Origin of the sequence: Collinsella sp. LCP19S3_F2 (assembly GCF_052121015.1) — a bacterium.
GTDB lineage: Bacteria > Actinomycetota > Coriobacteriia > Coriobacteriales > Coriobacteriaceae > Collinsella.
On record NZ_JBQKFA010000004.1, the window covers coordinates 112246 to 168655 of the forward strand.

53 protein-coding genes and 1 other RNA gene (2 of these 54 running past the window's edge) are annotated in these 56410 nt (G+C 59.2%); 40 read left to right on the forward strand and 14 right to left on the reverse strand.

What is annotated here, in order from left to right; all coding sequences use genetic code 11:
- The 20 genes from ACTQX9_RS04865 to ACTQX9_RS04960 all read left to right on the forward strand — a co-directional run.
- Nucleotides 1–1524 carry the 3' portion of a peptidoglycan D,D-transpeptidase FtsI family protein gene (locus ACTQX9_RS04865; RefSeq protein WP_441016675.1) on the forward strand. 99 nt of this gene lie to the left of the window's left edge, so only the last 1524 of its 1623 coding nucleotides appear in the window; its start codon lies beyond the left edge, outside the window; its stop codon occupies nt 1522–1524.
- A 124-nt stretch (nt 1525–1648) separates the two neighbouring features.
- Nucleotides 1649–3073 (forward strand): UDP-N-acetylmuramoyl-tripeptide--D-alanyl-D-alanine ligase, encoded by a 1425-nt coding sequence (locus ACTQX9_RS04870; RefSeq protein ID WP_441540637.1) that lies wholly within the window; start codon nt 1649–1651, stop codon nt 3071–3073.
- A gap of 3 nt (nt 3074–3076) precedes the next feature.
- Entirely contained in the window at nt 3077–4096 is a 1020-nt protein-coding gene (mraY, locus tag ACTQX9_RS04875) for a phospho-N-acetylmuramoyl-pentapeptide-transferase (protein ID WP_441540638.1), read from the forward strand.
- Between the two features lie 9 nt (nt 4097–4105).
- Nucleotides 4106–5512 carry a UDP-N-acetylmuramoyl-L-alanine--D-glutamate ligase gene (gene murD / locus ACTQX9_RS04880; RefSeq protein ID WP_441540639.1) on the forward strand — a complete coding sequence of 469 codons (1407 nt, stop codon included), beginning with the start codon at nt 4106–4108 and terminating at the stop codon, nt 5510–5512.
- 36 nt (nt 5513–5548) lie between these two features.
- Entirely contained in the window at nt 5549–7042 is a 1494-nt protein-coding gene (gene ftsW, locus ACTQX9_RS04885) for a putative lipid II flippase FtsW (RefSeq protein WP_441540640.1), read from the forward strand.
- Nucleotides 7032–8147, forward strand: coding sequence for an undecaprenyldiphospho-muramoylpentapeptide beta-N-acetylglucosaminyltransferase (murG, locus tag ACTQX9_RS04890; RefSeq protein ID WP_441540641.1), 1116 nt, complete (start codon nt 7032–7034; stop codon nt 8145–8147). The genes ftsW and murG overlap by 11 nt, the downstream gene beginning before the upstream one ends.
- Before the next feature lie 96 nt (nt 8148–8243).
- On the forward strand, nt 8244–9662 hold the full coding sequence (gene murC / locus ACTQX9_RS04895) for a UDP-N-acetylmuramate--L-alanine ligase (protein WP_427719194.1): 1419 nt from the start codon (nt 8244–8246) through the stop codon (nt 9660–9662).
- 5 nt (nt 9663–9667) lie between these two features.
- Nucleotides 9668–10579: a UDP-N-acetylmuramate dehydrogenase gene (gene murB, locus ACTQX9_RS04900; RefSeq protein ID WP_441540642.1), complete on the forward strand. Its 912-nt coding sequence runs from the start codon at nt 9668–9670 to the stop codon at nt 10577–10579.
- Between the two features lie 73 nt (nt 10580–10652).
- Nucleotides 10653–11801 (forward strand): FtsQ-type POTRA domain-containing protein, encoded by a 1149-nt coding sequence (locus tag ACTQX9_RS04905; protein ID WP_427727621.1) that lies wholly within the window; start codon nt 10653–10655, stop codon nt 11799–11801.
- Between the two features lie 200 nt (nt 11802–12001).
- Complete coding sequence (gene ftsZ, locus ACTQX9_RS04910; protein WP_427719199.1) at nt 12002–13153, forward strand: cell division protein FtsZ; 1152 nt, start codon at nt 12002–12004, stop codon at nt 13151–13153.
- A gap of 210 nt (nt 13154–13363) precedes the next feature.
- Nucleotides 13364–14164, forward strand: coding sequence for a polyphenol oxidase family protein (locus ACTQX9_RS04915; RefSeq protein ID WP_427794145.1), 801 nt, complete (start codon nt 13364–13366; stop codon nt 14162–14164).
- Nucleotides 14161–14997, forward strand: a complete 837-nt coding sequence (locus ACTQX9_RS04920; protein ID WP_441540643.1) for a phosphate ABC transporter substrate-binding protein — start codon at nt 14161–14163, stop codon at nt 14995–14997. Before ACTQX9_RS04915 ends, ACTQX9_RS04920 begins: the two co-directional genes overlap by 4 nt.
- A gap of 1 nt (nt 14998) precedes the next feature.
- Nucleotides 14999–15925, forward strand: coding sequence for a phosphate ABC transporter permease subunit PstC (pstC, locus tag ACTQX9_RS04925; protein ID WP_427719203.1), 927 nt, complete (start codon nt 14999–15001; stop codon nt 15923–15925).
- 3 nt (nt 15926–15928) lie between these two features.
- The gene (gene pstA, locus ACTQX9_RS04930; protein ID WP_427727613.1) at nt 15929–16834 is read left to right on the forward strand and encodes a phosphate ABC transporter permease PstA; all 906 of its coding nucleotides are present in this window, start codon (nt 15929–15931) and stop codon (nt 16832–16834) included.
- A gap of 12 nt (nt 16835–16846) precedes the next feature.
- Nucleotides 16847–17650, forward strand: coding sequence for a phosphate ABC transporter ATP-binding protein PstB (pstB, locus tag ACTQX9_RS04935; protein ID WP_089571588.1), 804 nt, complete (start codon nt 16847–16849; stop codon nt 17648–17650).
- A gap of 92 nt (nt 17651–17742) precedes the next feature.
- Nucleotides 17743–18600: a phosphate signaling complex PhoU family protein gene (locus ACTQX9_RS04940; protein WP_427719211.1), complete on the forward strand. Its 858-nt coding sequence runs from the start codon at nt 17743–17745 to the stop codon at nt 18598–18600.
- 120 nt (nt 18601–18720) lie between these two features.
- On the forward strand, nt 18721–19458 hold the full coding sequence (locus ACTQX9_RS04945) for a YggS family pyridoxal phosphate-dependent enzyme (RefSeq protein ID WP_441540644.1): 738 nt from the start codon (nt 18721–18723) through the stop codon (nt 19456–19458).
- A gap of 60 nt (nt 19459–19518) precedes the next feature.
- Nucleotides 19519–20247: a cell division protein SepF gene (sepF, locus tag ACTQX9_RS04950; protein ID WP_154515266.1), complete on the forward strand. Its 729-nt coding sequence runs from the start codon at nt 19519–19521 to the stop codon at nt 20245–20247.
- Nucleotides 20248–20304: 57 nt separating this feature from the next.
- The gene (locus ACTQX9_RS04955) at nt 20305–20550 is read left to right on the forward strand and encodes a YggT family protein (protein WP_427719264.1); all 246 of its coding nucleotides are present in this window, start codon (nt 20305–20307) and stop codon (nt 20548–20550) included.
- Between the two features lie 62 nt (nt 20551–20612).
- Nucleotides 20613–21281: a DivIVA domain-containing protein gene (locus ACTQX9_RS04960; protein WP_441540645.1), complete on the forward strand. Its 669-nt coding sequence runs from the start codon at nt 20613–20615 to the stop codon at nt 21279–21281.
- Nucleotides 21282–21446: 165 nt separating this feature from the next.
- Here ACTQX9_RS04960 and ACTQX9_RS04965 read toward each other — a convergent pair whose 3' ends face one another.
- The 3 genes from ACTQX9_RS04965 to ACTQX9_RS04975 all read right to left on the reverse strand — a co-directional run bounded on the left by ACTQX9_RS04965 (nt 21447) and on the right by ACTQX9_RS04975 (nt 23998).
- Entirely contained in the window at nt 21447–21977 is a 531-nt protein-coding gene (locus ACTQX9_RS04965) for a nitroreductase family protein (RefSeq protein ID WP_441056180.1), read from the reverse strand.
- Nucleotides 21978–22258: 281 nt separating this feature from the next.
- Nucleotides 22259–22882, reverse strand: a complete 624-nt coding sequence (locus tag ACTQX9_RS04970; protein WP_427719219.1) for a DUF47 domain-containing protein — start codon at nt 22880–22882, stop codon at nt 22259–22261.
- Nucleotides 22883–22948: 66 nt separating this feature from the next.
- Nucleotides 22949–23998, reverse strand: a complete 1050-nt coding sequence (locus tag ACTQX9_RS04975; RefSeq protein ID WP_427719222.1) for an inorganic phosphate transporter — start codon at nt 23996–23998, stop codon at nt 22949–22951.
- Nucleotides 23999–24283: 285 nt separating this feature from the next.
- Between ACTQX9_RS04975 and ACTQX9_RS04980 the strand changes: the two genes are divergently transcribed.
- The 4 genes from ACTQX9_RS04980 to ACTQX9_RS04995 all read left to right on the forward strand — a co-directional run bounded on the left by ACTQX9_RS04980 (nt 24284) and on the right by ACTQX9_RS04995 (nt 26905).
- Nucleotides 24284–24586: a hypothetical protein gene (locus tag ACTQX9_RS04980; RefSeq protein ID WP_195838523.1), complete on the forward strand. Its 303-nt coding sequence runs from the start codon at nt 24284–24286 to the stop codon at nt 24584–24586.
- A gap of 80 nt (nt 24587–24666) precedes the next feature.
- Nucleotides 24667–25362 carry a Bax inhibitor-1 family protein gene (locus ACTQX9_RS04985; protein ID WP_154515280.1) on the forward strand — a complete coding sequence of 232 codons (696 nt, stop codon included), beginning with the start codon at nt 24667–24669 and terminating at the stop codon, nt 25360–25362.
- A 136-nt stretch (nt 25363–25498) separates the two neighbouring features.
- Nucleotides 25499–26614, forward strand: coding sequence for a TIGR02452 family protein (locus ACTQX9_RS04990; protein WP_441540646.1), 1116 nt, complete (start codon nt 25499–25501; stop codon nt 26612–26614).
- Nucleotides 26615–26692: 78 nt separating this feature from the next.
- Complete coding sequence (locus ACTQX9_RS04995; protein WP_441540647.1) at nt 26693–26905, forward strand: hypothetical protein; 213 nt, start codon at nt 26693–26695, stop codon at nt 26903–26905.
- 80 nt (nt 26906–26985) lie between these two features.
- On the opposite strand, the gene ACTQX9_RS05000 is transcribed toward ACTQX9_RS04995, so the two are convergent.
- Nucleotides 26986–28206, reverse strand: a complete 1221-nt coding sequence (locus ACTQX9_RS05000; protein ID WP_002584949.1) for an MFS transporter — start codon at nt 28204–28206, stop codon at nt 26986–26988.
- 898 nt (nt 28207–29104) lie between these two features.
- On the opposite strand from ACTQX9_RS05000, the gene ACTQX9_RS05005 reads away from it, so the two are divergent.
- Nucleotides 29105–29374 carry a hypothetical protein gene (locus ACTQX9_RS05005; RefSeq protein ID WP_441540648.1) on the forward strand — a complete coding sequence of 90 codons (270 nt, stop codon included), beginning with the start codon at nt 29105–29107 and terminating at the stop codon, nt 29372–29374.
- A gap of 73 nt (nt 29375–29447) precedes the next feature.
- Here the strand turns inward: ACTQX9_RS05005 and thiD are convergent, their stop codons facing one another.
- Together thiD and thiC are read right to left on the reverse strand one after the other, a co-directional pair.
- Nucleotides 29448–30278: a bifunctional hydroxymethylpyrimidine kinase/phosphomethylpyrimidine kinase gene (thiD, locus tag ACTQX9_RS05010; RefSeq protein ID WP_441537981.1), complete on the reverse strand. Its 831-nt coding sequence runs from the start codon at nt 30276–30278 to the stop codon at nt 29448–29450.
- A 177-nt stretch (nt 30279–30455) separates the two neighbouring features.
- Nucleotides 30456–31790 carry a phosphomethylpyrimidine synthase ThiC gene (thiC, locus tag ACTQX9_RS05015; RefSeq protein ID WP_099431544.1) on the reverse strand — a complete coding sequence of 445 codons (1335 nt, stop codon included), beginning with the start codon at nt 31788–31790 and terminating at the stop codon, nt 30456–30458.
- Between the two features lie 171 nt (nt 31791–31961).
- Between thiC and ACTQX9_RS05020 the strand changes: the two genes are divergently transcribed.
- The gene (locus ACTQX9_RS05020) at nt 31962–32477 is read left to right on the forward strand and encodes a hypothetical protein (protein ID WP_427747772.1); all 516 of its coding nucleotides are present in this window, start codon (nt 31962–31964) and stop codon (nt 32475–32477) included.
- 40 nt (nt 32478–32517) lie between these two features.
- Here ACTQX9_RS05020 and ACTQX9_RS05025 read toward each other — a convergent pair whose 3' ends face one another.
- Together ACTQX9_RS05025 and ACTQX9_RS05030 are read right to left on the reverse strand one after the other, a co-directional pair.
- The gene (locus tag ACTQX9_RS05025; RefSeq protein WP_427727597.1) at nt 32518–33327 is read right to left on the reverse strand and encodes a YaaA family protein; all 810 of its coding nucleotides are present in this window, start codon (nt 33325–33327) and stop codon (nt 32518–32520) included.
- Between the two features lie 103 nt (nt 33328–33430).
- Nucleotides 33431–34828, reverse strand: coding sequence for an aminopeptidase (locus tag ACTQX9_RS05030; RefSeq protein ID WP_427794724.1), 1398 nt, complete (start codon nt 34826–34828; stop codon nt 33431–33433).
- 166 nt (nt 34829–34994) lie between these two features.
- Between ACTQX9_RS05030 and polA the strand changes: the two genes are divergently transcribed.
- Nucleotides 34995–37745 carry a DNA polymerase I gene (gene polA / locus ACTQX9_RS05035; RefSeq protein ID WP_441540649.1) on the forward strand — a complete coding sequence of 917 codons (2751 nt, stop codon included), beginning with the start codon at nt 34995–34997 and terminating at the stop codon, nt 37743–37745.
- A 272-nt stretch (nt 37746–38017) separates the two neighbouring features.
- Here polA and ACTQX9_RS05040 read toward each other — a convergent pair whose 3' ends face one another.
- Entirely contained in the window at nt 38018–38845 is an 828-nt protein-coding gene (locus ACTQX9_RS05040; RefSeq protein WP_441068124.1) for a Cof-type HAD-IIB family hydrolase, read from the reverse strand.
- A gap of 554 nt (nt 38846–39399) precedes the next feature.
- Here ACTQX9_RS05040 and ACTQX9_RS05045 point away from each other — a divergent pair.
- The 4 genes from ACTQX9_RS05045 to ndk all read left to right on the forward strand — a co-directional run bounded on the left by ACTQX9_RS05045 (nt 39400) and on the right by ndk (nt 43370).
- Entirely contained in the window at nt 39400–40626 is a 1227-nt protein-coding gene (locus tag ACTQX9_RS05045) for an argininosuccinate synthase (RefSeq protein ID WP_441540650.1), read from the forward strand.
- Nucleotides 40627–40860: 234 nt separating this feature from the next.
- Nucleotides 40861–41031 carry a hypothetical protein gene (locus ACTQX9_RS05050; RefSeq protein WP_154515301.1) on the forward strand — a complete coding sequence of 57 codons (171 nt, stop codon included), beginning with the start codon at nt 40861–40863 and terminating at the stop codon, nt 41029–41031.
- Between the two features lie 118 nt (nt 41032–41149).
- On the forward strand, nt 41150–42580 hold the full coding sequence (gene argH, locus ACTQX9_RS05055; protein WP_441540651.1) for an argininosuccinate lyase: 1431 nt from the start codon (nt 41150–41152) through the stop codon (nt 42578–42580).
- A gap of 385 nt (nt 42581–42965) precedes the next feature.
- Nucleotides 42966–43370 (forward strand): nucleoside-diphosphate kinase, encoded by a 405-nt coding sequence (gene ndk / locus ACTQX9_RS05060; RefSeq protein WP_055251725.1) that lies wholly within the window; start codon nt 42966–42968, stop codon nt 43368–43370.
- Nucleotides 43371–43547: 177 nt separating this feature from the next.
- Here the strand turns inward: ndk and rpiB are convergent, their stop codons facing one another.
- The gene (rpiB, locus tag ACTQX9_RS05065) at nt 43548–44015 is read right to left on the reverse strand and encodes a ribose 5-phosphate isomerase B (protein ID WP_427719257.1); all 468 of its coding nucleotides are present in this window, start codon (nt 44013–44015) and stop codon (nt 43548–43550) included.
- Between the two features lie 269 nt (nt 44016–44284).
- Here rpiB and ACTQX9_RS05070 point away from each other — a divergent pair, with 269 nt between their 5' ends.
- Entirely contained in the window at nt 44285–45604 is a 1320-nt protein-coding gene (locus tag ACTQX9_RS05070; protein ID WP_441540652.1) for an L-cysteine desulfidase family protein, read from the forward strand.
- Here the strand turns inward: ACTQX9_RS05070 and ACTQX9_RS05075 are convergent.
- Nucleotides 45601–46359, reverse strand: coding sequence for an HAD family hydrolase (locus ACTQX9_RS05075; RefSeq protein ID WP_441016252.1), 759 nt, complete (start codon nt 46357–46359; stop codon nt 45601–45603). The genes ACTQX9_RS05070 and ACTQX9_RS05075 overlap by 4 nt on opposite strands.
- A 313-nt stretch (nt 46360–46672) precedes the next feature.
- Between ACTQX9_RS05075 and rpsA the strand changes: the two genes are divergently transcribed.
- The 3 genes from rpsA (at nt 46673) to ACTQX9_RS05090 (ending at nt 49537) form a co-directional block, all read left to right on the forward strand.
- The gene (gene rpsA, locus ACTQX9_RS05080) at nt 46673–47839 is read left to right on the forward strand and encodes a 30S ribosomal protein S1 (protein WP_154515317.1); all 1167 of its coding nucleotides are present in this window, start codon (nt 46673–46675) and stop codon (nt 47837–47839) included.
- Nucleotides 47840–48182: 343 nt separating this feature from the next.
- Nucleotides 48183–48544: RNase P RNA component class A (rnpB, locus tag ACTQX9_RS05085), an RNA gene on the forward strand.
- A gap of 354 nt (nt 48545–48898) precedes the next feature.
- Nucleotides 48899–49537 carry a YigZ family protein gene (locus tag ACTQX9_RS05090; RefSeq protein ID WP_441540653.1) on the forward strand — a complete coding sequence of 213 codons (639 nt, stop codon included), beginning with the start codon at nt 48899–48901 and terminating at the stop codon, nt 49535–49537.
- 67 nt (nt 49538–49604) lie between these two features.
- On the opposite strand, the gene ACTQX9_RS05095 is transcribed toward ACTQX9_RS05090, so the two are convergent.
- Nucleotides 49605–50111, reverse strand: coding sequence for a C-GCAxxG-C-C family protein (locus ACTQX9_RS05095; RefSeq protein WP_441038867.1), 507 nt, complete (start codon nt 50109–50111; stop codon nt 49605–49607).
- A gap of 170 nt (nt 50112–50281) precedes the next feature.
- On the opposite strand from ACTQX9_RS05095, the gene ACTQX9_RS05100 reads away from it, so the two are divergent.
- The 4 genes from ACTQX9_RS05100 to ACTQX9_RS05115 all read left to right on the forward strand — a co-directional run bounded on the left by ACTQX9_RS05100 (nt 50282) and on the right by ACTQX9_RS05115 (nt 53095).
- Complete coding sequence (locus ACTQX9_RS05100) at nt 50282–51565, forward strand: O-acetylhomoserine aminocarboxypropyltransferase/cysteine synthase family protein (protein ID WP_427719685.1); 1284 nt, start codon at nt 50282–50284, stop codon at nt 51563–51565.
- 141 nt (nt 51566–51706) lie between these two features.
- Nucleotides 51707–51994: a hypothetical protein gene (locus tag ACTQX9_RS05105; RefSeq protein ID WP_441540654.1), complete on the forward strand. Its 288-nt coding sequence runs from the start codon at nt 51707–51709 to the stop codon at nt 51992–51994.
- 58 nt (nt 51995–52052) lie between these two features.
- Nucleotides 52053–52631 carry a xanthine phosphoribosyltransferase gene (locus ACTQX9_RS05110; protein WP_441540655.1) on the forward strand — a complete coding sequence of 193 codons (579 nt, stop codon included), beginning with the start codon at nt 52053–52055 and terminating at the stop codon, nt 52629–52631.
- A 98-nt stretch (nt 52632–52729) separates the two neighbouring features.
- Complete coding sequence (locus ACTQX9_RS05115) at nt 52730–53095, forward strand: peptide chain release factor family protein (protein ID WP_441540715.1); 366 nt, start codon at nt 52730–52732, stop codon at nt 53093–53095.
- Between the two features lie 33 nt (nt 53096–53128).
- Here the strand turns inward: ACTQX9_RS05115 and ACTQX9_RS05120 are convergent, their stop codons facing one another.
- Together ACTQX9_RS05120 and ACTQX9_RS05125 are read right to left on the reverse strand one after the other, a co-directional pair.
- Entirely contained in the window at nt 53129–54091 is a 963-nt protein-coding gene (locus ACTQX9_RS05120) for a diacylglycerol/lipid kinase family protein (RefSeq protein ID WP_441540656.1), read from the reverse strand.
- Between the two features lie 86 nt (nt 54092–54177).
- On the reverse strand, nt 54178–55599 hold the full coding sequence (locus tag ACTQX9_RS05125) for a chloride channel protein (protein WP_441540657.1): 1422 nt from the start codon (nt 55597–55599) through the stop codon (nt 54178–54180).
- Nucleotides 55600–55808: 209 nt separating this feature from the next.
- Between ACTQX9_RS05125 and ACTQX9_RS05130 the strand changes: the two genes are divergently transcribed.
- Nucleotides 55809–56410, forward strand: partial view of a molybdopterin molybdotransferase MoeA gene (locus tag ACTQX9_RS05130; RefSeq protein WP_441540658.1) — the beginning only. It continues 661 nt past the right edge of the window; only the first 602 of its 1263 coding nucleotides appear in the window; the start codon lies at nt 55809–55811; its stop codon lies beyond the right edge, outside the window.

Genomic DNA, 56410 nt, shown 5'->3' on the forward strand with positions numbered 1-56410 from the left:
CGCCTGCTTGCGGAGACGCTTTACGCCAAACGCGGCACGATCTACGACCGAAACGGCAACGTGCTGACGTCGTCGGTCGAGTGCAGCAATGTCGCCGTGAATCCACAGTTGATCGAGGATGTCGATAAAACGGTATCGGCCTTGGTTAAGGCGACTGGAATCGATAAGAAGACTTGCCGCAAGCTGGTTCAGTCCGATGGCACCTGGGTGTATATCAAGCGCCAGGTGGACGAGGACGATGCCGCGGCATTGAAGAAGAAAAATCTGCCCGGCGTGCTCTTTGAGCAGGCGATGAAGCGGGTGTATCCATACGGCAATCTGGCTTCGCAGGTTCTAGGCGTGGTGAACGTTGACAACGTGGGCCTAACGGGCCTTGAAAAGCAATATGACAAATTGCTGACCGGAACAAACGGCACGCTGGTACGAGAGCGTGCGAGGGACGATAGCTATATTGCGGGTGGCGCCTATAAAAAAGTCGCCGCCATCGATGGCGTTGACATCGTGACGACGCTGGATGTCAATATCCAGCGTGCAGCAGAGGACGCTCTGGCGGAGGCGGTCGAGAAGACCAAAGCCAAGAACGGTTCGGCTTTGGTGACAGACCCTACTACCGGCGAGATTCTGGCCGCCTGTTCGTATCCGACCTACGACCCGACCAATCTGGAGAACGCCAAGACCGAGGATATGAACTTGCGCTTGGTCACCGATGCGTATGAACCCGGTTCGGTCTTTAAGACGCTCGTTGCAGGTGCGGGTTTCGACTTGGGCGTCGTGCGCTCGAGTACGTCGTTTGAGGTGCCGGCGAGCATTAAGGTCGGCGACGATACCGTCACCGATGCCGATAAGCGTGACTACGCCATGACCATGGATGTGCGCGAGATGATGCGCCGCTCATCCAATGTTGGCTTTGTATTGGTCGGGCATAAGATCGGCGCGGACGATTTTGCCGCGTACGTGGACAAATGGGGCGTTGGACACAGTTCGGGCATCGATTTTCCCGGCGAGAGCCTTGGCATTGTCAAGGAGCGTGACCAGTATGACGGTGCCACGTTGGGCTCGATGAGTTTTGGCCAAGCGCTGTCTGTCTCGCCGATCGAGATTGCGCGCGCCGTGGGTGGCATTGCCAACGACGGCGTGATGATGACGCCGCACTTTTATAAATCCAGCAAAGGCGAGGAGAAGGACTGGGGCGAGGGCGAGCAGGCGATTTCTGAGGACGCCGCCGCCCAGGTGATATCGTGCATGCAGACGGTCGTTTCCGAGGGCACGGGTGTCGGGGGCGCCGTCGACGGTTACGACGTGGCGGGTAAGACCGGTACGGCCGAGCGCGCCGATGAAAAAGGCGGCTACCTCAAAGCGAGCTATATGTCGTCCTTTATGGGGTTTGCCCCGGCGCAAGCACCCAAGGTTTTGTGCTATATCACGCTCGACGGAACGCCGAGCGGTTCGGATGCTGCTGCCGTGCCGTTCCAGGTCATTATGGCTAACGCGCTCGATGTGTTGGGTATCCCACGCACCAAGTAGGGGGTTACAATCCTGAAAAGGGCTGTCGATTAATCTGGAGGGTGTTCACATGCCCTGCACCACGCATGCGCGGCGCTGGGATACAATACGCCGATAGCATTATTAGGTTTACAGGGGAGCTGCAATGATAGAGATCGCCGTCAACAACCTCGCGGCCGCAACAGGGGCCCGAACCGTGACGGGAGAAGCCGATCGGGTATGCCATGGGTGCGTTATCGACTCGCGCCAGGTTGAGGAAGGCACGATTTTTGTTGCCTTTCCGGGTGAAAAAGTCGACGGCAACGACTTTGCTTCCCGCGCCATCGAATCGGGCGCCGGCGCTGTTGTGATGACGCGCGAGCCCAACGCCGAGCTTGTATCGCTGGCTCAGCGTAAGGGCTGCGCCATCCTACACACCGATGATCCCGAGGAATTTTTGCTGCGCCTGGCACATGCCTATCGCACGCAGCTTGGCTGCCTAGTGGTTGGTATTACCGGCTCTATCGGTAAGACGACGACCAAGGATGTCCTTGCGGCAGTGCTTGCCAAGCGCTATCGCGTTTGGGCCACCAAGGGTAATTTTAACAATCTGATCGGTATGCCGCTCACGGTTTTGGCCGCTCCTGCCGACACCGAGGTGCTGGTTCTCGAGATGGGTATGAACCATTTTCACGAGATCGAGCGCCTTTCTCGGTCCGCCAATCCCAACCTTGCCATCGTGACCAAGATCGGCACCTCTCATATTGGAATCCTGGGAAGTCGCGAGAATATCGCCCGCGCTAAGTCCGAGATTGTTGGGGGCATGTGTGCCGCCGACGACCTTCTCCCGTTGCTGGTTTTGGGCGGCGAAGACGACTTCACCCCATTCATTCGTGAGACGTTTGCCGAGCCCGCGGGTATCGACGTGATGCTGGCGGGTGTTTCGGATGTTGATGAGGTTTGCGCCCGCGGCATTCACATTGATGATGAGGGCCGCCCGGTCTTTACGCTTGACTTTGGTATGGGTGAGTCCGTTGACACCATGCTCGCCATTCCCGGCGTCCAGTCCGTTCCCAATGCCGTTAAGGCCGCCGCAGTTGCCTATCGTTTGGGTGTGACCCCCGAGCAGATCGATGCTGCCTTTAGGGGTATCGCGATTACCGGTCATCGTCAGGAGATCAAACACGCCAAGAGCGGTGCCCGCATTATCGACGACTCGTATAACGCCAGCGCCGAATCCATGGCTGCTGGCCTTGACCTGCTGTGCTCGCTTTCGTGTTCTGGCTCTCGAATGGCGATTCTGGGCGAGATGGGCGAAATGGGCGACGAGGCCCCCCGCATGCATGAGCTGGTGGGCGCCTATGCCGCGGCTAAGAAGCTCGATATGCTGGCGTGCGTGGGCGGTGAGCTGGCCGCTCGTATGGCCGAAGCCGCGCGCATGATGGGCATGGACGAGGACCGCATCCAGGTGTTCTCCGATTATCAGCAGGTGCTCGACCGTATGGCCGGCGCACTTGAGAAACATGACGTTGTGCTGGTCAAGGGCTCTCGCTTTGTCGAGCTCGACCGCTTTGTGGAAGGTGTGTGCTAGCCCATGTTCGGGAACCCCGCGTATCCTACATACCAGGCCTTTTTGGGACTTGGCCTCGCCGCCGCCATTGCGCTGCTGCTCATGCCGTGGTGGATCAAGCTTCTTAAGGTCGAGGGTATCGGCCAGCAGGTCCGCGCCGATGGACCCAAACGCCACCTGATTAAGCAGGGCACGCCCACCATGGGCGGCGTTGTCATTCTCGTAGCCGTTTCGCTGACGTGCCTTTTGATGGGCAAGCTCACCACCGAGCTTGTGCTCGTGCTGCTTGCCACGCTTGCAACCGGCGTTCTGGGCCTTATCGACGATTTGACCTCTGTCACGCACGGTCGTTCGCTCGGCCTGACGCCCCACGCCAAGATGATCGGTCTCACCATTATCTGCGTCACGTTTACCGTGCTTGCCGTCAGCTGGTGCGGCGTTGCCCCCGAGATTCGTTTTCCCGGCGGTCTGACGATTGACCTCGGTATCTTCTCGACCACCATTGGTGGCCTTACCTTTCCGTGGCTCTATATCGTCTTTTGCTGGCTGATGATCGCCGGTCTTTCTAATGCAGTGAACCTGACCGATGGCCTGGACGGCCTTGCCGGTGGCACCTCCATGATTGCCATGCTTGCCATGGCTGCCATGGCGTTTTTGCACGGTGACGTAAACCTGTCTATCTTCTGTACCGCATGTGCTGGTGCTTGCCTGGGCTTCCTTTGGTTCAACTGCTATCCGGCGAGCATCTTTATGGGTGATACCGGCTCTCTTGCCTTGGGTGCAGCCTTTGCCTGCACGTCCATTATGACCAACACCGAGGTCGTCTCGCTCATCATCGGCGGCCTGTTTATCGTCGAGACCCTGTCGGTCATGATTCAGGTCGTCTACTTCCACTTTACGCATAAGCGCGTCTTCCTTATGGCGCCCATTCATCATCATTTCGAGAAGAAGGGATGGGCCGAGACTAAGGTCGTCATCCGTTTTTGGATTGTCGCTGCCGCTTTTGGCGCTCTGGGCCTTGCCCTGTTTTTCCAGTTGGGATAGTGGTTTTTCATGCCTCTTGCAGATTCCTTTAGCCTGCTCGTCTTGGGCCAGGGTAAGTCCGGTCTAGATGTCGCTCGCTGGGCGCTTGCGCACCCCGAGCGCGTGAGTACCGTTACCGTGTACGGTGGCGGCACGTCCGAGCCCAATGATGCCACGCGCTCGCTCGAGGCGCGCGGGGTATCGTTTGTCTACGGAACCGAGCAGGTCGAGGGCGCGTTTGATGTATGCGTGACGTGTCCGGGCATCTCGGAGTTCTCGGCATTCTTTAAGGCTGGCCACGATCACGCTGCCCAGATCATGGGTGAGCCCGAGTTTGCCTACCGTCTGTCTCCCCAAAATTGGATCGCCATCACGGGCACCAACGGCAAGACAACCACCACGTCGCTGACCGACTACCTGCTTAAGGCAGCGGGCGAGGCGAGCGTTGCTGTCGGTAATATCGGTGAGCCTCCGGTGAACGAAATCGACGACCGCGCGCATAACGAGTGGTTTGTAGCTGAGCTTTCGAGCTATCAGATCGCAACGACCCAGGAGCTTCACCCCCGTGTGGCGGTGCTGCTCAACATTACCCCCGACCATCTGGGCTGGCACAAGAGCCATAAGAACTATGCGCTCGCCAAGATTAAGCTCTTCGAGAATATGGTCGATGATGACCTTGTGGTTATCGACGTCGAGGATGCCGGTATCCATGAATTCGATGAGTATGTCTACACGCCGGGTCGTCGCATCTGCAAGGTCGCCTTTGACGAGCCTGCGGGCGAGGACGCCGCATTTGTGCGCGATGGCAAGATGATCATTCGCCTGAAGGGCGTCGAGACCCCGCTCATCGCCACGTCCGAGCTCAAAATCTCCGGACATCACAATGTCATCAATGCCCTGTGCGCTGCCACGGCTGCCCTGGCCGTCGGTGCCGATGTCGACGGTGTGTGTCGCGGCCTGGCCTCATTCCAGCCGCTGGAGCACCGCGTTGAGCCCTGTGGCGAGATCGATGGCGTGCGCTACGTCAACGATTCCAAGGCAACGAACACCGATGCGGTCGAAAAGGCCCTGACGGCGTTTCCCGACGACGACGTGATCTTGCTGCTCGGTGGTCACGATAAGGGCACGCCACTCGAGTCCTTCGCCCGCGTTGTCATGGACAACGTGCGATCGGTCGTCTGCTTTGGCGATGCGCGCGAGCGCTTTACCGCCGCTATGGACGAGGCCGATGTCGATGGTGACGTTGATATCGCTCAGGCTGACGACCTGCGCGACGCCGTCGACGTTGCCCGTTCGCTGTCGAGCCGAGGCGACGTGATCCTGCTTTCTCCCGCCTGTTCTTCGTTCGATGAGTTCTCGGGCTACGAGGAGCGCGGCCGCGTGTTTAAGGACTACGTGGCCCAGCTCGCCGCCGCAGCGAAATCGCAAATGGAATAGGGGCCGCCGGTGAGAGAGGAGAGCCCCCGACAAGGTATGAGGAGGCCCGACTCGGACCGTGCTTCCTCGCAGCGCAGTACGCCGCGTTCCGGTCGCGGCGGGCAGACGCTCAGCGAACGCTATATTGCCGGCGTCCCCGCCCGCATCATGCGCCCTCGTTTGATATTCATGGCGTGCCTGTTTACTTTAGTGTGCTTTGGTCTGCTGATGGTGTACTCGGCGTCATCGGTCGAGGCATTGCACGAGAACGGCTCGGCGACGTATTTCCTGGTTCGACAGGCTACCTTTGCCGGGGTTGGCGTGCTTGCCATGGTTGCGATCGTTCGCGTCTTGCCGGACAGCTGGTTTGGGGAAGATGTACTTAGGGTTTTCCTTATGGGCATGATTCTCTTGCTGTTTGCGGTATTTCTTGTCGGCAGTGGCAGCCGTGGCGCCACGCGCTGGCTCAACATCGCCGGTATTCAGTTCCAGCCGTCTGAGTTTTTAAAGCCGTTTGCCATCGCGTATTCGGCCATCATACTCGACCGTTTCTTTTCGCCCGGTGGCAACATCAACGAGTTCCTTCGCAAGATGGTCGTCTACTTGGGCATTTCGCTCTTTTTGATCTTTATCCAGCCCGATTATGGCACCGTCTTGATCATCTCGCTGACCCTCATGTGTATGGCGTTATTTGCGGGCCTAGACCCCAAGTTTATCATCGGCGTGATCATTCTCGTCATTGTCGTGAGTGTGTTTGCGCTTGTTGCAGAGCCGTACCGCATGGTGCGTGTTCAGGTTGCCCTGAACCCTTGGGCCGACGAGTATGGCGATGGCTATCAGGCAACGCTTGCCATCATGGCGTTTGCTTCGGGTGGCTTGTTCGGCCGTGGCATCGGTAACTCCACCATGAAGTACTCGTATCTGCCCGAGGCACACAACGACTATATTCTGGCCATTATCGGCGAGGAGGTCGGTTTTGTCGGGACCGTGCTGCTCTTCTTGGTCTTTGCGATGCTGATTTACTCAGCGTTTCGCATTGCCGAGCAGGCTGCGGACCGTCGCGGAGCGCTCATGGCATCGGGTTCCGCAGTCATTCTCGCGGTACAGTTTTTGATCAATGCGCTGGGCATCCTCAACGTGTTTCCCATGACGGGTAAGCCGCTGCCGTTTATCAGCTACGGCGGTTCGTCGATTATCGTATCGCTTATGCTTGCGGGGCTGATCTTGCGCGTCTCGCACGAGAGCGCCCGTCGTGATGAGTACGACCGTCGCCGCGAGAGCTTTGCCGTTATGGACGAGAGCACCGCCGGCGTGCCCCATGTGCGCGGCGATCGCCCTTCGCGCAACGGTTTTACCGTCTTGGATGGCTCTGCGTCCGAGCCGGCGGCTCGTCCGCGCCCGCGAACGGCTCCGCAGGGGCGTCCCCAACGCCCGAACCCCCGAAGCTCGGGCGGCGGATATAATCGAATCAATTTGAATTCGGACCCATCGGCGCGTCTGCGCACCGACGATCAGGGACCGCGCGTACGAAGGGATTTTCATGACCGATAAGATGACCGTTGCTATCGCAGCCGGCGGCACGGCGGGACATATCAACCCTGCGCTTGCCTTGGCTGAGGAGTTGCGCGACCGCGGACATCATGTTGTGTTCGTGGGCCAGTCGCACAAGCTCGAGGGTCGTTTGGTTCCCGAGGCCGGGTTCGATTTTGTACCTATCACGGTCACGGGCTTCGACCGCTCCCGTCCTTGGACCGCGCTGAGCTCGCTGTGGCGCGTCAATAAGGCCAAGCGCTCGCTCGCCAGCCATTTCTCAAAGGTTGGCAAGCCCGATGCGGCTATCGGTTTTGGTGCCTACGTCGAGGTCCCGCTGCTGGGCTGGTGCAAGGATGCGGGCGTTCCGTATCTGCTGCACGAGCAGAACTCTGTTCCGGGCCTGGCCAATAAGATGATGAGCTCCCATGCCGCCCGCGTGTGTATCTCGGTGCCGGCTGCGCGCTCTGTCTTTGAGCGCGCGGGCGACCCCGAGCATGTGCTTATGACCGGTAATCCGGTGCGCCGCTCGGTCATTGAGGGCGATCGCGCCCGCGGCCGCGAGGCACTTGGCGTGCCCGAGGACGCTGTGCTGCTGCTCGTCTTTGGTGGTTCGCTCGGTGCTCAGCATCTCAACGAGCGCGTAGCCTCGCTCAAGAGTGAGCTGCTGACCCGCGAGAATCTCTACATTTTGCATTCGACGGGAGCCGACGGCTTTGAGGACACCGAGCGTGCTTTGGCGCTGACGTCCGATGAGATGAAGCGCTATCGCGTCCAGCCCTACATTGACAACATGGGCGACATGCTAGCTGCAGCTGACCTGGTGCTCTCGCGCTCCGGCGCCTCGAGCGTGGCCGAGATTGCCGCCCTCGCCGTGCCTTCGGTGCTCGTGCCGTATCCGCATGCCACGGCCGACCACCAGACGACCAATGCGCGTTATCTGGTCGATGCCGGTGCCGGCGTGCTTTGTGCCGATGCCGATATCGATGCTCCGGCGTTTGCCGAGGAGCTGCTGCATCTGGTCGATGACGCCGCAGCGCGCGATGCCATGCGTCAGGCGGCGCGCGGGTTGGCTCAGGACCGCGCCGCCGCACTTTTGGCCGATGCGGTAGAGGGTTTGCGTTAGTTAGACGGGATATCGAGCTTGCGCTCGCGCGGATGCGGTAGGTGCGGTACAGTTAACGGGTTACAGGCAGTGTTTACGCAAGGAGTACACGAGCACATGGCTGATTCCCAGACTGCAACCTCCGCGCCCGAGTTCAAGAGCGCCCACTTTATCGGTATCGGTGGCGCCGGCATGAGCGGCATCGCTCTCGTTTTGCACGAGCGTGGCTATGCCGTTACCGGTTCCGACCTTAAGACCTCGCGCTACATTCGTCAGCTTACCCGTGCTGGCGTGAAGGTTCATGTGGGCCACGAGGCCGCCACGATCGATGAGGTCAAGCCCGACGTGGTCGTGGTCTCTACCGCTATTCCCGAGTCCAACCCCGAGCTTGTGCGTGCTCGCGAGCTCGGTATTCCTGTGTGGCCCCGCGCCAAGATGCTCTCGGCTCTGGGCCACGGCTACACCACCATCGCTGTTGCCGGTACGCACGGCAAGACCACGACGTCCTCGATGTGTGCCACCATGCTCGACCGCATGGGTCTGGATCCCAGCTTTTTGATCGGCGGTATCGTCGAGGGTTACGATACCAACGGAAAGAACGGCTCGGGTGACTACTTTGTCGCCGAGGCCGATGAGTCCGACAGCTCGTTCCTGTTCCTGAACCCCAACGTGGTCATCGTGACCAACGTCGAGGCCGACCATCTCGACCACTACTCGGGCATCGAGGAGATCGAGGCCACCTTTGCCAAGTTTATGGGCCTGGTTGGAGAGAGCGGTACCGTCATCGTTTGCGGTGAGGACCCGCATCTGGTCGAACTCGCCAAGTCGACGGGTCGCCACGTGCTTTCCTATGGCTTTGCCGAAACCAACGACGTCGTCTGCGTACATCCGGATGTCAAGGGCATTCAGAGCGACTTTACCGTTCGCTTTGAGGATGGGACCGAGCATGCTGTCGAGATCAAGAGCAACCCCGGTCGCCACAACATGCTCAACGCCACGGCAGTGCTAACCGTTGCCCATGTCCTGGGTCTCGACGTCGACGCCGCAGCCGAGGCGCTTTCGAGCTTTGAGGGCGTTCGCCGCCGCTTTACCCATGTGGGCGATATTGACGGCATCACCGTGGTCGATGACTACGGCCATCACCCCACCGAGATCAAGGCGACGCTTGCCGCCGCCTCGTCGCTGGGCTATAAGCATGTTGACGTCGTGTTCCAGCCGCACCGCTATTCGCGTTTGCAGGCGCTGTGCGATGACTTTGCCGATGCCTTCGCCAATGCCGATAAGCTGCTGCTCATCGATGTGTTCTCTGCCGGCGAGATGCCGATTCCGGGCGTAACCTCTAAGATGCTCGCTGACACTGTGCGCGCCAAGCACCCTGGCAAGGAGGTCGTGTACTGCTCCAGCCGTCTCGAGCTCAATCGTGAGCTCGAGAAGATGGTAGGTGAGGGCGATCTGCTGCTTACTATGGGCGCCGGCGACGTTACGACCGTTGGCCCTGAGTTCATCGAGTATCTGACTGCCAAGAAAGACGCTTAGCCCCTATGGGTCTGTTTAACGCCGTCATGGCGCTTTCGGGCATGATCGACACGGATGTAGTCGAGGATGAACGCCTTGCGCGTCATACGAGTTATCGTATCGGCGGCAAGGCCGACCTCTTCGTGACGTGCCATAGCTATCATGCCCTTCGTCGTGCCGTGGCAGTGCTCGACCGTGAGCAGGTGCCGTGGGTCATTATCGGCAAGGGATCTAATCTGCTCGTTGCCGATGCGGGCTATCGCGGCGCCGTCATTTCGCTGGGGCGTGAGTTTCAGCGCACCGTTGTTGCCGAGGACGGTTGCACGCTGACCGTTGGCGCGGGCGTTATGTTCGCACGTTTGGTCAACGATGCCCTGTCGCGCGGGCTTTCGGGCCTTGAGTTTGCGGTTGGCATCCCCGGCTCGGTCGGCGGCGCCGTATCTATGAACGCCGGTACGCGTACCGAGTGGATAGGTTCGCTTGTCGAGGATGTGGTCACGTTTGACCCGGCATCCGGCATTAAGCATTATGCGGGGTCCGAGATTGCCTGGGGCTACCGTGAGTGCAGCCTGCCGCGTAACGAGATTATTCTCGAGTGCGTGCTTAAGCTCAAGCCTGCGCCTAAGGCCGACATTCGCGATCGTATGGAGCGGTACCTGACGAGGCGCAAACGCACGCAGCCCATGGGTCGCGCTTCTTGCGGGTCGGTCTTTCGCAATCCACCCGACGCGAGCGTTGGCAAGCTGATTGAGGATTGTGGATTAAAGGGTTTTTCGGTTGGCGGTGCGGAAGTTTCGCCCGTACACGCTAATTTTATCGTTAATAACGGTACCGCCTCGGCCGATGACGTGGCCGCGGTTATCAGGCATGTGCACGGAAAGGTGAGGGAGGCGTATGGCATCGAGCTCAGACCGGAAGTCAAATTCCTCGGCTTCTAGAGCATCGAAACCTACCTTCCGCCGCGCCGGAGGGCGTTCCGGCGCACCCGTCCAGCCTCAACGCAAGCCCCCTGTGTCCTCCAAGCCCGCTGGATCCGTACGGTCCGCCAAACGTCCGGTCGTCGGCTCGCAACTTGGTGGACGCCCTGCCGCAAAAAAGACGGTTCACCCGGCTCCGCGCCCCTCGGTGACGTCTAAGTCGGCGATGGGTGCCAAGCCCTCTCGCCCCATAGTGACGCCCAAGCCCTCGCTGGGGGCTAAAGCGACGCATCCCGGTCGTACGTTGGGCGCTGCCAAGCCGCGCTCGTTGACGTCGGTGCCCGCCACTAAGGCACCTGCGACAAATAAGGGTATCAATCCGCTGTCGTCGCTTGGCGCCATGGCGAGTAAGACGTCCGAGGCCGCCTCTGCCGTTAAGGGCAAGGGCAAAATCGTGGGCGGTATCTTGGCGGCTGTGGCCGTGCTTGCCGTCGTTGCCATCGTCGTTATCAATTCCGGCCTGTTTGCCGCTACCGATATTCAGATCGAGGGCAGTGAGCATGTGACCAAGCACGATGCCATGCAGCTGATCAGTCTGCCCGAGAACACATCGCTCTTCAACGTAAATCCCGACCAGATTACCGAAGATCTCAAGCAGAACCCGTGGGTTTCGGGCGTGGACGTTCAACGGCAGTTTCCCCACACGCTCGTCATTACGCCGACGGAGCGCAAGGTCACCGCGATCGCTTATATAAGTTCCGACGATCTTGCCTGGGCCATCGGCGACGATGACACCTGGATCGCACCGCTTTCGACCTCTGTGGAGGTGGACGACCAGGGAAATGTCGTCACCTCGGGTGAGGGCGCCAACACATTGAGCGGTATCGATGCTGCGTTGGCGCTGGCCAAGCACTACGGGGCCGTGCTGCTTACCGATGTCTCGGCTGATGTCGAGCCGGTCTCGGGGCGGGCTGTTTCTTCCAAGGCCGTTAAAGCGGGCCTGGATTACGTGCGTGGTTTTTCCGGCGAATTCTTGGCGCAGATCAAGGATATTTCTATACCTTCGGTCGAGGCCATCTCGGCGAATCTTGATAATGGCGTTGAGGTCTCGCTGGGCGATTCTGATGATATCGCCAAGAAGGAACGCGTCGTGACCAAGCTTCTGTCGCAGGTAGAGGGCGTAACCTACATCAACGTTCGGTCTCCCGGCAACTATACGTTTAGAAACGCACCGACCGCTTAGCGTCGGTGCGTGGCTTTGTTGAGGGGCCATACCACGCCGTTTATCTGGTTTGTTTGGTTTTCACGGTCAATTATTTGACTGATACGTTCATAATGTGCAAACATAATACGGTTTACCTTTGCATTTACTTTCAACCTGAAGGTTAATGTGCGCAGGGGTCAACCCATGCTATGGCTATAACCTTTGTTCGGAGGACCGACATGCACGAGACAGAGATCAACAACTACCTTGCCGTCATTAAGGTGGTCGGCGTCGGCGGCGGCGGTACCAACGCGGTCAATCGAATGATCGAAGAGGGCATTCGTGGCGTCGAGTTTGTTGCCATCAACACCGATGCTCAGGCGCTCGCGATCTCTGATGCCGATATCAAGGTCCACATCGGTACCGACCTTACCCGCGGCCTGGGCGCTGGCGCCAACCCCGAGGTTGGTCGCAAGGCTGCCGATGAGTCCCGCGATGACATCGCCGAGGCACTCGCTGGCGCCGACATGGTGTTCATCACCTGCGGTGAGGGCGGTGGCACCGGCACCGGCGCCGCTCCCATCGTTGCCGATATCGCGATGAACGAGGTCGGTGCGCTGACCGTCGCCGTCGTGACCAAGCCCTTCACCTTCGAGGGCCGCAAGCGTAAGAAGAGCGCCGAAGAGGGCATTAAGACCCTTTCCGATTGCGTCGACACCATGATCGTTATCCCTAACGACAAACTGCTCGACATCGCCGAGAAGAAGACCACCATGCTCGAGGCCTTCGCTATTGCCGATGGCGTCCTTTCCCAGGGCACCCAGGGCATCACCGACCTCATCACCGTCCCGGGCATCATCAACCTGGACTTCGCTGATGTTAAGACCATCATGAAGCAGGCCGGCACCGCCATGATGGGTATCGGTACTTCTTCTGGGGACACCCGTGCCGTCGACGCCGCCCAGCAGGCTATTTCCAGCCCGCTGCTCGAGAGCTCTATCGATGGTGCTACGCGCGTCCTGCTCTCCATCGCCGGCTCCAAGGATCTGGGCATCCAAGAGATCAGCGACGCTGCCGACGTTGTCGCCAACGCCGTCGATCCCGAGGCCAACATCATCTTCGGTACCGTTGTCGACGAGTCCCTGGGCGATCAGGTGCGCATCACCGTTATCGCTACGGGCTTCTCCGACTCTAATGTCAACCGTCAGGACGAGCTCTTCGCTGCCCAGCAGTCCCAGAGCAAGGCTTCCGTTGTCGAGCCTCAGCGTACCGCTCCCGCTGCAAGCTCGGCTCAGTCTGCCCCGACCCGCAATGTCGGCGGTACGGAGCTTCCCAATTTTGGTAACGACCAGTTTGAGCTTCCCGACTTCCTTAAGCGTGGTAGCTTCTAGTTCGTTTTTCTCAACGACCTGCACGGGGTGTGTCCATTTGGATGCACCCCGTTTTGTTTCTCGTTTGTAAACGAAAGTCTCCAATCTCTTTACGTTCCCCTTACGTTTGGTTCCTACCGCTGCGGGTATCCTTTTGTAGAAGTATGGCAGCCGTATGGCACGGACTGCTGCGGCTTGGCCGCGATACTCGTGTTATTAGGAGGCTTTAGTATGGCAGCACGTGCGGACAACGTTTCGCGTGTCGACCATGATGGAGTTACGTTGGTAGAGGGCGCGACGCACGATGTCCGCTTTGCCTTCACCGAACGCACTGGCGGTGTTTCCGAAGATGCGTACTCCTCACTCAATCTGGGCTCGCATGTTGGCGATGACCCCTTTGCCGTTCAAGAAAATCGTCGCCGCGTACTCGAGGCCATGGGTGCCGCCGAGTGCGAGCACAACCTGCTTGTCCCCAATCAGGTACACGGTGACAATGTCGTGACGGTGACCTCGAACGGCGCCGATGATCTCGAGAACATTCGCGAGCAGATTGCCGAGGGCTGCGATGCCCTCGTCTGCACGGCGCATGAGGTGCCCGTGATGCTTTGCTTTGCCGATTGTGTTCCCGTTGTGCTGGTGGCTCCCGGCGGCTTTGCCGTGGTGCATTCTGGCTGGAAGGGCACGATTGCGCGCATTTCCGCCAAGGCGTGCCAAGCGCTCTGCGAGGCGGCTGGCTGCAAGCCAGACGACATCTCTGCCTATATTGGGCCCCATATCCTGGGTGACGAGTACGAGGTGTCCCAAGAACTTATGGACCGCTTTGCCTCCGAGTTCGCGTGCATCGATGCTGCCGCTTCTCGTATGCTCGATCTTTCCGCCGCCATTCGCGAGGCGCTGATGGACGCCGGCGTCGAAGCGAACGGCATTGTGGACACCAAGCTCTCCACCGTTCGTCAGAACGACCGCTTTTATTCCTACCGCAACGAGGGCGGCACCTGTGGGCGCCATGCTGCGATCGGCGTGATGCTATGAGAAAGATCGCATCGGTCCTAAGCGCGGCAGTGCTCACGCTTACGCTGTGTGCCTGCTCCTCGGGATCTTCCACGTCTTCTATCACCGTGGCCGGCTCGACCACCTGCCTTCCCATTGCCGAGATTGCGGCCGAGGGCTTTAAGGAGGAGACCGGCACCGACGTGCTCGTCTCTGGCCTTGGCTCTTCTGCCGGTATCGAGGCCGTCAGCAGCGGCACGGCTGACATCGCCAGCTCGTCTCGTGGCCTCAATGCCGACGAGCAGAATCTGGGCCTGACCCCGATTGTAATCGCGCACGACGGCATCGCAGTCATCGTGAACGACGATAATCCGGTCGACAACCTCTCGACCGAGCAGCTTCGTGACATATACGCCGGTAAGATTACCAACTGGAAGGAAGTCGGCGGAGAGGACCTGAAGATTCAGGTTATTAACCGCGATGAGGCGTCCGGTACGCGCGAGGCCTTCCGTACCATCGTGATGGACGGCACGCCGTTCGATCGTCGCTCTGCCGTTCTTTCGGGCACGGGCCAGGTGCGCGATGTCGTGTCCCGTTCACGTGGTGCTATTGGCTACATCTCGCTGGGTTTTGTCGAGAGCCTCAACGCTAAGACTTCGGTTAAGGCTGTTTCGGTCAACCATGTCGAGGCATCCGAGAAGACGGTCGCAAGTGGCGGCTATCCCATCTCGCGCGACCTTTACTTCTTTGTGAAGGGTACGCCTTCGCAGCGTGCACAGGACTACATTGACTATGTGACGTCGGAGAAGATGGACAAGCAGATTCGCGAGGCGGGCTTTATTCCCGTCACCAACGACGGAAAGGGGAGTGAGTAGCATGGAAGCACAGGAAACCCCCCAGATTGAGCGAGAGGCTCAGGCGCCCAAAAAGCGTGAGTTGGCGTTGGTGTCGCGCAGCACCTATCTCAAAGAGAAGGCGCTGCAGTGGATCTTCTTTGCTTGCGCGTTCTTGGCGGTCGTCACCGTCATCCTGATTTTTGTCTTTACCACGTACTCGGCGTTGCCCGTCTTTACCGACATCGGTCTGGCGGACTTCTTTAGCTTTACGTGGGCGCCCTCCGAGGGCCACTACGGCATCATGTCGCTGCTGGCGGGCTCTGGTCTGGTGACGGTCGGTGCGCTCGCCATGGGTGTGCCCCTGGGTGTGGGCACGGCCGTGTATCTGGTCGAGATCGCCGGCAAGCGCGTGCGCAGTCTCATCAGCCCCGCCGTCGACCTGCTGGCGGGTATCCCCTCCATCATCTACGGTTTCTTTGGCATGGTCATCATCCGTCCGTTTATCGCGCAGCTGACCGGCGGTCTTGGCTTTGGTGCGCTGACGGCGTGGTTCGTGCTCGCCATCATGATCGTTCCCACCATCACCACGCTCACCATCGATGCCCTCAATTCCATTCCCATGGGCATTCGCGAGGCATCCTATGCCATGGGTGCCACCAAGTGGCAGACCATCTACAAGGTCGTGCTGCCTGCAGCCAAGTTGGGCATCGTCGATGCGATTGTCTTGGGCATGGGTCGTGCCATCGGTGAGACCATGGCCGTGCTCATGGTCGTTGGCAACGCTCCGGTCATCCCGGACAGCATCTCGAGCCCCATCTCGACGCTCACGAGCCAGATCGCGCTCGACATGAGCTATTCCTCGGGCCTGCACCGCTCGGCTCTGTTTGGCATGGGCGTGGTCCTGTTTATCATTTCCGCCGCATTGGTGGGCATCGTCCGTCTGATTTCCAAGAAGAAGAGGGGGTAGGCTATGTCCGATTCCGTTGACACGACGGTCGATACGACCTCGTCGCGCGAACGCATCAAGCGTGCCCTTTCCCATGGTAAGAAGGGCCGCATCAACAAGGATCTGTCCAACAAGATTATGCTCGGCGTGTTTCGTGCCGCGGCCTATATCACCACGCTGGTGCTGGTCGCCATCATCGCCTATGTAGTTATCAACGGTCTGCCGCACATCTCGCTCGACTTTATCTTTGGCTGGCCGCAGGGCGTAAACGCCGAGGGCGGCATTTGGCCCACTATCGTCTCGACCGTCTACGTGACGGCGCTCGCCATGCTCATCTGCACGCCGGTTGCCGTCTTGGCTGCGGTCTATCTGGCCGAGTATGCCAAGCAGGGCAAGGTTGTCGACATCATTCGCTATGCTGCCGATGCCCTGGCCTCGGTGCCCTCCATTGTTATGGGCCTTTTTGGCTACGCCTTGTTTGTCGAGGCCATGGGCCTGGGTCTTTCGATGGTTTCGGCCGCCCTGGCGCTCGCACTTCTGATGCTGCCCATTGTCATGCGTACCACCGAGGAGGCAATCCGCGCCGTTCCGCGCTATATCCGTTGGGGCGCATATGGCCTGGGTGCCACCAAGTGGCAGGTCGTCTCCAAGATCGTGCTTCCTTCGGCTTTTGGCCGCATCGCCACCGGCATCGTACTTGCCATCGGCCGCGCCATCGGCGAGACCGCCGTGGTGCTCTACACCATGGGCCAGGCCATCAACCTGCCTATTTCGCCGCTCGATTCCGGCCGTCCCATGACCGTTCACCTTTATCTGCTTGCCAATGACGGCATCAACATGAACGCAGCCTACGGCACCGCGCTTTTGCTGATGGCGATTATTCTGGCCTTCAACCTGTTTGCGCGTTATCTGTCGCGCAAACGCCGCTAGTTAAGGAGTCCCATGTCCGTCTATCAGTCCGCTCCCACGCTGGAGCAAGCGGCCATCACGGCCAAGGATTTCAACTTTTGGTACGGTGACTTTCATGCGCTGACGGGTCTCGACCTCAACATCGCCAAAAACGCCATTACCTCGTTTATCGGCCCTTCGGGCTGCGGTAAATCGACGTTTTTGCGCTGTATCAACCGTATGAACGACCTTATCGAGGGCACGCGCGTCGAGGGCACCATGACGCTCGACGGCAACGATATCTATGCCGAGGGCGTCGACCCGGTCGACCTTCGCCGCCGCGTGGGCATGATTTTTCAGCAGCCCAACCCGTTCCCTAAATCCATCTACGAGAATGTTGCTTTTGGCCCTCGTCTGCAGGGCGTGACTAGCAAAAGCGACCTCGATGACATCGTGGAAGAATCGCTCAAGCGCGCCAACCTCTGGAAAGAGGTATCCAATCAGCTCAACAAGGATGGTTTGGCGCTCTCGGGCGGTCAGCAGCAACGTCTGTGCATCGCGCGTGTGCTCGCGGTGCAGCCCGATGTCCTTCTGATGGACGAGCCCTGCTCCGCCATCGACCCCACGTCCGTCTCCAAGGTCGAGGATCTGATGGCCGAGCTGGCGCCCGAGATGACGATCATCATCGTCACACATTCAATGCAGCAGGCAGCTCGCATTAGCGACTACACCGCCTTCTTCTTGCAGGAGGTTGCCGGCGAGCCCGCCACGCTCATCGAGTATGGTCAAACCGACGCGATCTTCACCAGCCCGGTGGATTCGCGGACGGAAGACTATATCACCGGCCGCTTTGGCTGATCGGTGCGACTAGTCCCAAGCCGATCGGACCTGGTCCGGTGCGTATTCACTGTGCGGGCGGCATGACCGCACCCAACTGATTGGAGTGAACCATGCGCAAACTGTTTTCCCGTCAGCTCGTCGAGGCTCGTCACGAGATGTTGAGCATCTACGAGGCTGTAGACCTGGCTCTTCACGACGCCGTGAAGGCCTATGTGACCGACGACCGCAAGCTCGCCACCAAGACCAAGAAGCGCACGCTTTCGATTGACGCGCGCTGCGCCAACCTGGAGGCCGTGTGCTACAACCTGATCGCTACGCAGTCGCCGGTCGCCTCCGACTTCCGCTTGCTGCAGACAATCATCTACGTCGACTTTAACCTGCAGCGCATGACCGATAAGGTTCGCCAGATCTGCCGCGCCACGCGTCATATGGTCAAGGCCGATATCTCGCTGCCCCAGGAGCTCGTCGGTACGGTTGAGGCCGAGGCCGAAGCCGTATACCAGGTGCTGGGCTCGTCGCTTTCCGCGCTCGTCACCAACGATATGTCCATCATCTGCAACCTGGCCGTCGAGGACGAGCCGGTGCATGCGGCCTATGAGAAGTTCTTCCGTACCTTCAACCGCATGGACGCGGGCGAGTTTATGGACGACGACAGCAACTATGACGATCTGCGCCGCGCCATCATGGTTTCGCGCTACCTCGATCGCATCGCCTCGATTTCCATCGATGCCGCCTGCCGTCTGACCTTCCTTTTGACCGGCCAGCGCATGAACGCCGGCGATATCGCCCGTACGGATGAGGATGAGCTCGAGAGCATGCGCGTACCTTCGGGCGAGGGCGTCATCATGAGGCCCGCTGTCGATGCGCGCTTTGTTGCCAAGGTGCCCGCTAACGAGGTGAGCGAGGGTCTTCGCTACCTGCTCGAGCACCTCGAGGACGAGGACGATACCGAGGATGACGAGGAGTAGGGTAGCTCCGTTCGTCGAAAGATTGTAAATACCTAAGTGAGCGCGGCCTTGCACATGCAGGGCCGCGCTCTTGCGTTAGCATGGGACTACTTGTACGTCTGTCTGCGGAGGCGATTGGCAATGGATAATTATTTGAACGTGATGCGCGCTCGCCGCGAGCAGATTCTCGAACGCTTTTATGCCGCACTCGATCGCGCGGGCCGTCCACACAATGCCGCACGTCTGATTGCCGTCTCCAAGACCGTTGGCGTCGATGAGACCGTTGCCGCTATCCAGGCAGGGTATCGTCATTTTGCCGAGAACCGTCCGCAGGAGCTTGTTCGCAAGCTTGCGGGGCTGGCGGAGCATCCGGAGCTGCCCGAGGTGTGCTTCGATATGATCGGTAATCTTCAGACCAACAAGATCAATGCGGTGCTGGGTGCGGCCGAGCTGATTCATTCGGTGGGGTCGCTTCATTTGGCGCAGGCTATCTCGAGCCGTGCCGTCCGCAAGATTGAGGCGGGCGAGCTTTCTGCTCCTCAGCGGGTGCTGATAGAGGTTAATGTAAGCGGCGAGGAGTCCAAGGGCGGCTTTTCACCCGATGAGATTCGTGCCTCCGCCGGCGAGCTTGCGGAGCTTGAGGGAATTTGTGTGCAGGGGCTTATGACCATGGCGCCCCGGGGGAATAAGGATGTGGCGCGCCGCACCTTTGCCGGGCTGCGTGAGTTGAGGGATGAGCTGGAGACGGCACAACCCGATCTGTGTCTACCTGAGCTTTCTTGTGGCATGAGCGAGGACTTTGAGCCTGCCCTTGAGGAAGGCTCGACGCTTGTTCGCCTGGGCAGGGTAGTATTTAGCCCGGAGTTTGAAGTAAAATAAGAGCCTGAAGTGCGCGCTGATTGTCAGAGCGCCTGCATTAGACCGTGAGAGGACACAACCATGGGTTTCCTTGACGAAATTAAAAATAAAATGCACCTAGGCGGCCAGCAGGGTTATGACCAGGGTTATGGCCAGGATGATGATTACGGTTACGATGACGGCTATGACGACGGCTATCAGAACAACGGCTACAGCGGTGCTTCGGGCGAGGGCTTCTACACGCAAGATGAACCGAGCAATGGACTGCTGGGGCAGACACGCCGCGGAGAGGCTGAGTCGGTTGCTGTGTACACGCGTTCCGGTCAACTGATCGGCGACGACTCCCGTCACGCTACGACGTACAATCCGCCTTCGCGCTCTCAGGATGCCGCTGCGGGCGGTTATCGTCCCGGCGCCTATGACACGCCGTCAAGCTACGCCGAGAACGCTCGGGTCCGCGCTGCCGCTGTGCCCGCTCCTGCTTCAACGCCGAGCGATGCCTCTGCCTATGCGAGCAATATCATCAACGCCACGCCTCAGTTGCCGGCCTACGTTCTTCGTCCGGAGAGTTATGACGACGTGGAGACGGTCGTGCGCCGCGTGCGTACCAAGCAGCCTGTCGCGCTGATCTTCGTGGGCGTTCGCACCGAGGTCGCCAAACGCGTCCTGGACTTTAGCTATGGCTTTGCCTGCGGCCTGGGCGCTTCGGTCAAAGAAGTGGGCGATCGCGTGTTTATGGTGCTGCCCGCCGGCTGCGAGGTCAAGGATTCGGATCTTAAGAAGCTTCGCGCCGACGGCTATCTCAAGTAAAGACAAGGTGAGGAGATTCCCATCAACATCTACACCATCGTTCAGCTTGTCAACACGCTGTTTAATTTTTATTCCACGTTGATTGTGGTCTACTGCTTTATGACGTGGATTCCCATGAAGCAGGGTGGTTTGCTACAGGATATCGCGGCGGTGCTCGACGGCGTTTGCGGCCCTTGGCTCAACCTGTTTCGCCGGTTTATGCCGCCGATGGGCGGTATCGATTTTTCACCGGTCGTTGCGATTATTGCGTTGCAGTTGGTGCAGAAGCTGATTCTGCAGCTACTTATAGGTATACTCGTATAGGACTGGCTCAGTAACCTATGTCGGGCGCTTAGCGCCAAGGCGATGATAAAGGAGAACTTGTTATGGCTATTACCCCTGCTGACATCCAGGCTCAGACCTTCTCTGAGGCCAAGCGCGGCTACGATCCCGCCGAGGTCGACGTCTTCCTGGAGACCCTGTCCTCCGAGGTCGACGCTATGCTTGCCAAGATCGTTGATCTTAAGGGTCGCCTGACCGCCACCGAGCAGCAGCTTGCCGATACGCAGGCTCAGCTTGCGCAGGCCCAGGATTCTGCCGCTCAGGCTGCCCCTGCCGCTACTCCCGCTCCCGATTTCTCCGCTCAGGAGCGTCAGATTTCCGCCGCTCTCATCGCGGCTCAGCAGACCGCCGAGGCGATTGTCAACGACGCTAACGAGAATGCTGACCGCATCCGCAACGAGGCCGACGCCAAGGCCCGCGAGGTCATCCGTCAGGCCCTGACCGAGAAGCAGGCCGAGCTCGAGGAGATTGACCGTCTGAAGGCTTCCCGCGAGGAGTTCAAGGCCGAGTATCTCAAGCTCATTCAGCACTTTATGGACGATGCTCAGAATTCCTTCCCGGCCGATCTGCTGGCTTCTACGCCGGTCGGTTCCGCGGCTTCTCCTGCCGTGACCATGCCTGCCGCCGAGCCGCTGCCTGTCGCTGATCCGGTTGTCCCCGTGGCCGACCCCTTCGCCCCGATTGACAACTTTGCCGCGGACGACCTGGACTAGCGCCAAAACTACAATCTAGCTCTTAAAAGGAGCTCGCGCTTGCGAGCTCCTTTTTTGTAGCTGTATACGGGTTGGGAAGCAAAACGCCGAGCTCTGCGTGCGATAGGGCAGAACTCGGCGAACGTTTGAGCGGTAAAAGGTAGATTTTAGGGCATGGGCCAAAAACTACTTGAGGAGGAAATTGGATAGGGGAATGGTGCGGGCCTCGCGATGCTCGGGGTCGGCGATATGGTCGGCGGGATAGCCGCAGACGAGCATGTGGTAGGGATAAACGCCCTCGGGCAGGTTGAACTGCTCGCGGGCTAGCTCGGGCTTAAAATGGCATACCCAGCACGTTCCCAGGCCCTGTTCCTCGGCCTCCATCATCATCTGATCGCAAACAATCGAGGTGTCGATAGCGCTGGAGTTCATCTGGTCATAGGGACGCACCCAAGCATCGTTGGTAACGCTGCAAACGAGGAAGATGAGCGGAGCGCCAAAGATGGACCCATCACGAGCAAACCGAGGCTGACAAGCAGCTGCCTTTTCCAGAAGCTCAGGCGTATCCAACACCATCACACGGGTTGGATGATTATTGCAAGCAGAAGGAGCAATGCGTCCAGCCTCAACAATGGTATCCACCACAGCCTGCTCAACAGAACGATCCTCAAACAAACGACAAGAATACCGAGACCGAGCCAGATCCAAATACCCCATAACCAAACCTTCCAAAGTCAGCAAACAAATCCAAAGTAAAATAAAGGGTACCCAAAGCACCATCCACCTAAACGCTCGGTGCAGTTCCAAAGTATTCAATCAGGTATAAAAGGCCGCATCAGCCAAACCCCCATTGAATTCAAATCATCAGCCAAGGTTCCCAATGGCGGTACGCAAGGCGAAGGCCCGACACCTATTTACTTTCGAACGACTCTGCCGTGCAGCCGGAGAGAGAAAGCAAATAGGTGCCGGGCCTTCGCCGGTGGGACGCGTACCCCCAATTAACTGTTCTTCATGACAATCGAATCCACGACATCGGCCACATTCTCGCAGCAGTCGGCGCAGTACTCCAAGAAGGCGTACACGTCACGCCAGGCGATGACCTCGAGCGGGTCCTTGCCGTTGACGTGCAGGTTACGCATGGCGTTGATGTAGAGTTCGTCGGCCTCGGACTCGATGGTGTTGATCTGGATGACGAGCTCGCGCAGCGTTTTGGACTTGCGGTAGTTGGGCAACTCGACCATCAGGTCCTTCATGGCGCGGCAGGCGTCGGTCACCTTGTGGGCGATCACGATGGCATCGGGGTGGATGCTCTGGATGTTGGTGAAGTAGAGGCGCTGCACGACGCCCTCAATACGGTCGAGCACGGTATCGAGCGAGCAGCTCATGAGGTTAAGGTCCTCGCGCTCAAGCGGGGTGATAAAGGCCGTGAGCAGGGCGTCTTCGAGCTCATGGTGCTTCTTGTCTGCTGCATGCTCAATCGCATGCATCTTCTCGAGCATGTCGTGGATCTGCGCGGGGTCAAAGTTCTCAAAAATCTTGGTGAGCAGCTCGGCTGCCTGAACGGCGAAGTCGGCGCAGGCGACGTAGTTGTCAAAGTAGAACGAATCGGGTTTCTTTGCCATGAGTGATCCTTTCGGGGCGAAGACGGGTGGGCGAGGTAATGCGGTCCGGATGGACGTTCGGTTTGACTAGAGGAACATCATGAACAGCCTGGCCATGACAAAGCTGATGAGTCCACAGGCGGGGAAGGTGAAGAACCACGTGAACATCATGTCCTTGACCACGCCGAAGTTGATGGCCGAGAGGCGCTTGACGGCGCCAACGCCCATGATGGCGCAGGTCTTGATGTGCGTGGAGGACACGGGGATACCGGTGAGCGTGGCAAGCAGCAGGTTTGCGGCTCCTGCCAGGTCGGCAGAGAAGCCCTGATACTTCTCGAGCTTAACCATGCTCTGGCCGACGGACTTGATGATACGCTCACCGCCCACGCTGGTGCCGATGCCCATGGTGGCCGAGCACAGCAGCATGATCCAGATGGGGATGCCGGCGTCGCCGACGCCGGTCTGTCCGTTGGCAAAGGCGACACCTAAAAAGAGCACGCCGATGAACTTTTGTCCATCCTGCGCGCCGTGCATAAAGCTCATGGCCGCGGCGCTCGCGATCTGAGCATATTTAAAGAAGACGTTGGCACGTCGCCTGTTGGCGGCAGCGAAAAGAATCGAGACGAGCTTGCACAGGACCCAGCCCATGACAAAGCCCAGACCGATGGAGAGCGCCAGGCCGTAGATGACCTTCATCCACTCGTGGACATTGACGCTGCTGGCGCCGCCGAGGGCGATGGCAGCGCCGGTCAGGCCGGCGATGAGGCTGTGGCTCTGCGAGGTGGGGATGCCAAAACGCGATGCCGTGGCGCCGTAGACGACGATGGAGAACAGGGCCGCGCAGAGGCACGCGAGCGCCATGGTGCTGTTTCCGCCAAAGTCGACGATATGGGAGATGGTGTTGGCAACGCTGGCATTAAAGTGCGTCATGATGAGCACGCCCAAAAAGTTGAACGCGGCACTCATGAGAATGGCGGCGCGGGCGGGCATGCAACGCGTGGTGACACAGGTCGCGATGGCGTTGGGCGCGTCGGTCCATCCGTTGACGAAGATGGCGCCGAGCGCGAGGAACACGGTGACGGCAAGGACTGGGTTCGAAACAAGTTGGCCGAGGAAGGCTGAGAACGTTACGTCCATATATGGGCTTTCTCGAAGTTTGCAGAAACGTTACAAAAACATGATAAATCGTATCACCTCCTGCGGGTTTCTTTACCGAGTTCTGACGGGAGAAGTGAATTTTTTGGCACTAAAATTGAATATTAGCCCTGTTGACCGCGGGTGTTCTTTTTGCTAACACGCCGTGAGGACACGTGCGCTCGCTCCGACACCCCAAAACCACAGTCTGTTCGCTTTACAATATGCAAACATGCGTTCGATAATAGGGGCATGGAATATCGACAGACAGATGGCAAAACTCGGCGCGTGCACAAGCAGTATGTGGACGTCGTGGCCCGCATCCTCGCGGGCGGACAAGTTGTGCCGGTTACCGTCTGCTGGGTCGACGGTCGCTGCTTTACGATTGACGAGATTGTCTCGTCTACCGGTTTTGGCCTGACGGTTCACGGCATTCGTACGGCAACCTATAAGGTTCGTTTTGGCGGACATACGACCGAGCTGTATCTGGAAGACCAGGCGCGTGAGCGACCGGATGGCTCGCAGGCTCATCTGATGCGGTGGTGGGTGTGGGCGTTCGACCGCACACTCGAGAGTGAGCGCCGCGGGTAAGAGCGCGCGCCATTCGGGTACAATGGCAGGAATCTTGTCACCTACGGCGCTGTCGCGGCGCTTTTTGAAAGGACGAAATTATGAACGATATCCAGGGCTATCAGAACGGCCCCATCGAGACCGGCGCAAGCCGTGCCAAGGAGATGTCGCCGCGCGCGTACAACCTTGCCATGTCTGCCCTGATCTTTTTGGGTTTTTGCGCTATGGGCGCTGGCGCCTACTTTACGGGCACCATGTCGTTTGCGCGCATGATGATGAGTGGCGCCGCCCTGCCGCTGGTCTTTGGCTCGTTTATCCTGACCATTGTCGGCATCGTCATGATGTCGGCCGCCGCCAGCAAACAGTCCGTGGGCCTGTCGCTCGCGGGTTACGCGATCTTTGCGAGCACCTTTGGTCTGACCGCGTCGTTTGGCCTTGCCAACTACGACCTGCCCACCATTAACACCGCCTTTATCGCCACTGCCGCCATCACCTTTGTCTTTGGCGCACTGGGCGTGACCTTCCCCAAATTCTTCCAGCGTGTGTACGGCATTGGTTTTGGCATTCTGCTTGCCACGATTCTGGTCGAGATCGTGCTGATGTTCATGGGCGTCTCGCAGACCATCACCGACCTGATCGTGATTGTGGTGTTCGCCGGCTTTATTGGCTACGACACCTATGTGGCAACGACGGTGCCGCCCACGCTGCCCAACGCCGTGCTCATGGCGTCCAACCTGTTCGTGGACATTATCAACGTGTTCCTGCGCATCCTGAACATCCTTGGTCGTCGCGACTAGTGCCAGATTGCAGCGGTGCTTGCCGCGCGCAAATCGATGCGAAAGGCGGTCCTTCGGGGCCGCCTTTTTTGTACGCGGCGGGGTATCATGGATGGGAAAAGCCGATAGCGGCAGCGACCGAGAAAGGTGACCACTTATGGCAGACGTCGACAACAGGAACCGTAACCGTAGGCCCAACCGCGCGGGACAGCCCAATCCCAAGCGCGAGGCCCGTGCCAAGGCCGCCGAGCGTCACGTGGCGACTGTGTCCGAAGCGTGCGCAAAGGATATCGAGCGCTCGCTTGCCGGCGTGCGCGAGTTCGAGGGCATGCCTGCCGGATTTGTCGCGGCGATGAAGGCTAAGGCCCAGGTGGCTGCTGCCGAAAAGCAGGTTGCCGATGAGTCTGAGGCCACCGAGGTTGCGCCTGCCGAGACCGAGGTCGTGGCCGAGCCTGTGCCCGCAGAGGAAGCCACGGAGACCGAGCCCGCGCCTGCTGCCGAGGAGCCCGCTCCGGTCCTGCCCGAGGTCACCGTGCTCGACGCCTCTGCCACGCAGGCCATTCTGGATAACGGCCGAGGCTACGCGCAGTTCTGCGACATGGCCGTGCTCGCCTTTGCCTCGTTCACCAACCCGGGCGGTGGCTACATCCAGGGCTATCTGGGTCAGGAGGCCACGCTCTGTGCCGATTCGTATCTGTACAATGTGCTCGATAAGCAGCGCAAATGGTACGGCGAGAACCGTCGCCGCAACATCAACTGTGAGCTGTACCGCAACCGTGCGCTGGTGGTGCCTGCGGTGCGCTTCGACCGCAACCACGTGCATGCGTATGCCGACGTGATCGTTGCCGCTGCGCCCAACGCCAAGCGCGCTCGCCAGGAGTATCGCGTGGGTGACGATGCCCTGCTGGACGCCCTGCGCGATCGTATCCGCTTTGTGCTGGCCATCTGCGACGAGCTTGGTCGCGAGAAGCTCGTGCTGGGCGCCTGGGGCTGTGACAACAACGGCTTTGACGCCGAGGCCGTGGCCGAGCTCTTCCGCAAGGAGCTCGCATCGGGCGACTTTAAGGTCAAGCAGGTCTTCTTTGCCGTGCCCTCTACGCGCTGGGACGAGGATTTTGCCAAGTTCGAGCACGTGCTGGCAAGCTTCCCCGAGCGCAACGAGGAGTCCTATGCCCAGGTTGCCGCCCGTGCCGCGGCCGCCCGTGCCGCCGAGCAGGCTCATGCCGCTGCCGAGGACGACGAGGATGATGACGACTGGCGCAAGTATCTGTAATCGGTGCGCGCTGACAGATAGGTCGAGCCGGCGGGAGGGGCTGCTCCCGTCGGCTTTTTGCTGAAGGAGGGGTTTGCGATGAAAAACGTCCTGTGCTTTGGTGACAGCAAAACTGCTGGTGAAATCGTCAGCCAGGACAGCGACACGGAACAAGCGTACTTGGCGTTTATCTGCAAACGGCTCAAGCTGAATTTTAGGAAGCTGTCAGTAGAAGAACGGAAGTGGCTGAAAAAGATTGCGGAAAAATCCGACTTGCTGAAGAATCCAAAACCGCAGAGAGGACGAAGATAAAAAATGCCTGAACGGCGGTTCTGGTTTTTCAGAACCACCATCCAGGCATTTTGTTTAGTAATAGAAAAAGGTGCAGTTGATTATTGCGTATTGTCAATCTCTCTCAAACCGGGTAGTAAAAATACGGCAAGCGCAACGATGATAATGCCAATTCCGCAAATGACAAACCATTTCTCAACTCCCAGCCGCTCCGCCAGAGGCCCGGAAATGACAAGGCCAAACGGCATGGCGAGGGAAGCGGCGCTTGTCAGTAGAGAAAAAACTCTCCCCAGATATTCTGGTTTGACCGTTTCTTGAAAAATCGCATTTTGCACACCGTAAAATGGAGCGGAAATTCCCATAACAGTACAGCACACAACAAAGACAAGAAATGCGTCTGGCGGCAAAAGCCCGGAGAGCATATTGCTAACGCCCATCAGGAGAACGGAAAGACCGATGGTGTACCGCCGTTTCTTAAAACCGCCCCAAATGCTCAGAATGACTCCGCCAAGCAGCATACCAACCGCAAAAGCAATTTCAGCGGCAGAGGCATGGGCCGGTGTTCCTTTGAAGTATGACATACAGATGAGAGGAAAAAGCGTACTGATTGGCATATAAAAGAACATATAAATTACACCAATCCAGAGCAGAGCAAAGAGGCCCCTGTTTTGCTTTAATACCACATACCCCTCTTTCATATCCTGTAAAAACTGTTGTCTTTTCGTTTCTGGACATAGTTCAGGCGTTGGTATGGACGAAATCGCAACAGTCACACAGGCAAGGATTGCACCCACAATATCTAACAATATAATTGCATTAAGAGGCCAAACAGCATATAAAAACGCTGCGGCAGCTGGACTGATAATCGCACTTACTGCTTGCATGGTCTGCGTGTAACCAGCGCATTTTGTAAGTTCCTCTTTTGGCACAATCATAGGTGTTGCTGCGCTGAATGCTGGAGAATGAAAAGCAGTTCCCGCACTTCGGATTAACAGGACAACCATAATAGACCATACGGGCAATTCCATGTAAAACGCCACCAGCGCCAGAATACCGCCAGCGGCGGCAATTATCAAATCCGCACCAATCATTACGCTTTTACGGCTGTGCCGGTCAACAAAAGCACCTGCAAACGGGCCTAAACAGGCTTGCGGCAAAAATCCAATCAGTGTTGCCGCCGTCAATATGATTGCAGAATTAGTTTTCGCAACCAAATAAAAGATAATGGCCATTTGCAAAATACCGCTGCTAATAAAGGATATTGCTTGTCCGGCAAGAAGTGTAAAATAAGTTTTTCTCCATGAATTGTTGTTTTGGGTCATAATGCGAACCTCCTTTTTTATTGCATTGTTCCTTTGTTTCTGCAATAAAAAGCAGGCGTTGTCCCACAGAGAGGGCAGACGCCTGCATAACAACAAAGCACGAAAAAACACCACGATACAGTTCAAAGACTGCTCGTGTCAAACCTACGTGTTCCTTTGCATACGCAAGCAAAAAAAGCCCACCATCATGTGGAAAGGTACTTCTACTTTTTATTGCTTATTAGCGTACACAAATTAACACACGTAAGCCTCCTTCCAATCTCAAACTGTCGCACAGTATAACACACATGCCAGGCGAGCCAGTCAACGGTCAAGATGAACGGCGCTTTCAGCGCCGCCGTTGACAGTCTCGCCCGTCTTTGCTAATGGGTAATCAAGGCGGGAAAGCCATTTTAGGGCTTTCCCGCCCATTTCAATTTTGGGAGAAGAAAGGCCCCAAAATGAACGAGTGCGGCCAAACACTTTTAGGGATTGGCCACCTTGTCCACCCATCCAGCGGGGCGGCGGGGAACGGTCAAGGCCGGGCGTCAGCCCATTCATTTCAGCCTTGACGGTTTCCTGCCGTCCTGCTACTTTTCCCGGAGTGTGGCCACACATCTGGTCACGGTGTCCAGAGCTTTGGGACTTTTTGTCCCATAGGCCGGGGGCGGAGGACGAGGGACGGGGGCTTTCATAATACGCCCTGTCTGCTGCTGAAATCAGCCCTTTGTTTCCGGCTTACCAGCCCCAAACAAAGCCCTGCTTTCCTGCCGCGTCAAATGCCCTTGCCCTCCCCGGCGGCAACGGTATTTTCAGGGCAACGCCGACAGAGCGTATAACACACTACACTTTGCTCCGCAAAGTCGTGTGCCAAATGGGGCGCTGCCCCCTTTGGAAACCCCCGCAACAAACAGGTGCTATGCACCCAGCCGGGAGCATAGCGCCGTTTGTTGTCAGCAGCCCGTTTCACGGTCTGCGTGTAGTTCCTTGTAAACTGACCTATACCTATGGCTACGATCCGGCGGGCATGCGCGATGGCACCGCGGTGCGCTATGCGCACGATGTGCGCTGGTGCGGCGTGGCCCAGCGCGACCTGGGCGATATCGATTATCTGCACATGATGCCCGAAAGCCACGAGAGCCTGGGCCACGCCGTGGCAGCCAAGCTCCAAGAGATGCTCGGTCAGTAGCGCGACCCCAAACCACCACAAAGGGACAGGCGCCTTTGTGGTGGTTTGGGCGGTGGTTTTGGCTGCTGGCTTTTTAGTACTGCCACATGTGGTTGACGGGGCCGGAGCCCTTGCCCATGTTCAGGCCGGCGGCGAGAGCTCCTGTTAGGTAGGCCTTGCCGGCGTTGACGGCATCGGCAAGATCCATGCCCTGGGCCAGCGCGCAGGCGATGGCGGACGAAAGCGTACAGCCGGTACCATGCGTGTTGTCGGTCTCGATGCGCTTGTGGCGGAACCACGTGGTGAGCGGATCGCCTAGGTGGTTGCCCTCGTCATCGAGCGGCGCGGGCTCTGCTAGCACATCGTTGGCCTCGTTGACAAAATGCCCGCCCTTAACCAGGGACGCGCAGCCAAAACGGCGGGTGAGGAGCATGGCAGCGTTTTGCTGTGTGCGCTCGGAATCGACCTCGTAGTCGAGCAGCGCCATGGCCTCGGGAATATTGGGCGTGATAACGCTTGCCAGTGGGAACAGGCGGCGTGTAAGCGCTTCGGCGGCGTCCTCGGCGATGAGACGAGCGCCCGAAGTGGCGACCATGACGGGATCGACGACGATATTTTGTGCGTCCCAGGCGCTCAGGCGGTCGGCTATGACTTCGATAATCTCGGCAGAAGAAACCATGCCGATCTTGACGGCACTGGGGCGGATATCGTCAAAAACGGCATCGATCTGCGCCGCGACAATATCCGGGGAGATGTTCTGCACGGCGGTGACGCCTAGGGTGTTCTGTGCGGTGATGGCCGTGATGACCGTCTCGGCATACAGGCGGTGCGCCGTGATGGTCTTGATGTCGGCCTGAATGCCGGCACCGCCGCTGGAATCGGATCCTGCGATGGATAGAACGGCTGGTACCTTACTGCGATCCATGTTCGCTCCCTTGTTCGGTCGGATTCAAATGGGTCTCCTGCCCACATTATAAAGTTGCCCGGGCCGGCTGTATGCCGATCCCGGGCGGGTGGTGCAATCTTTACGTAAATGTAAGAAAATGTTCACACGTCAACAATTGACGAACGCCTTGTGGCCGATTATGGCTCCGGTGACGAGTTAGTCCTCCATGCCGAGGTCGATCGTCGTGCCTTCGAACACCTTGTTGACGGTGCGGACGGCGCACATCTTGCCGCACATGGTGCAGGTGCCCTCGGTGGCGGCGGGGGATTCCTCGTAGCGCTTCTTGCCGGTGACCGGGTCGAGCGCGCACTTCCACATGGCGTCCCAGTCGAGCTTGCGGCGTGCCTGGCCCATCTTGTCGTCCATGTCGCGGGCGTGGGGCACCTTTTTGGCGATGTCGGCGGCGTGTGCGGCAATCTTGGTGGCCATAAGGCCGTCGAGCACATCCTGGGCGTTAGGCAGGCATAGGTGCTCTGCCGGTGTCACGTAGCACAAAAAGTCGGCACCCGAGCTCGCGGAGATGGCGCCACCGATGGCTGCGGTGATGTGGTCGTAGCCCACGCCGATATCGGTCACCAGCGGCCCGAGCACGTAGAACGGGGCGTTGTGGCACAGGCGCTTCTGCAGTTTCATGTTGGCGGCGATCTCGTCGAGCGCCATGTGACCCGGGCCCTCGACCATGACCTGGACGCCGGCGGCCCAAGCGCGCTTGCACAGCTTGCCCAGCTCGATCATCTCGGCGGTCTCGGTGGCGTCGTTGGAGTCGTAGAGGCAGCCCGGGCGGCAGGAGTCGCCGAGCGAAATCGTCACGTCGTACTCGTGGCAGATCTCGAGCAGCTCGTCAAAGTACTCGTAGAAGGGGTTCTCGTTGCCGGTGACCTCCATCCAGCCAAACAGCAGTGAGCCGCCGCGGCTGACGATGTTCATGAGACGGCCGGTCTCCTTAAAGGTTTTGGTGACCGACTTATTGATGCCGCAGTGGATGGTCATAAAGTCCACGCCGTCCTCGGCGTGCGCGCGCACGACCTCGAACAGGTCGTCCTTGGTAAGCTTGACAAGCGGCTTTTCCATGTAGCCGATGGCGTCGTACATGGGGACGGTGCCCACCATGAGCGGCGTCTCGTCGATGAGCTGCTGGCGGAATTGGCGCGTCTTGCCCGAGTTGGAGAGGTCCATGATGGCGTCGGCGCCAAAGTCCTCGGCGATCTTGACCTTCTTCCATTCCTCAGCGGCATCGGCCTTGTCGCCCGAGATGCCCAGGTTGACGTTGACCTTGGTAGACAGGCCCTCGCCGACACCAAAGGCGCGCATGCCCTTTTTGATATGCACGATGTTGGCGGGAATGGCGATGCGGCCGTCGGCCACGCGCTCGCGGATGTACTCGGGGTCGCGATGCTCGCGCTCGGCAACCTCCTTCATCTGCGGTGTGATTTGCCCGGCGCGGGCGAAATCGATTTGCGTGACGAGCTTGGGCTCGGTCTGTGTGCTCATTGGCACGGCTCCCTTCGTTGGCATTACCCATATCAGGTTTGCGGGTCAGGGCGGGCGCGCCCAGTCTCAGCCTGCCGTCTTGTCCTGCAAGCTCCCCGTTTATGTGGCGGGCTCAAGTATAGCTCGAATGGGTACGATTGACGCGACGAGCATGCCCGCGGGGAGGCGAACATGGAAGACAAGCATCTGTATCGAGAGACGCAGTGGGATGTGTCGGCCGAGGAGAGCCGCGCCCATCATGGGCTGGTCGCAATTGGTTTCGCGATTCTTGTCGTGATGGTGATTGCCTGTTGTATCTGGACGTTTGGCGGGCGTGGGGGAGTTTCCTGGACGTTTGAGGCGGACGATAGCCTGCCGATTATGACGGCGAAGGTCGCGGGTGGCAATACCGTTGCCGCGCCTGGCGACTATTGGTATCCGCGCGACAAGTTTGTGCAACTGCAGCTGAGCGGTGGTTCCATTCCTGGTGAAGAGATCGAGCGTGTGACCTTCGATGCGTCGCTTAGGACGCTGTCGGTCGAGCTCAAAGATCAGGGGGATGTACCCACGACCATGGATATAGCCCTGACGGAATGGCGCCTGGAGCCTCCGTCGGGTGTTGAGGCGTCCGAGGTGGAGCACGTTAAGGTTACCTACCAAGATGGCTCGACGACCGAGATTGCAAAAGCCGACGGCCTGGCGGAATAGACGCCGTGCCTAGGCAGCACATTCAAAAGTAGTGGTAGTCCTACAAGGCCTGTTCGTTCAGGAAGACCAAAGTGTTTTTATTTGAAAGCTCGGGAAAGTAACGATAACCAACGTCGAACGCGGTGAGCCCGCTTACATCCTCGAACTTGTTTTCTGCCATCCAGCGCACCATGGAGCCGCGCGCTTTTTTGCTGGCGGTCGAGCGTTGGATGGGCTTGCCGTTGCGGATGCCTTCACCAAAGAGACATGTGACGACCGTGGTGTCGGTGGTGAGGCGGGTCAGAACGGCTTTGGCGTATTCCGCGCTGGCGAGGTTGACGATCGTGGCGTTGGAGCCTGCCGGAGCGATGACCCGTGCGAGCTTGTCGCCCCAAAACGCGTAGAGGTCTCGGGCATCGTCGACGGCAAGCTTCGCGCCCATCTCCAGCCGATACGGTTCAACGGCATGAAAGGGGCGTACGCATCCGTAAAGGCCCGAGAGGATCCACAGATGGTCTTGCAGCCATGCGAGCTGTGCGGAATCCATCACCTCGGGCGCCATGCTTTGGTATTGAATGCCGTGATAGGACATGACGGCAGGGGAGAGGTGACGGGCGAGTGCGGGATTGTCGAGATCGCCGTTTTGCAAGATGGGCTCGAACTCATGCAGGGTGTTGAGGCAGGGCCCCAGCAGTTTGTCACTCACGTTCCACAGCGCCTGCAGGCTGCCGCTGCCTTCATTCCGCTCGATATCTAGCAGTGCGCGGTGGAGGCGAGCCGTCTCGCGCACAAAGGGTGGAATGCCCAGGACTTCAAAAGCATCTTGGGCCGCGCGCATCTGCTTGGCGGGCGAAATGATGACCTGCAGCATGGACTCTCCTCTGCCAAAAAGGAAGTTGCGGTGTAATACGGTCTGTTTTGGCCGTTTATGGGCCAGTTTAGTCCGTATCTCACCGCAACTGATGAAGGGTTGATTAGGCGCGCTCGATGAAGGCCTTGTAGCCGCGATAGGCCTCGTAGATATCGGCCTTGTTGGCGACCTCCCACAGGGCGTGCATGGACAGGACGGCAACGCCGGAGTCGATGACGTTCATGCCGTACTTGGCCATGATGTAGGCGATGGTGCCACCGCCGCCCGCGTTGACGCGACCGAGCTCGCAGGTCTGGAAGTCCACGCCGGCCTCGTCCATAATGTCGCGGATGAGGGCCATATACTCGGCGTCGGCGTCGTTGGAACCGCCCTTGCCGCGGCTGCCCGTGTACTTGTTAAAGCACAGGCCGCGACCCATAAAGGCTGCATTCTTGGTCTCGAACTTGCCGGCGTAGCCTGGGTCGAAGCCGGCGGATACGTCAGAGGAGAGCATGCGGCTGCGGGCGAGTGCGCGGCGCAGGGCCAGCGGGCTGCCCTCGCCGGCGAGCGTCATGATCTCGGCGACGGTGTTCTCGAAGAAGCGGCTTGTCATGCCGGTGGCTCCCACGGAGCCAATCTCCTCCTTGTCGACGATGAGCGTGATGCTCGTGCGCTCCACGTTGGCCACATTGATCTGGGCGAGCATGGAGGGGTAGGCGCAGACGCGGTCGTCGTGACCATAGCCCAAAATCATGGAGCGGTCGAGGCCCATGTCGCGGGCGGGGCCGGCGGGCACGACCTCGATTTCGGCGGAGAGGAAGTCCTCCTCCTCGACGTCGTACTGCTCCTTGAGGATATCCAGGAACATCTGCTTGACGGGCTCGGTGGGGGCGTCCTTGTCGTCCTCGTCAAATTTTACGGGACGGCCGCCCACGATCACGTCGAGGATCTCGGCGTCGACGGCGTCCTTGGCGGGCTTGGACATCTGCTCGCTCGAGAGGTGGATCAGCAGGTCGGAGATGGTAAAGACCGGATCGTCGGCCTTGTCGCCGATGTTGATGTCGACGGTGGTGCCGTCCTTTTTGCAGATGACGCCCACGAGTGCGAGCGGGGAGGCCACCCAGTGGTAGCTCTTGACGCCACCGTAGTAGTGCGTGTCGAGGTAGGCCATGTCGCCGGCCTCGAAGGCGGGATTCTGCTTGAGGTCCAGGCGCGGCGAGTCCACGTGGGCGCCCAGGATGTTAAAGCCCTGCTCGAGCGGGGCGGTGCCCAGGTTGACGAGCATAAGATCCTTGCCGTGGTTGGCGGCGTACACCTTGTCGCCTGCCTTGAGCTCGCGGCCTTCGGCGATCACGGTCTCCAGGTCGACGTATCCCGCCTCCTCGGCCATCTTGATGCCGGTCTTGACGCACAGGCGCTCGGTCTTGTTCTCGCTCAAAAACTGCTTATAGCCGCGGCAAAGCTCCTCGAGCTCCTCGATTTGCTGTGGCGTGTACTTTTTCCATGCGCAGGGACGCTCCATGACGCAGGCTCCTTTCGGATCGATCGTGCTGGTTGTTGTACCGTGAGCCATCGTATCACGCGTGGGCTCACGGTGGCGGGGGAGCTTGATGTGCGGTGGCCGCGGGGCGGGGAGCGTGTAAACTGGAGTGAGCAAGCCGTGCCCAGTCCAAAGCGAGGTATTCAATATGTCTGACAAGCGCCGCACCTTTGCCGTTATCGACGGCAACTCGCTCATGCACCGCGCCTTCCACGCCGTGCCGCCGACCATGAACGCGCCGGACGGTCGTCCCACCAACGCGATCTTTGGCTTTCTGAACATGTTTCTTAAGATGATCGATGCCTTTAGCCCCGACGGTGTGGTCGTGGCGTTTGACAAGGGCAAGCCGCGCGTGCGCATGGAGATGCTGCCGCAGTATAAGGCGCAGCGCCCGCCCATGGACCCCGATCTGCATGCGCAGTTTCCCATGATTAAGGAGCTGCTCACGGCGATCAACGTGCCAATTCTGCAGTCCGAGGGCTGGGAAGGCGACGATATTCTGGGAACCATGGCGCGCCTGGGTGAGGAGGCCGGCTGCGACATGCTGCTGGTGACCGGCGACCGTGACATGTATCAGCTTGTGACCGAGCACGTCAACGTGGTCTCGACTCGCAAGGGCCTGTCCGACGTGGCGATCATGACGCCCGAGAGCGTGGACGACCTGTATCACGGCATTACGCCGGCGCTCGTGCCCGATTTTTACGGCCTGAAGGGCGATACGTCGGACAACATTCCCGGCGTACCGGGCATTGGCCCCAAAAAGGCGAGCGCGCTCATCGCGCAGTACGGCAGCTTGGACGAGGTCATTGCGCATGCTGACGAGGTCAAGGGCAAGATGGGCGAGAACCTGCGTGCACACATCGACGATGCGCTGTTGAGCCGCAAGGTTGCGACCATCCGCACCGACGCACCTGTCGAGCTCGACTTTGACGCGACGTCCTTCCCATCGTTTTCTGCCGATGAGGTGTCCGCGGCGCTGGGCGCACTTGGCATTACGGCCATGCAGAACCGCTTCCTGGCGCTGATTGGCGGCGAGGGCGGGGTCGTGCCCGCTGCCAGCGCGTTCGAGATACCCGCGGTTTCGCGTGCCGCCGCCGGCGATGCTGAGGCACTTGTTGCTGTGGCGGCCGAGATCTCTCGCGCGATTGATGCGGGCGAGTGGGTCGCCGCCGTGGTGGACGATGACAAGGAGGAGGGTGCGCTCTTTGGCCTGACGCGTACGCTGTGGCTGGCGACGCCCAAGGGGCTCTTTGCGCTCGAGGAAGCCGATGACGGCACGCCTGCCGCTGTCGAGGGCTTCAATTCTGCCCACGGCGTTATCGCTGGCGTGCTCGCGCGCCTGTTTATGGAGGGCCGCGTGGCGAGCCCGGACATGAAGGCGTTGCTGCATGAGCTTTCGCCCATCGATTCTTCTGAGCCCGAGCTCATGGACCCGCTGGCAGTCGATTCCGTGCGCATCTTTGATACCGTGGTTGCCGCGTACCTGTTGGATTCCGACCGTTCCGAGTTTGACGAGGCATATCTGGCCGATACCTATCTGCAGATGGCGCTGCCTGCGGCGCGCGGTGCGGATGGTGCTGGCGAGGACGCTCCTGCTCCTGCTGCCCGTACCGCGGCGTTGACGCTGGCACTCGTGGCGCCGCTTCGCGACCGCATGGCCCGCGAGAACGCCGCCAACGTGTTCGATGGCATTGAGATGCCGCTCGTGCCGGTGCTTGCCAAGATGGAGCGCGCGGGCATGCTCGTAGATCCCGACCGGCTGCGCAGCCTGTCCGAGGGCCTGGCGACCCAGATCACCGAGGTCGAGCGCAGCATTCGCGACCTGGCAGGTGATGAGACGTTTAACATCGGCAGTCCCATGCAGCTCTCGCACGTGCTCTTTGACGTTATGGGGCTTCCGACCAAGGGCCTCAAAAAGACCAAGCGCGGGTACTATTCGACCAACGCCAAAGTGCTGAGCGACCTTGCCCGTGACCACGAAATCGTGCGCCTGATTTTGGACTGGCGTGAGAAGTCCAAGATCAAGTCGACCTATCTGGACACGCTAGGTCCGCTGCGCCGTGGTGACGGTCGCGTGCACACCACGTACAACCAGACCATCACGGCAACGGGTCGCCTGTCCTCGAGCGACCCGAACCTGCAGAACATCCCGACGCGCTCTGAGCTGGGCCGTACCGTTAAGACGGCGTTTTCAGCAGGCGAGGGCAGCGTCTTTTTGGCGGTGGACTACTCGCAGATCGAGCTGCGTCTACTCGCGCATCTCTCGGGTGACGAGCACCTGGTGCGCGCCTTTAACGAGGGCGAGGACTTCCATGCCGAGACGGCCGCGCGCGTGTTTGGCGTTTCGGTGTCCGAGGTAACGCCCGACCTGCGCAGTCGCGCCAAGGCCGTGAATTTTGGCATTGTGTATGGTCAGCAGGCGTACGGTCTGTCGCAGTCGCTACATATCTCGATGGCCGAGGCGCGTGGCATGATCGATCGCTACTACGAGGCCTACCCGGGCGTTCGCACGTTCCTCGACAACGTGGTGGCGCGCGCCAAGCAGACGGGCTATGCCGAGACCATGTATGGCCGTCGTCGCCATATTCCGGAGCTCAAGGCCAAAAACCCACAGCTCCGCGGCTTTGGCGAGCGCACGGCCATGAACCATCCCATGCAGGGCACTGCGGCCGACATCATCAAGATCGCCATGGCCCGCGTAAGCCGCCGCCTGGAAGAAGAGGGCTTTGCCGCCCACATGATCTTGCAGGTGCACGACGAACTGGACTTTGAGTGCCCCGTCGACGAAGTCGAGCGCCTGACCGCCATGGTCCAAGACGTCATGGAGCACGTCGTAGACCTCCGCGTGCCCCTCATCGCCGAAGCCAGCACCGGCATAACCTGGGCCGACGCGAAATAGGAAAGCGCCCACAATTCCAAAGTAACTAAAGGCAGAAGGGGGCTCCTTGCCAACAAGGAGCCCCCTTCATTCCAAAAAATCAGCCAAGTATCTAGACACCCAAGACGCCATCTAGGCGGCAAGCAAGTCAACATAGCCATGCCCGGGGCCGGCCGTTTGATTTTTGTAGATTCCGCACGAGCCGAAGGCCACTTAATGTGGCCTTCGAGCGAGCCCAGGACCTGACCGAGCAAAAATCAAACGGCCGGCCCCGGGCATGGCGACGAGATAGATTACCGAGCCGCCAAGATGGCGTCGATGAGCGTCAGTACGCCCCCGTCGTTGTTGCTCGGAATGCGCCACTTGGCGTGCGCATTCATATGCTCTTCGGCATTGTCCACGATAAAGCTATGCCCGACGCGCTCGAGCATAGGGATATCGTTGTAGGTGTCGCCCACGGCGGCGGCATCGGCGATATCGATGCCCAAGTGCTCGCACAGGTGCGCGACGCCGGCGCCCTTGTCGACGCCCAGGTTCATAAAGTCGATCCACTCGCGGCCCGCATTGGTGACGTAGAGCTGATCCGAGAACGCGGGGTTATAGGTCTCGCGGAACGCAGGCTCGGCGTCGTAGGCGGGGAAGAAGATCGAAATCTTGTTGGACTCGAAATCAATGCCCTCAAAGCTGTCGACGTAGTTGATTGTGTTGTAGTAGACGCTGATCTCGTCGTGGTATTGATGGTCGCGGGCAAGCACGTAGAACTCGTCGAAGCAGCACAGGACGGGAACGGCGCGAGAATCCTCCGAGGCACGAGCGAGCACCTGTTGATACAGCGCCACATCGATATTGCTCTTATAGATATAGTTGCCGCGATATATCACGCACGCGCCGTTATCGGGGCAAAAAGCGATGCGGTTCTTGATGTCCTCGAACATCTCCTCGAGCTTGGGGGCGGGACGTCCGCTGGCGGGGCAGAATACGATGCCGGCTTCGGCGAGCTTGTCCAGGCGTTCGTCAAGGCCTTGCGGCAGCACGCGCTCGTCGGTCAGCAGCGTCTTGTCCATGTCGACGGCGATGAGCTTAATGTTTCCGATATTGGCGTCCGATTCGTAAGTTTGCATAAAAGCGAGCCTTTCGTTTCGAAATTGTTTCAGACGTTATAACCATCAACTCGTAACCAGGCGTATTTTCGCAGGAACGGAGCGTATTTGCACTGCATTTCACAAACTAATGAAAAAACTTTTCAGAAATTTGAATTTGTCGCTTGTGCAGCGGGCACTTTAGCGTAATATAGCGACCATCGAAAACGGAGACGGCAAAAGAGCCGCTTACCGAGGAAAAGGTACCGTTTGCGATATTAGAATTGCGCCCGGCGATAGGTGAAAGGAGAGGCAGATGCAGTTCGTAAAGATCATCACCACTGCAGACAATGCCATCCGACGCCAGCGCGCAATTTCCCGACGACGATAACAATCGTCTCTGTCCGCATGGGGCGAATTGCCTCAACAGAGTCATTTTAAGGTCGTTGGGTTTTAGCACGACATTGCTGCATGTTTCTAGGGCATGTATGTGCTGATTTTTGCTATTTAACCTGATATTGCACGACATGTGACCTTGAAATGACTTGCAACTGACCGATGTTCTAACTAGCTACCAAGGGCGAAAGGAAACAGCCATGAGCAAGGAAAAAGTCGTTCTCGCATATTCCGGTGGTCTTGATACATCCGTATGTGTCAAGTGGCTCCAGGACGAGAAGAATCTCGATGTCGTTTGCGTCTGCGGCAACGTGGGCCAGGAGGAGACCGGCCTGGATGCCAGGAAACAGAAAGCGCTTGACCTGGGCGTTCTTGATTGCCAGGTGCTCGACCTGCGCGATGAGTTCTCCGATGAGTTCCTGACCAAGGCCATCGCCGCAAATTCCATGTACGAGAACAAGTACCCGCTGCTTTCCGCTCTGTCTCGCCCGCTGCTCGCCAAGAAGCTTGTCGAGGTCGCCCACGAGTTTGGCGCGACCTACGTCGCCCACGGCTGCACCGGCAAGGGTAACGACCAGGTTCGTTTTGAGGCTGCCGTCAAGGCCCTCGACCCCGAGCTTAAGGTTATCGCCCCGGTTCGCGAGTGGGATCTGAAGTGCCGTCCCGACGAGGTCGCCTATGCTCACGCCCACAACGTGCCGGTTCCCGAGGGTGCCAACGACAACCCCTATTCCATTGACGACAACCTGTGGGGTCGTGCCATTGAGTGCGGCCACCTGGAGGATCCCTGGAACGAGCCGCTCGACGACGCCTGGGTTATGACCAAGAATCCCGAGGACACGCCCGACACCCCGACCTACACCGAGATTGAGTTTGAGGCCGGCAAGCCCGTCGCCGTCGACGGCAAGAAGATGAAGCTCTCCGAGATCGTCATCGCCCTCAACAAGATTTCGGGCGATAACGGCTTTGGTCGTCTCGACCTGGTCGAGGATCGTCTGGTGGGCCTCAAGAGCCGCGAGTGCTATGAGGTTCCCGGCGCCCTGACGCTTATCACCGCCCACAAGGCGCTCGAGGATATTTGTGTCGAGGGCGATCTGCTCAAGACCAAGATTAAGCTCGAGCAGGATTGGGCCACCGCCGTGTACAACGGCCAGTGGTACAGCCCGCTCAAAAACGCACTCGACGCCTTTATGGCCGATACCCAGAAGTTCGTGACCGGTACCGTTCGTCTGAAGTTCTTTAAGGGCAACTGCCATGTTGTCGGCCGCAAGAGCCCCTTCAGCCTCTATGACTACGGTCTGGCCACCTACGACCGCGACACCACGTTTGACGAGAAGGCCAGCGCCGGCTTTATCGAGATCGACACGCTGTCGCTCAAGACGTGGGCCAAGGTCCAGGGTCCCAGCTCTGCTGCCGCTCAGGCTTAAGTCTTTCTCCCTTGGTATCCGCGCGGCCCATCCGCGTGATACATAACGGGCGCATGGGGTCCCTACCTTTCGTTATGCTTGCTGACACTTCTTAACATCGGTGGCCCCTACATTCCGCCCGCATATATGATGCCGCGTCTGCGGCTGAGTCCGAGCCCCGCCGGGGTTGTCCGGCGGGGCTCCTTCTATCAATTTGGCGGCTCTGCGCCTATATATATCTGAGGGGTATCCATTATGTTCAATGCTATCGCGCATGCTTTACTTGCCCTCGCGCCCGAGTTCGATGCTGCAAAGGTCGAGGATGTCCCTATGAGCCTGAAGGCATGGATTGACGGCTCGGCAAGCAACGGCTGGCGGGAGTCGATGGGCGCCAAGTGCCTGGTGCGTCACTTCTTTGCAAATTAGCCACATGGTCTCGCGCTCGGTGGGGAATGTGCAAAACTAGCGGTTGATAAATCGCTTTAGCGACATGGCGCTTTGCTTTGGGCGCTTGTTTTGGTATTTAGAGAAAGGGGACGGTTCCATGGCTCTTTGGGGCGGTCGTTTTGAGGCAGGCGTGGCCGAGGTCACGCAGGAGTTTGGCGCGTCGCTGCCGGTCGACAAACATCTCTATAAGCAGGATATCGCTGGCTCTAAGGCACATGCCAAGATGCTGGCGGCCCAGGGCATTATCAGTGCAAAGGACGAGCAGGCGATTGCCGAGGGTCTGACCGCAATCGAACAGGATATCGATGCCGGCAACTTCACCTTCGATATCAACGACGAGGACATTCATATGTCCATCGAGAGCGAGCTGACCCGTCGCATCGGCGAGGCGGGCAAGCGCCTGCATACCGGGCGCTCGCGCAACGACCAGGTGGCGACCGATACGCGCCTGGGCGTCAAGGCGCTGGCCAAGGAGCTCATGGAGGCCAATCTTGAGCTGCGCCACGTGCTGGTGGATGCGGCCAAACAGTGCAACAAGGTGATTCTGCCGGGTTACACGCACATGCAGCATGCTCAGCCCGTGCTGCTGTCGCATCATCTGCTGGCGTATTCTTGGATGTTCGCGCGCGACTTTACACGCCTGAAGGCCGCCTTTGATGCTGCCGACAACTGCCCGCTGGGCGCTGCCGCGCTTGCCGGTACGAGCTATCCGCTCGATCGTCAGATGACGGCCGCCGAACTTGGCTTTGCGGGCGTGATTCCCAACTCGCTCGATGCGGTTTCCGACCGTGATTTCCTCCTCGATCTGCATTACGCCGGCTCCGTCATGGCGATGCACCTGTCGCGTCTTTCCGAGGAGATCGTGCTGTGGTCGAGCTCCGAGTTTGGCTTTATCACGCTTTCCGACTCGTATTCCACTGGCTCGTCCATCATGCCGCAGAAGAAGAACCCCGATTTTGCCGAGCTTATCCGCGGCAAGAGCGGCCGAGTCTATGGCAACCTGGTGCAGCTGCTCGTGACCATGAAGGGCCTGCCGCTCGCTTATAACAAGGACTTGCAGGAGGACAAGGAGGGCGCGCTCGATACCGCCCATACGCTCATGCAGTGCCTGTCCGTTATGGCCGGTATGATTTCGACCTGGACCGTCAACGAGGATGCCATGGCGCGCGAGTGCGGCGTGGGGCACCTTGCCGCCACCGATGTTGCCGATTACCTGGCCAAGCGTGGCCTGCCGTTCCGCGAGGCCCACGCCGTGGTGGGCCATTTGGTCCTGATGTGCGAGAAGCGCGGCTGCAATCTTGAGGACCTGCCGTTTGAGGTGTTCCAAGAGGCAAGCCCGCTCTTTGAGCACGACATTACCGAGGCACTCGACATTCCGTCGATTGTCGCTGCACGCACGACCGAGGGCGGTACCGCCCCTGCCGCCGTTGCCGTGCAGCTGCAGCGTGCCCAGGCACAACTCGTTGCCGACGAAGGTGTGCTTGGATCGCTGACCAAGGTCGTCGAGATGGGCCACGGGGCAAAGTAAGGGTTTAGTTGAAGCGGCTTTGGCCATTTATTGATAAATCGTTTTTGCTTTTACGGGCGTCTGTTGCTGCGGGCGCCCGTATTTTGTTGCAATGGGGAAGGGGCTTGTCGAGAACTTCTGTAGGACCTTTGGGCAGGTTGTGAAGGGGCTACGTTCACGGGCGGCAACCGACCGTCCGCTCGGTTCGGTGCGGTTGATGCGCGGTCGGATGGTACTCTAATCGGGCTTCGAAACAGAAGTGACACATATGGAACGTTTTAATAAATTGTAGCGTTTCAATAAACAGTTTTTTGTTTAACTGCAGCTAAAACTCTGTTACGATGCAGTCCAGGCGGGTGCCGGAATGGGACTTGGGCACGCGCGAACCTACTTGAAAGGCTACCTTATGGCTATCGAGAAGACCTTCATCATGATTAAGCCCGACGCTGTGCGCGATCGCAAGATCGGCGAGATCGTCGCTCGCATTGAGCGTAGCGGCCTTGTCATCGAGCGCATGGAGATGACCACGCTCGAGCGTGCTACCGTCGAGGAACACTACGCCCATCTGGCGGACAAGCCCTTCTTTGGCGGTCTCTGCGACTTTATGACGAGCGGTCCGGTCGTCAAGATGGTCGTTTCCGGTCTCTCCGCCGTCTCCAAGATGCGTACCCTTATGGGCGCTACCAACCCGCTTGACGCTGCCCCCGGCACCATTCGCGGCGACTTCGCTGTCGATGTCAACGCCAACGTGATCCACGGCTCCGACTGCCTGGAGAACGCCGAGATCGAGATCAAGCGCTTCTTTGGCTAAACCAGCTTTGACTCCTCAAAGCTGTTAGCGTGTGGCTTTGGCGCCGCGGAATTCCATCCGCGGCGCCCTTTTTATTCCAGTAGATTTCTAGGTATATCCCAAAAATCTACTAAACAGCCCCCGCCCGGATGTTTCTTCCGGGCGGGGGCTGGCGTTAGCGTATGGCTTTGTAGGTCTTTAAGCCTCGTCGACGACCTTGAGTCCGCGGGTCTGGTCGATCTCGTTGATGAGATTGACGCGACGCTCGTGGCGGCCGCCCTCAAACTCGGCGTCGAGCCACTCGTCGACAATCATCTTGGCGAGCTCGGAGCCCACGACGCGGGCACCAAAGGCGAGCACGTTGGTGTTGTTGTGCATGCGGGAGAGCTTGGCGCTGAAGGGCTCGGAGCACACGACGGCGCGTACGCCCTCGACCTTGTTGGCAGCCAGGCTAATCCCGACGCCGGTGCCACAGATGAGGATGCCCAGGTCGACGTCGCCGTTGGCAACGGCCTTACCCACCTTGTAGCCGGCGATGGGGTAGTCAAAGCTCTCGGAGGTGTCGGTGCCAAAGTTCACGACCTCGCAGCCGCGCTCCTTCAGGTGCTCGGAGATGATGTTCTTGAGCTCGACGGCGGCGTGGTCGTTACCGATACCGATCTTCATGGATGCTTCCTCTCTGGTCTGTGCGGCGAGATTGCTAAAGGTTTTACCGCGTTCGACTGCATGATAGCGCGACTTTTGTGTAAACGCTCGGGCGTTTTTTGCTCAAACGCTTTAGCATGCAATAAGACCGGCCTATCATGAATAATGCCGCCAATTTGTGCTCGAGCGCCGTCCGCCGGAACCATGGTTGTGGTTTTTGATGCATTGTTATCAAATAAAATAGCGAACTATTTTGAGAGCCCAGCCCGTTATACAAGTAGGAGATACCTATGCCTGCCGATTCCCTTCGTGATACCGCGTTTTGCGATGTTTTGAACCGCGAGCTTGTCTGTGCGCTCGGCTGCACCGAGCCCATTGCCGTTGCCTATGCAGCGGCGCTGGCGAGCCAGACGCTCGGCTGCGAACCCGATCATATGGATGTTGTCTGCTCGGGCAACATCATCAAGAACGTAAAGAGCGTGACCGTGCCTAACTCGGGCGGTATGCATGGTATTGAAGCCGCGGCCGTGCTGGGTGCCGTGGGCGGCGACGCCAAGAGCGCGCTCGAGGTGCTCGAGAGTGTTGACGATAAAGACCGTGCTCGCGTGGCCGAGCTCCTCGCCGATGCCGGCTACTGCGATGTGTCGCTTGTCGAGGGCGTGCCCAACCTCTACATCAAGGTGACTGCCACAGCCGGGGGGCATACCGCGGTCGTCGAGATTACCGACCACCACACCAATGTCACGTGCCATACACTCGACGGTATCCCGGTATGCGGCAAGTCGGTGGGGGAGTGTGCCGCCTGCGCCGAGCGCGTGGTGGCCGAGCGCGCGGCAGATAGCGCCGACACGCCCATGTCGATTGAGACCATCATCGACTTTATTGAGGACGGCGATGTTGAGGGTGCTCGCGCTGCCATTGAGCGTCAGATCGAGCTGAACGGCGCCATTAGCGCAGAGGGCTTGGCGCACGCTTGGGGCGCCGAGGTGGGCCGTACGCTGCTGGGCGCTCGTGCCGATGACGTCGCCTGCCGTGCCCGTGCCCGTGCAGCCGCCGGGTCCGACGCCCGCATGAACGGCTGCGCACTGCCGGTCGCCATTGTGTGCGGCTCGGGCAATCAGGGCATTACCTGTGCATTGCCCGTTATGGAATATGCCGAGTACCTGCGCTGCGACCACGAGCGCCTGGTGCGCGCCGTGATGCTGTCCGATCTTATTGCCGTGCATATCAAAAGCTATATTGGTGCACTTTCGGCGTTTTGCGGTGCTATTTGCGCCGCGTGCGGTGCCGGCGCGGCGATTACCTGGCTGTGCGGTGGCACGCGCGAGCAGATCGGCGCGACGGTCTCGAATACGCTCGGCAACGTGGGCGGCATCGTGTGCGATGGCGCCAAGGCGAGCTGTGCCGCCAAGATTTCCGCAGCCGTTGATGCGGCGATTCTGGGCCACGATATGGCCATGCAGGGCCGTGGCTTCCGCGCCGGCGAGGGCCTGATCCAAGATACCGTTGAGCAGACGATCGCCAGCATGGGCTATGTGGGTCGCGTGGGTATGAAGGACACCGACGTCGAGATCCTCAACATCATGATCGGCAAAACCCAAGTTTGTTAGGACCGTTCGTTGGCTACTTGGTGCTCGTAGAAGGCATCGATTACGGCGTTAAAGTCGCGGGCGAAGTCTTCCATGGTTCCGCGCCAGGTGGCTCGACTGGGTTTTCCCTGGCCAACATAGGCAGTTTGAATACCGCAGGCGGGGCTGGGGAAGTCGCGCTTGGGGTCGTTGCCCACCATAAGGACCTCGTGCGGTTCGAGCCCCATGGCCTGCAGCTGCTCCAGGTAATAGGTGGCATCGGGCTTGCAACGGGTGGCGTTTCCCATGTGCGTCACGAGCTCAAAGGGGGCGTCGGCCAGGTCACCCCAACCCATGCGGCATTCGATGGCCCCCTGGGGAAAGCTGGGGTTGGTAAAGAGTGCGCAACGCAGTCCTGCGTCCCGTACAGCCTGGAGTGCGGCGTGTGCACCCGGCATGGCGTGGGCATTGATGGCATCGTCATTCTTGTACGGGAGAACTTCGCGTTCATAGTAGGTAAACGCCTCGTAGATGAGTGGGTCCGAGAGGCAGATGCCGCACCTGCGCTCGACCTCGGTGCGGTAAAACTCAAGATTGGTGCGATTGTCCGTGCCGCTTCGGCGATTGGCGTTGAGGTCGACCAGGATGGTGCCGAGGCGTGCCATCGTGCCACCGCGGCTGCATCGTCCGATATCCGCGAGCATTGACGAGACATCCTTAAAATAGCGAAGGATAAACGCGTTGAGATTGATGCTGAGAAGCGTCTCGTCCATATCGAAAACGACTGCTTTGAGCACGCGGGCACCTTTCTCGAAAAATCGTTTAGAACGTTGGCTCCGGATACTTTACCCCAAAGCCGTATACTCAACTGCTTATCGTCAACTTATGGAGACAGTCGTTCACAAGATTGCGAAAAAGTCTCCATACGAGTAAAAAATCGCAGTTCACGCTTGAAATCGAAGTGATTTCCACGTAACCTATACGAACGTGATTGCATAAGCGTCACATTAGTATCTGTCGGCTCCCGAGTGTTCCTAAACGTTGTGTGCTTGTCGCACCCTTCTGTAGGTCCTAGCAATCGGGGCCCCGTAGTTCGAAAGGGGTCCACCTTTGAGTGAGATTCAGAACTCGTCCATTTTCTCTCTTGACGATGTCAACGAGGAGGAGATGAACAACCTCATCGACGGTACGATTACCGACTTTGATGAGGGCGATCTCGTTAACGGTACTGTCGTTAAGATCGAGCATGACGAGGTGCTCGTTGACATCGGATTCAAGTCCGAGGGCGTTATCCCGGTCCGCGAGCTGTCCATCCGCAAGGACGCTAACCCTGCAGACATCGTTGCACTCGGTGATTCCATCGAGGCCCTGGTTCTCCAGAAGGAGGACAAGGACGGTCGTCTGGTCCTTTCCAAGAAGCGTGCCGAGTACGAGCGTGCTTGGAACCGCATCGAGGAGAAGTTCAACTCCGGCGAGAACGTCGAGGGCGAGGTTATCGAGGTTGTCAAGGGCGGCCTGATCCTCGACATCGGCCTGCGTGGCTTCCTGCCCGCTTCCCTCGTCGACCTCCGTCGCGTCAAGGACCTCACCTCCTACATGGGCACCCGCATCGAGGCCCGCGTCATCGAGATGGACCGCAACCGCAACAACGTCGTTCTCTCCCGTCGCGTCGTGCTTGAGGAGTCCCGTAAGGCCGAGCGTTCCGAGATCCTGTCCAAGCTCAAGTCTGGCATGCGTCTCCAGGGCACTGTTTCCTCCATCGTCGACTTCGGCGCCTTCGTCGACCTCGGCGGCATCGACGGCCTCATCCACATCTCCGAGCTCTCCTGGAACCACGTCAACCATCCTTCCGAGGTTGTCAAGGTCGGCCAGGAGGTCGAGGTCGAGGTTCTCGACGTCGATCTCAACCGCGAGCGCATCTCCCTGGGTCTCAAGCAGACCACCGAGGATCCGTGGCGCGCACTGGTCAAGAAGTACCCCGTCGGCGCTATCGTCGAGGGCACTGTGACCAAGCTTGTCCCGTTTGGCGCTTTCGTCGATCTGGGCGAGGGCATCGAGGGCCTGGTGCACATCTCCGAGATGGCCAACAAGCACGTCGACCAGCCTTCTCAGGTCACCCACGTGGGCGACAAGGTTCAGGTCAAGGTCATGGAGATCGACCTCGACCGTCGTCGTATCTCCCTGTCTATGAAGTCCGCTGCTGAGACTCTGGGCGTCGAGATCGAGGTTACCCCGCTGCCTTCCGAGAAGAAGGACGAGGAGACCGACGCCGAGTAAATCGGTTTGACGATCACTTGCTTTAAGGGATCCGTCCGCAATGGACGGGTCCCTTTTTGCGTTTGCCGGTGAGGTGCGCAATGCTACTCGTGCGCAATGCTGTCCGGGCTGTTCACGGGGGCTATTGGGTTGTCGGTGCATGAAAATGCCGACATCCCGCCTCGGGGAGGAGGCGGGAACGCACCGAGTAGACGGAGGGGTGCGGAGCGCGGTCGCGTCTCGACTGGCGACGTTGCCCATCGACGACCCTATTGTACCGCATGGCATGGTTCTTGGTATATCGTGTCGAACGCTTGTGTTGTGCCTTTGCCTGCGGCAACGGTGTGTTACACTCTTGCACTGCTGAGTGGGCCAGACGGTCGCGCGATGTGCTGCTTGCGGCACGCGTGAGGAAAGTCCGGGCTCCAGAGGGCGGGATGCCGGCTAACGGCCGGGCGGAGTGATCCGACGGAAAGCGCCGCAGAAAAGAAGACTCCCACCTGCGCTGCAAGGCGTAAAGGGAAAAGCTGAAACGGTGGTGTAAGAGACCACCAGCGTCGTGGCAACACGGCGGCTTGGCAAGCCCCATCCGGAGCAAGCGCGAATAGGAACGCAATGGGCCGGCCCGGTCCGCGTTCGGGTAGCGTGCGTGGAGCTGCACGGTAACGTGCAGACAAGATAAATGACCGTTCACGACAGAACCCGGCTTATAGGCCCACTCGGCACTTTGTTGACGCTGCGAACCCGTCAGCGCGACAATCTGCCTTTCAAGCCTTCGGGCATGACCATAAGGTCAATGCCCTCGTCTTTCAAGGCACCTTGCTCGCGCTGACGGGTTCTCGCTTTCGTTGACGGAATCATCGGCGGTTCCGTTCTTGGCATCTCGCTGTTTTTGCCTGGTCATCGGCAGCTTCATTTCTGTTGCAATCTCGTCTTTCAAGGCACCTTGCTCGCGCTGGCGGGTTCTCGCTGTTGGTGACGGCCTCATTGGCGTTTCCGCTCTTGTTGGCGAGGGCAACGGTGCTGTCTTTGCCGTATTATTGAGGCTGTTTGTTGCCGTGCTTTTTCTGTTGAGGGGCTTTGTTGGACAGCTATCTTACTCTGCAATCGAATATTGAGGCTTCTGGCGAGTTTGTGGATCGCAAGAGCCGGTTTATTGCCCAGCTGGTCCATATTGAATCCGAGGATGAGGCGAATGCCTTCATCGAGATGGTTCGCAAGCGTCATTACGACGCTCGACACAATGTTCCCGCGTGGATTTTGGTCGATGGACGCGAGCGTCAGAGTGATGACGGTGAGCCGAGCCGCACGAGCGGCATGCCGACGCTCGAGGTGTTGCGCGGCGCTGGGCTCAAAAATGTTTGCTGCGTGGTGACGCGCTATTTTGGCGGCACGCTGTTGGGGCCCGGTGGCTTGGTGCGCGCCTATACCGCGGCGACGCAGGCGGCGGTGGCAGCTGCTCAGGAGGCAGGGCAGGTCGTTGAGATGACGAGCGTCGTGCCTGTTGACGTGCACGTGGCCTATCCGCAGTATGAGCAGGTGCTTCGTTTGGCGCAGGATTCGGGTGCCAAGGTTTCGGATACCGATTACGCGGATGCCGTGACGATTCATTTGGTGTTTAAGGCGGGGGAGCAGGAGCCGTTTTGCGCTAAGATGCGCGAGCTTATGGCGGGGCGCGAGGAGATTGAGGTCGGCGCTCCCAAATTTGCCGAGTTCTAACGGCGACGGCCGGCGTGCTTTTGGATGAATCCTAAGCACGCCGGCCGTCGTTTTCTGTTGCCGCCGTTTACTCGGCGAGCTGCTTTAGCACATCGCAGGCGATCTCGATGGCGTCGTCGATGCAGCCGGGGCAGCTGCGGAGCGGACCATTGTCCGATCCGATGCCCTTGAGCGTGCCGCAGACGGTCGTCGTGTTTTTCGTTTTAAAACGCTTGGCGATTTCGCGCGACAGCTTGTAAGTCTGGCCCTTGGTCTTGGGGTTTTCCATGCCGTCGCTCATTACAAAGCCCATGATGGCCACGGCGCCCGAGATAGCGCCGCAGGTCTCGGTCATGCCGCCCATGCCGGCGCCAAAGCCCTCGGTGAGGATAAAGGCGGTCTGGGGGTCGAGCCCGACGGCGGGTGCGAGCGTGCAGGCGACGGCCTGTGCGCAGTTAAAGCCACGGGCGTGGTATTCGGCAGCCTGAGCCTGACAGGCGGTGATGTCGAGCTGGGCAGTATCGATTTGCTTCATCGTTGTCTCCTCGGTAACGGTGTACTCGCCTATGGTACCCTTGCCGATGCATTTGTTCATCGAAAGCCTCATGTATGCCTCATTTTTATCTATCGAATAAATGCCAAGATCTGCGATAAATGCCCCCGGTAGATTTGTCTCATAACCTACCTTGGGGATGGGTTGAGAGGGGTGCGGGGTAGCGGTATCGTGAACCGGATAAAAATGTAACCCAGGCAAGGGAGCTAGATATGAGCGAGCAGACCATCGGTACGACATGTGTTCAGGGCGGCTATCACCCGGGAGACGCGGAGCCGCGCCAGGTGCCCATCTACCAGTCCACCACGTGGAAGTATGACACGTCCGAGCATATGGGCAAGCTGTTTGACCTGGAGGAGTCTGGCTATTTCTACAGCCGTCTGCAGAACCCTACGTGCGATCTGGTTGCCGCCAAGATCTGCGAGATGGAGGGCGGCACCGCTGCGATGCTCACGAGCTCGGGCATGGCTGCGAACTTCCTCGCGATCTTTAACGTGGCCGGCGCCGGCGATCATGTGGTCGCAAGCTCGGCCATCTACGGCGGTACCTACAACCTGCTTGCCCATACCATGGGTCGTATGGGCGTTACCTGCACGTTCGTTGCGCCCGATTGCACCGATGAGGAGCTCGAGGCAGCCTTTGAGCCCAATACCAAGCTCGTCTTTGGCGAGACGATCGCCAACCCCGCCCTTGCCGTGCTCGATATTGAGCGCTTTGCCAAGGCCGCGCATGACCACGGCGTGCCGCTGATGGTCGACAACACCTTCCCGACGCCCGTGATGTGCCGTCCCTTTGAGTGGGGCGCCGATATCGTTACGCACTCCACCACCAAGTACATGGATGGACATGGGGCCTGCCTGGGCGGCGTGATCGTCGACCACGGCCAGTTTGACTGGATGGCCCATGCGGACAAGTTCCCGGGTCTCACCACGCCCGATGAGAGCTACCACGGCGTGACCTATGCCGAGAAGTTCGGTCGCGAGGGCGCCTTCATTACCAAGGCAACCGCTCAGCTCATGCGCGACCTCGGCCCCATGCAGAACCCGCAGGCGGCGTTTTTCCTGAACAGCTCGCTCGAGAGCCTGCATGTGCGCATGCCGCGTCATTGCGAGAACGGCCTGGCTGTTGCCAAGTTCCTGCAGAGCCATCCCAAGGTGCGCTTCGTGAGCTATCCGGGTCTGGAGGGCGACAAGTACTATGACCTAGCTCAAAAGTACATGCCCAACGGTACCTGCGGCGTTGTGAGCTTTGGCTTTAACGGTGGTCGCGCGGCGGCCGAGACCTTTATGAAGAGCCTCAAGCTCGCTCAGATCGCCACGCATGTGGCCGACGCCCGCACTTGCTGCCTGCATCCCGCTAACGCCACGCACCGCCAGATGAACGATGAGGAGCTTATCGCCTGTGGCATCTCCGCCGACATGGTGCGCCTGTCGTGCGGCCTCGAGGACACGGCCGATCTGATTGCCGACCTTGAGCAGGCGCTCGAGCAGTGCTAGGCTAGCGTTCGTGCAAGGCGCCGATGCCGGCAGAAAGCTTCGGCGACCTTTAGCTCCGATACCGTAGGCGGGGCCCCAATCGCGACTGTTTGCAGGCGATTGGGGCCCCGTTTTTGTGTTGCGCCACTCGAAAGGATGGATATGGAGAAAACCGCAGAGCAACTGCGCCGCGAACACATCGCTCTTGAGGGAGACACCCATGTCAAGAACAAATGGGCGATTCTGTTTACGGTGCTCATCATGACGTTTATGGTGTGTCTGGATTCGACCGTCGTGACCGTGGCGCTGCCCGTGATGCAAAAGGAGCTGGGCGTGGGCCTCGATCGCATTCAGCTGGTAAGCTCGGTTTATCTGCTTGCGGCTTGTGCGGCGATGCGGCTTTGTGGTGCGATGCGGCTTGTGGGGCGGGCGGGGGTCGGTCCGTGGTAGACTATCGAGCAACGTTTATTAATCGCGCGGTATCGTTGCCGTGAGAAGGGGTTGCGCCATGCAGGAGCTTGAGGACCGTATTCGCCATGACGGCATCGTAAAGGCCGGTAATGTCCTTAAGGTTGATGCTTTCCTCAACCACCAGTGCGACGTTGAACTGTTTGACCACATGGGCGCCGAGTGGGCCCGTCTGTTCGAGGATGTCGAGATTAACAAGATCCTTACGATCGAGGCTTCGGGCATTGGCATGGCTTGCATTGCAGCCCAGCATTTTGGCGGCGTGCCGGTGGTCTTTGCCAAGAAGGCGCAGTCCATCAACCTCGACGGCGAGCAGTATGCCACGACCATCTACTCCTTTACCAAGCAGAGGGAGTACCCGGTCATCGTTGGCAAGCGCTTCCTGTCCGAGAGCGACAAGGTCCTGATTATCGACGACTTCCTGGCCAACGGATGCGCGCTCGAGGGTCTTATCAAGATCTGCGAGGCCGCAGGCGCCGAGGTGTCCGGCATTGGCATTGCAGTGGAGAAGGGCTTCCAGGGCGGTGGCGATAAGCTCCGCGAGCGCGGCTTCCGTGTTGAGAGCCTGGCCCGTATCGCCGATATGGACTGTGAGAACGGCGAGATCACCTTCGCCTAAGCGCGCAACACAAGCGATTGGTATGCGATGTGACAAAGGGACTGTCCCTTTGTCACATTTTTTGTATGAGGGGAGGTGTTGATATGGATGAGAACAAGATGGGATGGCGTGAGTATGCGCGCTATGTCGAGATGTCGGTCGAGGAGCTGGCGCGCGATTGCGAGGTGCAGGTGTTTCGCGCGATGGGTCCGGGCGGGCAAGGCGTGAACACGACGGACTCGGCGGTGCGCATGAAACATATCCCTACGGGGATTACCGTGACGGCGCGCGAGAGTCGCAGCCAGTTCCAAAATCGTAGCTGCTGTTTGCGTAAGCTACGCGCTGAGCTTGAGCGTCGCGGGCGTCCACCGCGTCGACGCGTAAAGACCAAGGTGCCTCAGCGCTCTCGCCAGCGCAGACTTAATGACAAGCACTTCAACGCCATTAAAAAGGCCAACCGCCGCAAGCCGGGCGGGGAGGAGTGATCTTCTCGATAAGTTGCGGTGAAATAGGGGTGGTTAGCGGGTTGGACGCCAGACTTGGAGGGCGCCGGGTAGGATGTCGACTTCGATGCGCGAGGCGATAACAGGTTCGCCGTCGGCCTGGATGGGGTAGTCGGGCTCCTCAAAGGTAAGCACGGCATGGCGGCAGCGGCGCATGCAAACCGGCGGCAACTTGGTATGGTGGCCGTCCTTGGCCGAAAGGAACATGGGAAGCGCGACCGCGCGCGGAACGGGGCCGCAGGCGTAGCAAACGTCGAGCATGCCGTCGCACGGGTCGGCGTCGGGACAGATGCGATAGCCCGAGCCATACGTGGGGCCCAGCTGAATCGCCATGATGATCGCCCTCACGCGCTCGGCGGGCGCGCCGTCAAAGCTGACTGTCATGGGGTAGTTGCGATAGCGCAGGCCAAACTGTTCAAGTCCCGAGAGGGTGTAGAGCGGAGCGCCGGTGAGGCCCGTCTTTTTGCGCAGCTCGGTGGTGCCCAGGCCGATGGCGGCGTCAATACCGACGGAGAGCGTCTGGTCGTAGTACTCAACGGAAGCCTCGCCGCTACCGCTTGCGGGGTTCCATGAGCGAATGCGACCGATGTCCTGACGCTGCAGCTCGCAGGTGAGCAGCGCGCCAAAATCCTTGCCGGAGAAATCTTCTATACCGAGCGTTTGGGCAAAATCGTTGCCGGAACCCACGGGTAGGATGGCAAGAGCGGGGCGGGGGTCCTCCTTTTGTGCCATAAGTCCGTTGACGACCTCGTGGATCACGCCGTCGCCGCCAAGGGCGATAACGGTGCGATAGCCCTGAGCCTGTGCGGCCAGCTCCTTGGCGTGCCCCATACGCTCGGTCAATACCAGGTCAAACTGGGATGCGCGTGCAGTCATGTCCAAAAAGCGTTGCAGGCGCTCGGCAACTTCGCGCGCCGCACCCGACTGGGCGGCTGGGTTGGCGATGATGAGCGTGCGACCAAAATCAGTTGCGTGCATGGGGCGACTCCCGGCGTGTGACATGGCAGTGCGGTCGCGCTCAGGTCGAATTGCCCCTGATTGTGGCTGCACGGCGATTATTACATCTACTCTATCAGGTCGTTGTGGCGCTCGATAGCATCCGCTACCGTACCGCCCTCATCCACAATAAGCGAGCGGCGCTTGGGAGAGATGATGCGCTGGGCAGGGTACACGCCGCGGTGTCCGCCGGCGAGATAGCTGATAAAGGCCACGATGACAAAGAACCCGGCGGCCGTGCCGTGGAACAGGTCGATGGCCATCATGCAGGTGGTGATGGGCACGTTGAGGCCGGCGCAGAACACGCCGAGCATGCCGAGAGCCGCCAGAAAACTGGGGTCGAGCCCGGTAAGGCAACCGATCCAGCCACCGAGTGCCGCGCCGATGCCAAACAGGGGCGTGACCTCGCCGCCTTGGAAGCCTGCGCCCAGGGTAAGCGCTGTGACGACCAACTTGATGGCTGCGTCCGTCAGGGTGGTGTTGCCGGCAAATCCGGCGCCGGAAAGCCACGTGGAAAGGCCGGCGTAGTCCCAGGCGTCGAGGAGGGCATAGGCGGCCAAAACCACGAGTGCGCCTATGAGTGCGCGAACGAGGTAATTGGTGATAAAGCGACCGTACAGGCTCTTGACGGTTCGAACCGACCAGGCAAAGAGGCGTGCCGTCAGACCGAAGATGATGGCGCTGATAACAACGATGACAACCGTTTTGGGCGTCATGGTGGGAACGCTGGCGATGACATTCGCCTCGTACTCGGTACCCAGGGCGAGTGATGTAAAGTAGCCGGTAAACGAGGCTACCAGGCAGTAGATGCCCGCGGTGTAGTCGATCTTGCCGATAAAGCACATCTCCATGCCAAAGAAAGCCCCGGCAAGGGGCGAGCCGAATACGGCACCAAAGGCCGACGAGATGCCGGCGAGCATGAGGTCGTGGTGGTCATGCTTTTCGAGGTGGGCGAGGCTCGAGATGTTGCTGGCGATGGTGCCGCCGATCTGCACCGCGGCTCCCTCGCGACCGGCCGATCCGCCCGTTAGGTGCGTGAGCGTGGAGCAGACGAAGGTGAGGACGGCCATGCGCATATGGATGAGGCGTGTACCCAGGGCGGAGTCAATGACCAGATTGTTGCCGCGTTTGGCGGCAAGACCGTGGTTTTTGTAGACCCACGCGGTGGCAACGCCCACAACGGGAAGCAAGGCGTAGACCCACGCATGGTGCTCGCGATAGTCGGTCGCGATATTCAACGAGGCCAAAAACGCCCAAGCGGCAACGCCCATGGCGAGCGAGACGATGACGACGAGTACGAGCAGCTTGGCGCTCGCGAGTAGGTTGCGGGCGTTGCGGCGCGTGTCGGCAGCCAAGAGATGCTCGGAGCGGGTGAGCTGTTGCCTGCCTGCCATGATGACGTCGTTCAGGGAGAAAAAGCCGCCGTCGTCGAGCGGCTGGGAATGATCCTGCGCCTCGTTTGCGCTTTCGGGTTTGTCGTTATGAGCCATACGTTCCTCTTTTAGGTTGCAACGCAAGCATTATAAAACGCGGTAAACGCGACAAGCCGGTGGGTTGGTTACCATTCTGTTTCGCTGCCTGCAACCGACAGGTGTATTTGCGGGTGCAGGTCGAGTCGCGGTCGGGCATCGGGGATTATACTGAGACAAGCATAAAGAATTGGCGCCCCTGTTGTGCGCCGTGGCATTAAGAGGTGCATATGGCTGAGAAACTCATTCCGCTGGAGGATGCGCAGTCGATTGTCCTGTCGCACGTTGCTCCGATGGATCTCATCGAGATTCCCGTGTGGCAGGCCACCGGTCTTCCCTTGGCCGAGGACGCGGTGGCCGATATCGACATCTCGCCGTTTGCCAACAGCGCTATGGACGGATATGCCGTGAGCTCGGCGGACTTGGCGCAGGCATCTGGCGAGGCGCCGGTGACGCTCGACGTTATCGGACACGAGGCCGCGGGCCATGTGTTTGAGGGCACAATCGGCGCGGGCGAGACGGTCCGCATCATGACGGGCGCGCCGGTACCCGAAGGTGCCGATGCCGTGGTGAAGTACGAGATCGTCGATGTGGTCGACGGTGACGGAAACGAGGGCTCGCACGTTCGCTTTTCGGCGCCTGCCAAGGTAGGGGAGAACGTTCGCTCTGCCGCCGAGGAGGCCCATGCCGGTGACGTCGTGATGCGTGCTGGAGAGGTTGTGGCCCCGGCGGGCGCGGGTCTGCTGGCAAGCGCCGGGTATGCAAGCGTGAAGGTGCACGCCGCGCCGCGTGTGGGCATTATCTCGCTGGGGACGGAACTGGTCGCACCGAG

Excerpts from the sequence above, each read along its gene's own strand:
- argH (WP_441540651.1), top strand. The coding sequence starts at position 41,150 with ATGGCTCTTTGGGGCGGTCGTTTTGAGGCAGGCGTGGCCGAGGTCACG.
- ACTQX9_RS04985 (WP_154515280.1), top strand. The coding sequence starts at position 24,667 with ATGAACGATATCCAGGGCTATCAGAACGGCCCCATCGAGACCGGCGCA.
- ACTQX9_RS04920 (WP_441540643.1), top strand. The coding sequence starts at position 14,161 with ATGAGAAAGATCGCATCGGTCCTAAGCGCGGCAGTGCTCACGCTTACG.
- ACTQX9_RS04940 (WP_427719211.1), top strand. The coding sequence starts at position 17,743 with ATGCGCAAACTGTTTTCCCGTCAGCTCGTCGAGGCTCGTCACGAGATG.
- pstA (WP_427727613.1), top strand. The coding sequence starts at position 15,929 with ATGTCCGATTCCGTTGACACGACGGTCGATACGACCTCGTCGCGCGAA.
- thiC (WP_099431544.1), bottom strand. The coding sequence starts at position 31,790 with ATGAGCACACAGACCGAGCCCAAGCTCGTCACGCAAATCGATTTCGCC.
- ACTQX9_RS04975 (WP_427719222.1), bottom strand. The coding sequence starts at position 23,998 with ATGGACGTAACGTTCTCAGCCTTCCTCGGCCAACTTGTTTCGAACCCA.
- ftsZ (WP_427719199.1), top strand. The coding sequence starts at position 12,002 with ATGCACGAGACAGAGATCAACAACTACCTTGCCGTCATTAAGGTGGTC.
- ACTQX9_RS05105 (WP_441540654.1), top strand. The coding sequence starts at position 51,707 with ATGGAGAAAACCGCAGAGCAACTGCGCCGCGAACACATCGCTCTTGAG.
- ACTQX9_RS05070 (WP_441540652.1), top strand. The coding sequence starts at position 44,285 with ATGCCTGCCGATTCCCTTCGTGATACCGCGTTTTGCGATGTTTTGAAC.
- ACTQX9_RS05045 (WP_441540650.1), top strand. The coding sequence starts at position 39,400 with ATGAGCAAGGAAAAAGTCGTTCTCGCATATTCCGGTGGTCTTGATACA.
- ACTQX9_RS04915 (WP_427794145.1), top strand. The coding sequence starts at position 13,364 with ATGGCAGCACGTGCGGACAACGTTTCGCGTGTCGACCATGATGGAGTT.
- pstC (WP_427719203.1), top strand. The coding sequence starts at position 14,999 with ATGGAAGCACAGGAAACCCCCCAGATTGAGCGAGAGGCTCAGGCGCCC.
- ACTQX9_RS05040 (WP_441068124.1), bottom strand. The coding sequence starts at position 38,845 with ATGCAAACTTACGAATCGGACGCCAATATCGGAAACATTAAGCTCATC.
- ACTQX9_RS05005 (WP_441540648.1), top strand. The coding sequence starts at position 29,105 with ATGCACCCAGCCGGGAGCATAGCGCCGTTTGTTGTCAGCAGCCCGTTT.
- polA (WP_441540649.1), top strand. The coding sequence starts at position 34,995 with ATGTCTGACAAGCGCCGCACCTTTGCCGTTATCGACGGCAACTCGCTC.
- ACTQX9_RS05115 (WP_441540715.1), top strand. The coding sequence starts at position 52,730 with ATGGGATGGCGTGAGTATGCGCGCTATGTCGAGATGTCGGTCGAGGAG.
- ACTQX9_RS05100 (WP_427719685.1), top strand. The coding sequence starts at position 50,282 with ATGAGCGAGCAGACCATCGGTACGACATGTGTTCAGGGCGGCTATCAC.
- ftsW (WP_441540640.1), top strand. The coding sequence starts at position 5,549 with ATGAGGAGGCCCGACTCGGACCGTGCTTCCTCGCAGCGCAGTACGCCG.
- ACTQX9_RS05095 (WP_441038867.1), bottom strand. The coding sequence starts at position 50,111 with ATGAACAAATGCATCGGCAAGGGTACCATAGGCGAGTACACCGTTACC.
- murD (WP_441540639.1), top strand. The coding sequence starts at position 4,106 with ATGCCTCTTGCAGATTCCTTTAGCCTGCTCGTCTTGGGCCAGGGTAAG.
- pstB (WP_089571588.1), top strand. The coding sequence starts at position 16,847 with ATGTCCGTCTATCAGTCCGCTCCCACGCTGGAGCAAGCGGCCATCACG.
- rpiB (WP_427719257.1), bottom strand. The coding sequence starts at position 44,015 with ATGAAGATCGGTATCGGTAACGACCACGCCGCCGTCGAGCTCAAGAAC.
- murB (WP_441540642.1), top strand. The coding sequence starts at position 9,668 with ATGGGTCTGTTTAACGCCGTCATGGCGCTTTCGGGCATGATCGACACG.
- murC (WP_427719194.1), top strand. The coding sequence starts at position 8,244 with ATGGCTGATTCCCAGACTGCAACCTCCGCGCCCGAGTTCAAGAGCGCC.
- ACTQX9_RS05025 (WP_427727597.1), bottom strand. The coding sequence starts at position 33,327 with ATGCTGCAGGTCATCATTTCGCCCGCCAAGCAGATGCGCGCGGCCCAA.
- ACTQX9_RS05020 (WP_427747772.1), top strand. The coding sequence starts at position 31,962 with ATGGAAGACAAGCATCTGTATCGAGAGACGCAGTGGGATGTGTCGGCC.
- ACTQX9_RS04990 (WP_441540646.1), top strand. The coding sequence starts at position 25,499 with ATGGCAGACGTCGACAACAGGAACCGTAACCGTAGGCCCAACCGCGCG.
- ACTQX9_RS05120 (WP_441540656.1), bottom strand. The coding sequence starts at position 54,091 with ATGCACGCAACTGATTTTGGTCGCACGCTCATCATCGCCAACCCAGCC.
- murG (WP_441540641.1), top strand. The coding sequence starts at position 7,032 with ATGACCGATAAGATGACCGTTGCTATCGCAGCCGGCGGCACGGCGGGA.
- ACTQX9_RS04960 (WP_441540645.1), top strand. The coding sequence starts at position 20,613 with ATGGCTATTACCCCTGCTGACATCCAGGCTCAGACCTTCTCTGAGGCC.
- ACTQX9_RS04965 (WP_441056180.1), bottom strand. The coding sequence starts at position 21,977 with ATGGGGTATTTGGATCTGGCTCGGTCTCGGTATTCTTGTCGTTTGTTT.
- ACTQX9_RS05110 (WP_441540655.1), top strand. The coding sequence starts at position 52,053 with ATGCAGGAGCTTGAGGACCGTATTCGCCATGACGGCATCGTAAAGGCC.
- ACTQX9_RS04945 (WP_441540644.1), top strand. The coding sequence starts at position 18,721 with ATGGATAATTATTTGAACGTGATGCGCGCTCGCCGCGAGCAGATTCTC.
- ACTQX9_RS04870 (WP_441540637.1), top strand. The coding sequence starts at position 1,649 with ATGATAGAGATCGCCGTCAACAACCTCGCGGCCGCAACAGGGGCCCGA.
- ACTQX9_RS05050 (WP_154515301.1), top strand. The coding sequence starts at position 40,861 with ATGTTCAATGCTATCGCGCATGCTTTACTTGCCCTCGCGCCCGAGTTC.
- ACTQX9_RS04970 (WP_427719219.1), bottom strand. The coding sequence starts at position 22,882 with ATGGCAAAGAAACCCGATTCGTTCTACTTTGACAACTACGTCGCCTGC.
- ndk (WP_055251725.1), top strand. The coding sequence starts at position 42,966 with ATGGCTATCGAGAAGACCTTCATCATGATTAAGCCCGACGCTGTGCGC.
- ACTQX9_RS05125 (WP_441540657.1), bottom strand. The coding sequence starts at position 55,599 with ATGGCTCATAACGACAAACCCGAAAGCGCAAACGAGGCGCAGGATCAT.
- ACTQX9_RS05000 (WP_002584949.1), bottom strand. The coding sequence starts at position 28,206 with ATGACCCAAAACAACAATTCATGGAGAAAAACTTATTTTACACTTCTT.
- ACTQX9_RS04995 (WP_441540647.1), top strand. The coding sequence starts at position 26,693 with ATGAAAAACGTCCTGTGCTTTGGTGACAGCAAAACTGCTGGTGAAATC.
- ACTQX9_RS05030 (WP_427794724.1), bottom strand. The coding sequence starts at position 34,828 with ATGGAGCGTCCCTGCGCATGGAAAAAGTACACGCCACAGCAAATCGAG.
- sepF (WP_154515266.1), top strand. The coding sequence starts at position 19,519 with ATGGGTTTCCTTGACGAAATTAAAAATAAAATGCACCTAGGCGGCCAG.
- thiD (WP_441537981.1), bottom strand. The coding sequence starts at position 30,278 with ATGGATCGCAGTAAGGTACCAGCCGTTCTATCCATCGCAGGATCCGAT.
- mraY (WP_441540638.1), top strand. The coding sequence starts at position 3,077 with ATGTTCGGGAACCCCGCGTATCCTACATACCAGGCCTTTTTGGGACTT.